The organism is Amycolatopsis sp. H20-H5, assembly GCF_035828755.1.
GTDB lineage: Bacteria > Actinomycetota > Actinomycetes > Mycobacteriales > Pseudonocardiaceae > Amycolatopsis.
The window spans coordinates 1-45,631 of the sequence record NZ_JAYMZS010000075.1 but is presented as its reverse complement, the minus strand read 5'-3'; the positions used below and the strand labels follow the sequence as shown (position 1 = coordinate 45,631).

Here is a 45,631-nt window from a genome sequence, read left to right as displayed (position 1 = left end):
TGGACAAGCCGCACACCATGACCACCCGGGCCCGCCACTTGGTCGCGCTCTCGATCGCCGAGATCCGACGCCTGTTCAACCTCATCGACAAAGACGATCACGTCATCGACCAGGGCCTCCGTGCGTCTGCCTGGCGACGCGGACACCAGGCAGACGCACGAAGAAGCCACTTCAGACGACGCCTCCGCCTCCAGATGCTAGAGATCTAGCCCTGTAGTACTAGTACTCGCCAGACGGGTTGGCGGTCGAAGTCGAGCGCTTCGCCCTCGATCTTGTCCGAGTTGACCACAAGCACCGGGTTGCCGGTGCTGCCTACTTTCGCGATCGCTTCCCCTACATATCGTGCCAGAGCGTCGTAGTCGGGTGGGATCGGTTGGCCGTTTGACCGAGCGCGCATCACAGGAAGGGTGTCCTGCTCGAAAAGCGTTCGCAGGCGTTGCTGGGCAGCCGGAGAGGAGTAGCCGGATTCGTTCCAAAGCTTCTTGATCCGCTCGGCCTGCTCGCGGTGCACCGCAGTCTTCATGTGCTCGTGCACCAACATCGTGTGGTGCTTGAACTTCTCTCCCCCATTCACCTCCCGATACAACTTGACGGCGCCGGCGAGGACGAACGCATCCATCGCGTCGCGAAGATCGCAATGATCCTCCTGCAGTTCCACCGGGAGCAGCCGGACGTGCGCCTTCTGGTTCGAGTTCGCATTGGTCCGGTCCTCGTTGGGGATGATCGAGTCGACATCGTGGAAGTCGCTCGGCCCCATGTAACCGGGTGCGGACGGCAACGAGATGAGAAAGTCCGTGGGGAAGAGATCCTCCACGTCGCTGGGGTCGATGAAGACGTTCGCGAACGGGGTCGCGGTGTAGCCGACGTACTGCGCCCGCGGGAGCATCTTCAACAACTGCGAGATGAGTCTGTTGATGGCCGTGCGCGTCCGCTGGTCCTCCTTCCACTTCTTCGGGTTGCTGGTGTTCACCGATGCCTGATCGGACTCGTCGTCGACGATCAACACCGGCAGGTCTTCGATACGCGCGGCGCTGCGCCGCAGGTCGGCGACCAGCTTGGTCAGCACGGCGGCGTTCTTCTTCACGACCGCCAGTCGGGCACCGGTGTCGAAGAGATTCTCTGGGTCGTAGATCGGCTTTCCTTCATCGCGCTTGGGGAAGTCCAGGGCGATGATCCCCTGGCGGAGGCTCTTGTAGTCGCCGCGCTGGGTGGTCAATCGGTGGATGTTGGGTCTGCCCGCGAGGCGAGGCATGGAACCGTGGCGCAGGAAGCGATCGGCGATCCAGTCCGGATCGTCCTGGTAGTCGAGTCCGTCCAGCGCCAAGGGATCGTTCTCGTCGACACCTCCCAGAATGTTCTCGCGACCGACCAGCTCCATGTCGAGGCGTCGTTGAGTCTGCGCGCGCAGCAGGTCGGTGGTGCCGGTCAGGACGATCACTAGGCGGTAGCCCACATCGATCGCCTTGGCCAGCACTCCGGTGAAGTTGGCGGTCTTCCCGCTCTGGACATAGCCGACGACGAGACCCTTCGCCTTGTACGCCTTGGCCTGGGTGGGATCGGTGAGCCGTTCGACCACCCGGTCGGTGGCGACGTCGAGCGATGCCCTGGCCTCGGCGTCCCAGTCTCGCCGTTTCTCCAAGTATTCGTCGTAGTTCTTCCAGTAGTACGAGCGTCGTGCTTTGATCTCCTCGGTGTACCACTGGGTCCACTCAGGTGCGATGACCGTCGGGAGGAGAATGCCTGCAACCGTACATCTGTAGTTAAGGACGGCAGCGGTCGCATCGCCGAGTTTGAGCTGACGGGTGATGACGCCGCGGCGTTCAAGCGTGTTGGGTACAGTCCCTTCGGCCCACGCCGGTCCGACGGCGGCGTCCCATCGCGCCGTGGACGTGCGCAGGGCAGACCGCAGCGGATCGTTGAGTCCGGCGTCTTCGAGATGTCGGCGGAGAAGTTCGTCGTCGACCGCAACGTCGGGCTCGAGCCCGGAAGCCATGCCGTTGAGATCCCTGGGCCTGCCCATCGTCGCCATGGCCGCCAATGCGGCGACGTAGGCCTCTGCGGCAGTCGTGTCCATGTCAGATCTCCAGTCCGAGTGCCGCTTCGAGGTGCGCTGGCACCCCGTCTGCGGATGGCATGTCAGTCAGGTCTATCCGGTAGCGCAGGTCGGTGATGCGGCCGACACCGACGGCGTCGGTGTCGGCGGCAGCTCGAGTCAGGCGTGGGAATCCGACACTGACGCGGTGGACGGTCGGCGTGGACCTGAGCAGCCAACGGGTATGCATGATCGGTGCCATGGCACTCCGCCATCCGGTCCGGTTCAGCTTCTGGTCGAGCATGTCCAACGCCACGCCTGGGCCGACCGCGGCGCGAACGTGCTCGATGTATCCGGGAAGCGTCCGACCCGCCGTCGGACCTGACCGTGTCAGCTGCAATGACAGCAGCCACAAAGGACATCCCGGACTTTCGTCGAGTTGGGTCCACGATGAGATCCAATGTGCGCGGCGTTCGCTCTGAGTGCTCTTGACTTCGAGATCGAGCCCGTCCAGGGCGAAGTCGTGCTCCTCGGCGTGAGGTCCACACCACGCGTCGACAGCGGTGCCCGCGCCGAGCGGATCGATCAGCGTCCTGAGAACGAGGAGCTCGCCGAGCAGTCCGATCTCCATCTCTACGGTGAGCACGTCGATGCGTTGCAGAATTCTTCCCAGGACGCGCAAAGTCTCGGTGACGGCCGCGTCGGTGCACATGTTCTGCAGCTGCAACCGGTCGATGATCGCACAGAGCAGTGGATATCCGTCGAGAAAGAGTTCCTGTTGAGTGATGAGGACCTCGATCCACTGGGCGTCGTCACGGAAGACCTTGCGCGCGACAAGGTGCTCCAGTCTACTTTCTGGTCTGGTGCCGTCGTCGGGAATTCGGATCCCGATCGCCGGAGTTGCCGGATCGATGAAGACCTGGACAGGTGGATGCCCCTCCACAGCGAACTCCAGGGGAACGCCCATGTCGACATAGCGCTCGAACGTCGATGCGTCGAGGTGCCGGTCGATCGCGTCGATCAAGAGGTACCCTCGTCTTTGGCCGCGACGGTCAGAACTTCCTGCCACAGTTCGATGTTGTCCTTGTCCTTGGGACCGAGGTGTTCGCCTTCGAAAACATCCTCGATCAGCAGGTATAGCAATGCCTTCAGCAGCGGAGTGTCGTTGACCGTATGCCTCTGGCCGGTCGGTGTCGGGCGGTACTGCTGGTTGAGCCACAGGGTCCCGGTGGCGCGATCGACGTCGAAGAACGAGTCATTCTCGAATCGACGCCATTTGACGCTGAGTCCTTCGTGGCCGGGAACCGCGGGGATTTCCTCCTCGATCACGCTACGCAAACGCGGCGGGAAACCTTTGCCTGGCGGGATCATCGGCTTGCGCGAGCGGCTGCGCTGACGAGACTTTCGATAAGCCTGCTGGGCGTCCAGCAGATAGTCCGCGACGCCCGAGCCGTCGCCCGCGCGCGTACTCTCGGCGAGAGCGGTGAAGTCAGGACCCGTGATCACCCGGGACTTCTCCGGGTTCATCTGGAAGAGACCCAGGATGTCGTCGTCGATATCGACCGCGACCCTGGCCAGCTGCAGGGCGGGCTCGTCGGGATGGACACCACCCCACTGACCACCGGCTTGCAGGAGTCGGTCGTTGCGGTAGAAGTAGATGCCCTGATGATCCGCCGGTGCCCCGGAGAGCCGGAACTCGGGCAGATGTGAACGGCCCGGCCAGATGTGACAAGCGAATTCGACTTTGTGGCCGCGAGAGGTCGCCGCAAGTGTCTTCGGGTAGTCGGCGTGTCCCGAGCGGAGATAACCGAATGGATCGATCGCGGCAACCGGAAACCGTGGGCCGGGATGGATGCTGTCGACGTCTTCGACGTCGACCGTGACCGCGATGCGCCCGCTTGCGATGATGCGGTGCAGGACCAGCCCGAGATGATTGCGGATCTTGGCGATGGCCTGGGTGATGAACTTCTCCACCCTTGCTGGATCATCGGTCGTGGGGAAACCACTCACGACATCCCACCGGACGACGGTGCCGCTGCCACTCTCGGCGATGCCCCAAGACCGGTCGTACTCGTCGAAGCAGAAATCTTCGGAAACGATGTCGCACTGGAAGTTCTCCCGGTCGTCGCCAAGCACCCACCGCCGGCCCACCGGCGAACTGCTGACCGTCTTGGAGACGACAGTGACGGCACGGGCCTGACTGAACGAAGCAGCCTTCAAACCAATGCCGAACCTGCCCAACTCGGCGCGCCCGTACACCCGGCGACTGCCGACCGTCATGGCCGTGTCGATCTCGTTCCGCCCCATCCCGTGACCGTTGTCGACCATGTAGAGAGCGCGCAGCCGCCCTGCGCGGCGGACGAATCTAATCAGGACTTCGGACGCCTGCGCGTCGATCGAGTTGTCGACCAGATCGGCCAGAGCGGTCTCGAGCGAATGGTTCCTGCCGAGTCCCTCCATCGCCCGCGGGTCTGGCGGCAGAGCGACCGCACCACTGACCGCCACCTGCTCATGCCACGTACTCATCCGTGCTCCCCGTCTGTTGCGGGCCGGCCGTTCGCTCCGACGACGTCTCGCCGTCCAAGTCAATATCGCGGAACAGGACAGAACCATTACGCGCCGCAAGCAACGGAACTCGTGAGTAATAGCCTTGATGCCAGCCTCGACGGACATCCACGACACGTCTGACCAGGGGGCACGACGTGTCTCGGACCGGATTCCCGCGGCGGGCACGGTTCGGTTACGGTCCATGGCCGACTGTGGAGCCGCGTCCAGACGCGACGGGAACGCGAGTCTCCATGACTCCACGGCAGTCGGCCGGCAGAGTAGTGACGTGCCTGCACCCTTCACACGAGACCTATGCGGCTACCGTGAAAGCAACGGCAAGCCCAACATGTCGGACGCCCACGACACCCAATCGGTCCGACTGGGTGCACGGTTCCTCGATGTCATCGGGGTCGATCGCAGCCATTTACGACCCGATCAGGACGGGCTGACCTTCGAGCGCCACATCATCGAGCGACTTCAGATCGCCCGGCCCGACCTAAAGATCACGAACTCGGGCGCGGCATCCGACTTCAGCCAGTACCAACACCTGAAAGTGTTCCCGGACTTCCGCGCGTCGTACGACCGGTCCACAGATTCGATGACGGAAATGACCGAATTGATCGTCCGGCTTCCAGATGGCGCGGACCGACGTCGACTCGCTAGGACCGCAGCGAAGCTCAGCGACGGGATCGACGCCAACCTCCAGCTCGTCGACAGCCTGATCGGCCTGATGCCGGAAGAGTCGCTGCTCAAGGTCGACGTCGTCGTCGGTGTCCCCCAGCCTGACGGCGAACTGCCCGAACTGGCGATCGCACTGTCGGCAAAGTGGTCGCTGCGGACCGATCGCGCGCAGGACTGCGTGTCCCAAGGCAACAAGTTGGTGACACAGCGCAGAGGCCGCATGCCGCACTTCGGTGTGATCACGGCCGAGACGCGGCCGTCGATGCTGCGGATCCTTGCCGACGGTTCCGGCGCAGTCGACTGGGTGTACCACCTCGACCTGGACTCGCTGGCCAAGGCCGTCGACCTCGAAGCGCAGACGGCCCGCAATCCGGACACGTGGTCACCGAAAAAGACGTTCGACCGTCTCATCGGCCAGAAGCGACTCCGTGACTTCGACGACCTTGTTCGCGCGGTCGAAGCCCTGCCTGGGTGACGCGAGACCCTGAATTTTGCCCCGAAAGGGTGATGGCCGGGATACGGTTGCCGAGTGTCCGACGATCTCGCACTGCTCAACCCCGCCGAGGCAGCCCCCACAAGGGCAGCACTATCGACCGAGGCGCAGGACCCCGCCCTCATCGACGTCGCAAACTGGTTTCGCAAGCACGCTGACCTGGAGCAGCGGTTCGGTTCGATACTGCGCCAATCGATCGACGAGGTGTTGGACGGCCAGCGCACCGGCCGCTACGACATCGACCTCATGGAGAAAACCGAGAAGACCTATCTGGGCACCAAGGTCGAGATCGTGATCCGCGCTGCCTTCGAGCTGCCGCGGGGCAAAAAGATGGACTTCGCCGTCGCCGGGCACGACGTTGACTCGAAGTTCTCGATGCGAGGTGCGTGGTCGATCCCGACTGAGGCGATGGGGCACCTATGCCTTCTGACCTCGGCATACGATCGCAAGAGCATCTTTGACGTCGGGCTTGTCCGGATTACCTCGGAGATTCTCAACCAAGGACGCAACAAGGACCAGAAGACGACGATCACCGCGTCTGCGAAGGAGCGAATCGTCTGGCTCGCGCGCCGTGTTCCCCTGCCACGCAACCTCCTGTTGGCCCTCCCGAAGTCGGACGTCGAGGCCATCATGGCTCCGACCTCCGGGCAGAATCGGATCAACGAACTGCTACGCCGAGTCCAAGGCCAGCTGATCGAACGCACCGCCGCCGTCACCGTCGCCAGGCAGAAGGACGGGCTCAAAAGATGCCGCGACGCGCGCCACGCCCTAGCCCCTGACGGCATCGTCGTGCTCGGCAACCGCGGCGAATGCAAGGACATTGCCCGAACACTCGGGCTGCCGGTCCCGCCGATCGGCTGCTTCGTTTCGGTGCGACTCGTCCCGGTCTACGACAAGACGACGGACCGACCGAGACTACAGCGCCCCGAAGGGACATACGCCGTCGCGCGACCGGATGAGCAGACACAGCCAGCACCGCGAATTCGATATGAATGATCGTCCTGCGCGACGGAAACTGCGGTCCCAGGCAGCCTCGATACGAAATTCTTTGTCACGCGGTGACATGGCCAAACAATATCGATCACCGGCAGCTGTCATCAGCCCCTCTGGGACACCCATAGCTTCCCGTCACCCATTGGTGTGAGAAATTGTCAGATGTTATCGATACCCTGCCCGCATGAGTCACGAACAGCACCCCGAGCCAGGCGAGCGATCGGACCGGACGATGGTCACCACGGCGGACGAGGTGGTGTCGACCTTCAAAGTCACGCCGGCCGCGAGGAGAAAGTACGACCGCTGGTGTGTTGACGAGTCGCGCGCCCGAGTCGTCGAGTTGGTCGGCAATCACGCAACCGTAGAGTTGTACCGACTGACCCTCGACGACGTCCGCCAAGTGTGCAATAAAACCTCCCACGCGCTCGTCAACGTGTCCAGGGAAAACGCCGAGCGGGTCCCGGCAGCCCGTGATTGGTACCCCCGATTCGCGTTCACACACCTCATGCACTATTACCTCGAGCAGCGGAAAGAGCTGCCGACCTGGCAAAAGATCAGCGAATTCTTCTTTCACTCCGACGAAGGAATGGACCTGATCGGCGGGGACACCCGTAGGCTCGTCGCCCAGGCCGCGCGAGACGGCGTTTCTGAACGGCTCGTCGACGACGCGTTGCAATGGCGGTTCGGCAACGCCTACTACAGCTTCCTGCGTGAGGTGTTCACGGTCGTGACGCTGCGCTCGCGAGGGTTCGACGTGCGCGTGCATCCGCTGGCCGATGCCTTGTTCCGTGTAGACGGGTGGATGGGCGACACGGTCATCAGTCTGTGGGTCGCCAACGAGGATTTCAGGCAGGACAAAGGTCTCGAGCCAACAGGCCGCAAGGAGCGCGCCTGCGATCTCCTAGCCGAGGCGCAGCCGCCGTTCAGCTACCTCAACATCGAACTGGACAAAGCAGCCAAATGGGGACGAGTGCATCTACCCTCCGCTGGCAAACTCACCCGCGCAGCCGCGACCCTCGCCAACCCTCGCAACCAAGCCGCACCGACAACCGCGGGCAACGACCACCTCACCTGAGCGGAACCGGGAGCGGGGCGCCTTCCGCAGTGTCTCGCTCCGCCCCTCCGCAACCGCCGGACCGGCACCGTGGCATGGAGCCCCAGCGTCAATACACGACGAGTCGACCGGCCGACCAGGGCGTCTCATACGACGTGGCGGCGAATCTCATCCAGCCGGTCGGCAGAGCCGGCACGGGACCGCCTTCGGCGTGGTGTGGCGCGCCGTTCCTCGCAGGTAGGGCTTGAGGTGGCGGGCGATGGCTTCGGCGAGCATCGGTGGCACGGCGTTGCCGATCTGCTTGGCGATCTGCAGCTTCGTGCCGCACCACTGGAAATCGTCGGGGAAGCTCTGCAGCCGTGCTGCTTCCCAGTGGGTGATGGGCCGGTCGACGCTGTGACCGTTGTCGTCCCGCTCCCACTGTGGATGCAGGTACTGCCCCTTCTCCGGCTTGAAGAACTCAGTACGGACCGTCAGCGACGGCATGTCCCACCGCATGCGTCCCATGACGTCGGTGGTGCCGGTCTTTTTCTCCCGCCAGCACCGCGACAACAGGTGGTCAGGCAGGTTGAAACGACCACCTCCGGGCGGGATGTGCCGGTAGCGCTCCAGCGACATCGCCGTCGGGTTGCGGCCGATGTGAAGGTCGGAGCTCTTGAAGATACCGGGGACGTCTACGCCGAAGAACTCCTCCAGCGACGCCGGCAACTCGGTGGTGACAGGTGTCTCCGGCAGCCCACTCAGGACGTCCCGAGTCGTATGCCACTCGGGTAGGTCGTCAAGCGTTCCGGTGCGGGCGTGGGTCGGCACCGGAAGCGGGATCTTCCCGATTCGCGACGCGATCACGATGGTCCGCTTCCGCCTCTGCGGGACACCGAAGTCGGCTGCCAGTAGGAAACCCGACGACAGCTCGTAGGACTCCAGCAGACCACCAGGTGTGGCTTCGGCCTGCAGCAGCGCGAACTCGCTGGAGGAGAAGAACCGGTCGACGTTCTCGATGACGAAGACCTTCGGCTTCGCGTGCCGGACGAAGCGGATGTACTCCTTCCACAGCTTGTTCCGCGGATCGAGGACGTTGCGCGAGCCGAGGTTGGAGAAGCCCTGGCACGGCGGCCCGCCGATGATCAGGTCGACCTCCGGGATCTCCTCGTCCGGGATCGTGGCAATGTCCGCGTAACGGGTATGCGACTCTCCGAAGTTGGCGGCGTAGGTCGCCGCGGCACGCAGGTCGAACTCGACCGACATCACCGGCTTGAACCCTTTCGCGGCCATGAAACCCGAGGTCATACCGCCACACCCGGCGAACAAGTCGATCATCGTAAACGGTTTCGTACCCACGCCACGCAGGTTAGTCGACCCCACCGACAGTTCTGTGTATCGACCCATCATGTGGCCGCCTGCGGGTCGCGAGCAAGACCGCGATCCTACTCGCCGCATCGGCCGGGTCCTCGTGCTCCCAGGCCCGCGCAGACACCCAGCCCGCGGCATCAAGGCGGCGATCCGTGTCGATGTCACGGGCACGGTTCTTCTCGATCTTCGTCCGCCAGAACTCGCCGTTGCGTTTCGGCCAGGTAGCGTGCTCGGGGCAACCGTGCCAGAAACACCCGTCGATGAAGACTGCGACCCGAGACGGACCGAACACGAGGTCAGCCTCACGACGCATGCTGGGCAACGGACAGCGATGGATCCGGTAGCGCAGCCCACGACCGTGGAGCTCGCGACGAAGAGCCAACTCGATCCCCGTATTACGACTGCGCTGCCTACTCATACGAACCCGCGTGGCGTCCGTCGTCGCCAAGTTCTCCACCGAAACACGCCCCTTTCCGTCGCAAGTATACCGGGCGGCGTCCGGCGGCGACGTTCTCCACGACAACCCTGTCGACTGCACTAACAAGTGAATCATCCACGGTCACCTGCTCATGGGTGATCTCCCGACGGTGTAGTGGAGGTTGTTGTTCGTGGAGAACATGGAGCTGGGTGCCGAGCGTGACGTGGCCGGACTGCGACTGCCGGTTAGTTGGCCGTGTTGTGGCGACCGACGAGGCGGGGTTGCCGCACACCGTCGTGGACGCCGTAGGCGGGCAGGTCGAGCTGATATCGGAGTTCGTGCGGGAGACGTCGGCTGAGACATGCCCGACTCGTAATGCCGCTCGTACGCCTTCGACCTGCTCCGCTTGTGTCGACCTGTCGGCCATCGGCGCGCTCTGGGACCGGGCACGTCGGTGAGACGTGCGAGACCTGGTGTTGTGGTTTTGGCAAGCGCCCAACCCGCAGCGCGTCCGTACCCGACCGGCCGCGCTGTCTGCGGGGTCGGTGAACCCTCGGACCGGCAAGCCGTACCTGGCCATGCGGTACGCACCTGCACGCGGTGAAGACCCAGTTCCGTGTAGTCGTCGAACGCGACGCGCGCACCATGAACGGCCTCGCCGACATACTGAAGCTGCCCGACTCCGCCTCGATCGACGCCATCTACCTGGGCGTGCAGGCGATGACCAGCCGCCCGCACGTGGTCGACCTGACCGGGCTCAGTGACAAGGAAATCGCGAACCACCTCGTCCGCGACGACCTCGTCGGGATGCGCAACTACGCCTTCGACGTGGTCGAATCCGCGATGATCACCTTCATCGAAGGCTGGGGCGACACCCGCTTCTCCGAGGGCTACGGGCTGATCTACCGCACATCGCGCACCAAGTGCACGCAATAGACTCGATGAACTACGTGGCCTGCTGGGTCCGCAAGGACCTCGTCGCCGACGAAGCCAAGCTCACCCAGCAGCAGGCCTACGCCAAGCAGCGGTCGTCGCGATGAACCTTACCGCCCCCCGCCGCACCTGCGGCGGCAACCTCCGCCCCGACCAAACCTCACAAGCAAGACTCAACCGCTGACAGCAGGAAACCAGTCCCTCACTATCCACATAGGACGCGGGGTGCACTGTCTCCGGGCTCCGCCCGGGCTCCTGTGCCGACGCATTGCCCGACCCTGCACGACACTTGACGACACTCAAGTCCGGCGTAAACTCGTTGTGACGTGGCATAAACGAGCACCTTTTAATCCCTGGGTCCAGGGTTCGAGCCCCTGGCGGCCCACCACGCGACACCCCTGCTGACCAGCGGGGGTGTCTTGCTTTGTTCATCTTGCGTGTTCCTGGACGGTCTTGCCTGGGCTCGCGACGGGCTCACCGAGTGCCCCGACCTGCGATGACGACTCAAGAGTCGATTTCGTGCGTTTCCAGGTACGGTCGAACCCCGTCGGTTTTCACCCTCTCCTGATCAGCGGCTAAAGGAACTGCGTCACGCGATTCACGCGGCCAGCGAACTCGAGGTCTTGCGTCTGCCCGCGGTGACCGGCGGCCGGGTCTGTGGCCTGCGACGGCGCCTGTGAGCGCGCAGGCGTGTCCCGGTGGATCGGGCCGCCTCGAGCACAAGCCTCGCGGTCGCCTCAGCCGACTGACGAGCCAGACAGGGCAGGATGCTCGTGTAGGTGTCCGCAGTGAGCACGATGCTGGCGTGCCCGAGCATCGCCTGCATCGTCTTCAGATCATTCCCAGCCGCCAACGAGAGACTCGCCGCGCCATGACGCAAATCGTGCAACCGAATCGGCGGCAACCCTGCCTCGTCGTTGAGCTTGCGGAACAGATGCGTCACCGAATCCGGCCGGATCGGCTCACCCCAGCCACCTTGGAACAAGAACCCGACCGGCTCCCCGAACAGCGGGTTACGGCAGGTGTCGCGGTAGCGGCGCAACACGTTCATCGTGACGTGATCCAGGGCGAGAACCCGGGTTGCTGGCCTCACTCTTCGGCCTGCCCAACACCACCCAGCCCCACCACCTCGCCCCGCCGCAGCCCAAGCAAGGCGACCAGGTGAAACAGCACATAGTGCGGATGCTCACGGATCTCACCAAGGAACGCGGCCGTGTGCTCCACCGTCCACACCCCAACTCGCGGGCGCTCGCCCGTCGCCTTCCACTGAGCGACGCGCGGCGGTGTCCACACCATCGCGTGCGGCCGACGACCCGCAGGCAACTCGACATAGCGAGCCGGGTTACGATCGATCAGCCCACGCCGGACCGCCGCATTAAACGCGGCACGCAACGTGGCGTGGATGCGCTGCAACGTCCCTGCCGTCAGCGTCCGCCCCGCCACCCCGTGCGTGCGGATCAGCGAGGTGAACATCGCCTGCACCCGAGCGTCGGTGAGCTCCCGCAGGAGCGTCCGCCCAAGTAGGGGATGAGGTAGTTGCGGACGTGGTGACGGTAGGTCTGCATCGTCGACTCACGTGGACCCAACCGGGTGTCCAACCACAGCTGCAGCCACTGCGCCGTACTGACCAACGCCCGCGACGGATCACCGACGGTCGGATCACGCAGATAGTCACACGCCTGCTTGGCGGCGTCGCGCGAAGAGAACCCACCACGGCGAAGCTGCCTGCGCCGCCCATTGCGCCCCAACGGTAGCTCGACGCGGAAGTACCAACTGCCGTGCCCTCGCTCCTGGAGTCTCGAGCAGCTGGAGTTCAACGGCCTACCGACGTCGTCCAGGCAACTGCACCGCTTAAACAGTCCATGTGACGTATCCATGGCAGGCGCCCTTCTCCGCAAGAACAGTTCGCTGCGTCATCCAGTCCCCTGATGATCTACCTAACCGCAGGTCAGAGGCCAGAGTTGGTTGATCGAGCTTGGTGCGGGCTGTCCGAAGTGCGCTCGGCCAAGGTCTGCAAGTGCAGTTCCCGCGCCCAAGCCCAGGCAGCGCTGGCATTACGGATGTAGAACTTGCGTCGGGAGTCACCGCGGGGCAGCGGGGTGAGCAGACCTGCACCGATCAACGATCGCATTGGGCCTTGCAGATTGCTGATGGCGACGTCCAACTCTTTGGCCAGATCGGTCAAACAGATGATGCCGTCGTCGGACGCCGCTACCGCCAGCATGAGCTCCAACCGGTAGCGCTGACCGAACGCAACTTGCGACTTCATTCTTAGGTGCTCTAAGTCCGACGACGCCACGCGCCCATCATACGAGAATCTCATTACGAGTATCGAGTAAAGTCCTCGACGTCCGGCTATGTCACCGTGGCTGGCGAGCAGGCAAGGAGCGTGCGATGAGCAGCCAGTCGACGATCGAGTGGACCGAAGTCACCTGGAACCCCACAACGGGGTGCGACAAGGTCTCCGCCGGATGTGACAACTGCTACGCCCTGGCTCTGTCGAAACGACTCAAGGCGATGGGTGCTGAGAAGTACCAGAATGACGGTGATCCACGCACGTCCGGACCGGGTTTCGGCGTCACCCTGCATCCGGACACGTTGACTCAGCCTTACCGGTGGCACCTACCCAGGGTGGTGTTCGTTAACTCGATGAGCGACCTGTTTCATGCCAAAGTCCCTTTGGACTTCGTCCGTCAGATCTTCGAGGTCATCGCTGCGACTCCCCAGCACACCTACCAGGTGCTGACCAAACGATCGACACGTCTGCGGAAGCTGGCTGGCCAGCTGGACTGGCCGAGCAACCTCTGGATGGGCGTCAGTGTCGAGAGTGCTGACCAGTTGTGCCGGGTTGACAACCTACGGCAGGTACCCGCCGCAGTCCGTTTCCTGTCTTGTGAGCCACTGCTGGGCCCGTTGCCAGGCCTGTCGCTCGATGGAATCGGCTGGGTTATCACTGGTGGCGAGTCAGGCCCGCACGCGCGGCCGGTCGACCCGGCGTGGGTGCGCGATATCCGCGATGCCTGTCAACAGTCAGACGTGGCGTTCTTCCACAAGCAATGGGGTGGGCGGACGCCGAAGTCGGGCGGGCGAGTGCTGGATGGCGAGATCTGGGACGAGATGCCAAAATTGGCTGCGCACAACTCCTGACTCACGACGGTTGGACGGTCACTTGTCGGGTTCAGGTCCTGCGGATGACCTGCTTTTCAAGCTTCCCGCTTTCCCTTGGCTGCACAAGGTTCTCCTCCGCCAGGTGATCCCAGGCCGCACGCAGGTGCATGCCTCGAGCCAGCCCCAGAGTTCCGCCGAAGATGCCAGCGGTGTGGTCGCGAACATCAACCGCGTCTCGCTCAGCGACAAGTCCGCGTATGTTGGCGATGATGTCAATGATCCAGCCTCGTTCGGCCTCTTTCTCAGCGCGCATGTTGTCGGCGATGAGCATCTCCGGCACGAGCGTGCCACCGAACAGATCGGGTTCGACGCTAGCTTGTTGCTCGTGGAGGTTCAGTTCGTGATGGAAGTACCGCCACTCCTTATTAGCACCAGACACAGCTTCGTTGAAGGCATACGGCGCGTCGCGGTGCCGATAGAAGAGAATCATCATGAACAGCGGCGCGTGGTGAGGTTGCCGCCTGATCGGCACAAGGAACGTCTGGTAACCCGTGTCGACTGTGACTCTTCCGCAAAACTCCCGCACTACCTCCTCAGCTGCCCATGCCGCGGCCCGCTGCGGATCAGCGGCAGCACTGCGCGCAGCTCGAAATTTCTGGCGCCACCAGTCGTCGCCGAGGAACTCGTCGATTCGCCGAAGTGACGCCTCTCGCCCAGTGTCAGGAGCATCCGTGACGTCGCCGGTAAGCAACCCGCCGATCCGGCGAACCGCTTCGAGGTTAAAATTCAACAATACCTCGGTGGGAAACGGCGTCGGCCGTGCAAGCAGCCGACCGGCCAGGTCCGCATACGGAAGGCCTGTGCCAAAGGGATCCAGGAAAGCAAACAACGGCGAATCGCCAGCGGTAGTCAAGGCATGTTCAAGATGTTCGGACACGTCGCCCTGCAACACCTCATACGTCATGCTTTCGGGTGCCTCCGCAGCCAAGGTCTCCCGCAGATTGGCCGCGTAGACCGGATCGCGCTCGACGAAGATGCACTGTAATTGCCGCCGCCAGCCTTCCACTCTTTCAGCGGTACGCATGGCCAACAACGGCGATCCTTCTACCCCCTCAGCGCTTCCCTCTTCCGGTGCGTACCGGCCGGGCCCGGCGAATCCATCCAGATACACGACACGGCCACCCTTTGAGGTGAAACCGGTCTTGGATGCAAACACGATGGAATACCGCCTCAAGATGCCGTGCTTGAGCACGGCCGCGGCCTGTCTGCGCTGGAAGAACTTGTCGTGTGACGTCATCGCACCCTCCAGTGATCACCTGTACCACGAGACGACGGCGAAATCACTACCCGTCGTTCCCGAGTCGCCAAACAGATCAACCCAGGTAACGACTGACCACCCATTTGGCGGTGCCGTCGCAACTACCTGCCTAGTGAACCTGCAACGAACTCGCTATTTTTTAGGTTTCCAACCGACCAGGATTAAGCTTCGAAGCAGGTCGCCAATAACTTCACCAAGGTCATGACAGCCATCGTCAACAACGTGGCGGTTGCCTCGGCAGATCCGGCTCGCGTGATCGGCACATGTGACGAACCGGCTGAACCAAGCGATGTCCGTGGGTACACCCCGGACCCTGATCCCCAGGATGGGAGGACCGTGAGCAACGTAGCCGGAGAACTCGCTCGCGTTCGTGGCGCTTACGAGCAGCCCACGTTGACGTTGTTGCACCAGCGGCTGGCACCGGTCATCCTCGCGGTCTTCCGCAGCTCATTCGGCCGTGACGTAGTGAGCATTTCGGCACCGCGACTGCACGACCAGGTCGACACCTACCTCGACGAGCTGCGTTTGGCAGGCGAAGTGGAGCTGCCGACCGGGTCGGGTCGTGAGCTGTGCTTGAAGTGGATGCGCGGCCGCTGGCTAGTACGCAGCACCGACGACGACGGTAACGAGGTCTACTCCCTGACCTCGCACGCCCAAGACGCCCTTGCCCTGGTCACCGGCCTCACGCGGGAGCGCGCAAGCCTCTCCGAACATCGCATCGCCACCATCGTCAGCGCCGTCCGCCGGTTCAACACCGAGGTCAACCCCGACCGTGCCGTCCGCGTCGGCATCCTCAACAGCGAGATCGAGCGCTTGACGATTGAACGTGACCGCCTCAGTGACGGCGGAGAGCTGTCTCAGGTGACACCTGACTACATGCTCGAGGGGTTCGGCGAACTCATCCAGCTCATCGCGGCACTTCCGAGCGACTTCGCCCGGGTGGAGGAGGCGTTTTCCGGGCTCCGCAGTGGCATCCTGGCGTCTTTCCGCGCTGAGCAGCGAGCCGCAGGCGAGGTGATCGACGACTATCTCGCCCGTGCCGACTCACTGATGACAGCGACCGCAGAAGGCCGCGCGTTCGAGGGCGCGTTCACACTGCTCAGCGACGATGAGTTGCTGCTGCAGTTGCGGGAGGACCTCGCCGCTCTGCTGGCGCATCCACTGGCCGAGGAGATCCTGCTCGACGTCGATCGCCGCGAGCTGCGAGGCACTGTAGGGCTGATCCGCAGCGGTACGGAGCGGGTGCTGGCGCGACGCAGCAGAGTCACCGCGACTCTGCGCGAGTACATCGTGAGCCACGACATCACCCGCGACCGCGAGCTCGACGTTGTCCTGCGTGGGCTCGATGGGGAATTGGCCACCTGGATGAAGACCGCAGGTGCTCGCGCCGCGGTGCCTCTCGAGCTGCTCCCGCCTCGCATCGACATCACTCACCTGCGAGAACGTTTCCACAACACCGAAGCCGATTCCGGCCCGCCGCCGTTGAACGACGTCAGCGAGCACCAGCCCATTGCGGTGTCGCTGGCCAGCCTGCTCGCCGAGGGCGGTCCATCTCTGGACTCACTACGGCGTGCCTTGGACCAGGCACTGGTCGGCCCTGAACCGCTGAGTTCGCTGGGCGCGTTGTTCGACGGCCTCGAGCCGGCCCTGCGCCGCCCGGTGGAGATCTTCGGTCTCCTGCACCTGGCGACCAATGTGCCGGGGCTGGACCGGCACGATGACACCGAGCTCTACCGCGCCATCCGCACCGGCGGATCCACCCGGGGACTGACCGTGCCGCGCATGGCACCACCACACACCCCGGATGCCCCAGCTTCGACCAACCCTGGTGAGGAGAAACGATGACTGGAATCGAGTCACTCGACGGCGCTCCAGTCGTCATTGTCTCCGACGATCGACTCATGGAGTGGGAGCCGTCAGAAACGACCGATGATCCAGAACGAGAGGTCACCTCGTCGATCGCCCTGTTCGAAGGTGACGACGGCGGCCTGGAACTCGACCAGCGCCGGGCACTGGTCGCCTTGCTCAAGCTGCGGTTCATCAGTGGGCGGACACATCCGAAGGAGTGGCGCGCGCTCATCCGCAACCCCCGGCTCGTCCGCGCCCGCCTCAACGACCTGTTCCTTCAGCTGCACTTGGACACCGAACGGGAGGTGGCATACAAGCGGCAGGTCACGCCCGAAGGCGGCGGCAAACCGTTCCCTACGCTCCTGCATGACGTGCCATGGGGGCGCGAGGACACGATCCTGCTCGTCTTTTTGCGAAGCCGGTTCCGCAGTGAGCAAGCCGCCGGCGTCGGCAGGGTGTTCGTCGACCGCGACGACATGCTCGAGTTTGTCGAACAGCATCGCCCCGGGCACGCCACCGACGAGGCAGGCGATACCAAGCGCGCGCTCAAAGCGGTCGAGTCGCTGTATAAGGCCGGCCTGCTCCTCGGTCCCAGCACCACTGAACGTTTCGAGGTCAGCAGCGCGATCGAAGTGCTGCTGCCGATGGAGAAGCTGGCCGAACTGCTGACCTGGCTACGCCGCCAGAACGCCACCGACGAAAACATCGACGCCTCCGGTGCCGACGAGAACGCGAGCTGATCGATGACCACCACCGATGACGTCCTCTTCCACGTCAACGGCGCCACCGAGGGGACACTGCAGTGGAAGGCCGAGACGTTTCAGCTAGTGAACTGGGGCGGGTTCGAGGGCCGGGTGCGGTTCGACTTCCATCCCGGCTCAACGCTGATCTCCGGGGCGTCGGGAACCGGCAAGAGCACGCTGCTGGACGCCTATATCGCGCTGATGATGCCGTCGGACACGTCGTTCAACGGGGCGTCCAACGACGCAGTCGGCGGCCGGGCCCGCAGCGCAGAGCAGCGCAACCTGCTCAGCTACCTGCGAGGGCAGACCGACACCACCGCCGACGCCGACGGCAAGGAGAAGCCAAAGGTGCTCCGCGGTGACAAAACTGCCACGTGGGGCGCGGTCGGCATGACCTTCGTCGACGATCACGGACGCCGTTTCACCGCCTTTCGCGCGTACTACGTGCCCGCCCGTGCCCGGCGTAGTGGGGATTTCACGATGCGCATGGCCACCTTCGACGGCGTCCTCGACCTGGCCGACCTGGCCGGACACACCGAGCAGGCCTTCGCCCCGAAGGCACTCAAAGCCGCCTTTCCGGGGCTCAGGACGTGGGACAGCTACGCAGCTTTCGCCAACGTCCTGCACACCCGGCTGGGCATTGGCGCCAACGGAGACGGCGCGAAGGCGCTACGGCTGCTCGTGCGGATCCAGTCAGGCCACCAGATCCGCACCGTCGACGAGCTGTACAAGGAGATGGTCCTGGAGAGGCCGGTCACTTTCGCCGCTGCCGATCGCGCCATCGGCCATTTCGATGACCTCGATGCCGCTTACCGGGCAATGCAGACCGAGCAGGAAAAGGCCGACCTGCTCGCCCCGATCACCGACCTGCACGCCCGCCTGCACACCTCCCGCGCTGAAGTGGAAACGATCGACACCTTCGGGCTTACCCGCGACGGGGACACCCCGATCAGGCTCTGGAGCCTGCGCACCGAGGCTGATCTGCTCACGGACGCCGCAGACGCCAATCGGGATGCGCGCATCACGAACACCGCAGACCTGAAGCTGGCACGTGATGACGAGGGCGGTTTGACCCGCGACCTCGAAGCAACTCAGGAGGAGCACCGCACCAGCGGCGGCGCTGACCTGGAACAACTGGCAACCACGATCGAGACCGAGCAGCACCTCCGTGACCAGCGGCTGGGTCACCGCGCCGACCTCGCGGAGCGCACGACGGTCCTGGAAGCACCACTGGACAACCGTGAGGACTTCGACAAGCTCCGCTCCGCCGCCGGTGCGTTTCTCGCGACCTACGACAAAACTGACGCCGAGCTTGGCAAGCAGCGCGACGCGCTGTTCCAGGAGCAGTTCCCGCTACTGGAACGCCGTCGGCAACTGAAGGACGAACGTGCATCCTTCGAAGGCCGGGCCGGACGGGTACCGAAAGATCTCAACGATATGCGTCTGGACGCCGCTGCCGCGGCAGGCATAGAGCCGTCGGAGCTGCCTTTCCTCGCCGAGCTGATCGACGTCGATCCCGCGCAGGCGCGCTGGCGCACCGCGATCGAGACTGTTCTCGGCGGGAGTGCGCGCCTCATGCTCGTACCGCGCGAACGGCTGGACGACTTCTCCCGCAAGATCGATTCGCTGCATCTGCGGGGACGGCTGATGTTCGAAGGCGTCCCGTCCGTTGAGCACCGCGAGGTCACCGGCGATCCGAGCACTGTGGCAGGCAAGCTGCTGTTCAAGGACCATCGGTTCAGCGAGTGGGTGGTCCAGCATGTGACCAGTTCGGCGCGAAACGCGCACTGTGTAGAGACTGCCGACGAGCTGGCCGGTGGCGGCTATCGGGTCACCCTCGCCGGGCAGACCCGCAGAGGTACGAGCGGCAGCCACGGCCGCAACAACAGGACCAATGTCATCGGATTCTCCAGCGATGAGGCGATCTCCGACATCGACCAGCAGCTTGACGAGCTCATAGTTGAGATCAAGCAGCTCGATACACAACGCGCGGGGATCGAAGCGAAGCGGTCAGCGCTTAGCCGGACCAACCGGGCATATGAGGAGGTCCAGCGGGTCAACTGGGACGACATCGACGTCGCGAGCACCGAGCGCCGAATCAGCGAGCTGAAGGCCCGCAGGAACGCAATCCTCACGGCCAACGACCGCCTCCGCGCACTCGAAGATCAGATCAAGGAACTGAACACTCGTCTCGAGACGGCCCGCGGGCACAGGTTCGGCCTCGAAAGACACACGAAGGATCTCAGGGACCGACATGGGGATCTGGTCGATCGGCAAGACAAGGTGAGTACTGAACTCGACCGTATCGAACATGAGCAGAAGGTCATTCTCGACAACGCGCAAAGCATTCGGCTGGACAAGGAGTTCGCCGAAGCCGCCGCTCCTGGCGACCCGGCCAGTCTCGACCAGTTCCTCACCAACTTGGGCCATCTGCGCAAGCGCCTCACCAATGCAGTCGCAGGGGCTCGGACCGACGTGGAACGCATCGAAGCGGAGCTCACGCGAATCTTTCAGTCCTACCAGCGGCATTGGGACGACCCGAACCTAGGCTCCAGTGCGGCGTCGTACCCGGACTACGCCCGGATCCTGGACAACATCATCACCACAGGTCTGCACGAACGGCGTGACGAGTGGCGCCGTCGGCTTGTCCGCTGGAACGGCCAGGACCTGGTGCCGCTGTCAGGCGCGATGGACGCCGCCGTCGAGGACATCGAAGATCGACTGGCGCCGATCAACGACATCCTGGCCGCTCTGCCCTTCGGTGCGGGCCGCGATCGGCTGCGCATCAAGCTGCGCCACCTCACCCCGGATCACGTGACTCAGTTCCGCCGCGAGCTGCGAACGCTGTCGTCAACGGCGACAAAGGAACTCGAGGAGAGCCAGTTGGTACGGCGATTCGCCGAACTGCAGCGCTTTATGGGGCAGCTCCGGTGCCGGGATGACCCGCGCGCCGACGCGGACCTCACTGACCGCGACCGGCTGCTCGATGTGCGCCGACACGTGGAGATCACAGCCGAGCGCTACAGCAGCGACGGTGTGCTGCTCAGCGTGCACTCCGCGCTCGGCGGCAAGAGCGGTGGGGAGAGCCAGGAGCTAGTGGCCTTCATCGTGGGGGCGGCGTTGCGGTTCCGCCTCGGTGACGAGCTGCGAGCCCGCCCGCGGTTCGCACCGGTGTTCCTCGACGAGGGCTTCGTCAAGTCCGACTCCGAGTTCGCAGGCCGTGCCGTACAGGCGTGGAAGGGCCTGGGCTTCCAGCTGATCGTCGGCGCGCCTTTGGACAAGGTGACCGCGCTGGAGCCGCACATGGACGAACTGCTCGCGATCACCAAAGACACCAAAACCGGCTACTCGTTCGTCGCGCACATCAAGGATTCCGTCGACGAACAGGAGTTGAGATGAAGACTCCCGAGCAGGTTGTCGACGACGTCGCCCGACGGCTGAAGAATACGTGGTCCGCCACTCTCGTCGGCGAGCCCGGCGCACCCGCCTGGCCTTGGGCAATGCCCATCGGGCAGCCAAACTCCGCCGAGCTCACCGCACAGTTCCCGGCAATCGCACACTTGGTAGCCACGTGGCGGGATTGGGCAGCCATGCACGGCCTCACGCTGCGGTTCCGCGCCCGCCGTGTCTCCGGCACCGACCAAGAGCTGCCCACTCATCTCACCGTGCCCGATCTCGAAAGCGCGGCCCGGATCTGCGCGGGCGACTGGCCGGCCCGAATCGCCCGGGGCCAGCACCGGGCAGCCCTGCTCGGCCGGCATTACCCACATCTCGCTCAGCCCGCGCGAGTGCTGGTCGCAGCCGATGGACTCTCCGACGTCGACTTCGACCTGCTGCGCCGTGCGGCGGACTGGTTCGCCGTCAACGATGCGGCCGGGATGACACCCCGCCAGGTACCGATCGAAGGCCTGCACGCGAAATGGCTCAACACCCGACAAGCTCTCGTAGCACGACTCGCGGGAGTCGACGACCTGCGGCTGGCGCCCGCTCATCCGCCACGTATCCACTTCACCTATCTCGATCCGGCGCATCGAACCGCAGGCGGTCGACTACATGACTCTGCCACTGCAGGTGACCGCGTGGCGCTGCCGTATCAGCCAGAAGTGGTGATCATCTCCGAGAACAAGGACACCGCCATCTACTTCCCGGAGCTGACCGGCGGCGTGTCGGTGGAAGGTGTCGGGCGCGGCGGGGGAACGGCCGCAGCGTTCGGCTGGATCACCCACGCACCGCGCGTCTTCTATTGGGGCGACATGGACGCCGACGGACTGGAGATCCTCGACGGATTCCGCGGCGCGGGCATACCCGCCGCGTCGATCCTGATGGATCAAGACGCGTATGAGACCTGGGAGCGGTTCGGCACAAGTCTCGACCGGCACGGCAAACCACTGGGGCCACAAAACGCACGGCCGGTTCCTTACCTGTCCGCCGCTGAGCGCAGCTTGTACCACCAGCTCATTTCGCCCGAGTGGACTCGCCATCGCCGCATAGAGCAAGAGCGGATCCCGCTGAGCGTGGCACGCCGACAGGTGCTCCGCGGACTGTAGACGCGATGAGGGCCGCCTACCGCAGATGCCGCAGCAGATCGACCCAGCAAATCATAATGGAGAAGTCGATATGACCGATAAATCCGACGCACGACAATCAGTCAAAGTCACCGGGCCTAATGGTGTGACCTGGACCCGCCACCCCGACGGTACCTCCAGCGGAGCGCAGCTGCTTGAAGCTCTCTCGATCTTCACTCGTATGAATACCGACGTTCCGCTTCTCTGGAACTGGTGGGAGGAGGACCGCTACCAGCGGGAGCACGATCGAGTGTGGGCGGTGTTAACGGAGTGGGACAACGGTGCTTCGCAGCGTGAATCGACCAACGAGGAGCTTGAAGCATTCCAGCGACGCTGGAACGAAGAACACAAAAAGGCTGCCGAGGAAGAGCATCAGCGTCGAGCCGACCTGGTGGCCCGGTCATACAACAAGGAGCGCGCCAGCGCTCGGCTGCAACTCTCATTCCGGTCCAGCGGACATGCCCGTGGAGTCGCCTCGCGTGGCAGGATGCCGGGACGAGAAGAGGAGGGCCTGTGACGGACCCAGCGCGGCCGACGACCAACCTGATCTCCGGGAATGTGGCGGGAGCCTCGGTGCAGGCCGAGACCATCCACGGTGGCGTGCACTTCCACGCGGCCGCGGCGCTGTCGGCCGAGCTCCCCGCCGTCGCGCCGCCCGAGGACTGGTCAGCGCTTCCGGAACTGCCCACGCAGATCGTTTCCCTCTTGCACGCCCAGATCCGGACAGCCGAGGAACTCCCGTATCGGCTGCCGGGCGCACGTCGGCCGTCGCTCGCAACCGTCTACGTCCGTCAGGACGTCACGAGCGCGAGCGAAGCCCAGCCGGCCGAGCAAGCTCGCCCGCTCCCAGTCCTCGACAGCAAGGAACAGCTGATCGATGTCCCGCACCCGCCGGTCGCCCGGCTCTCGGTTCGCCCGCCGGCGAGGAGCATGCGGGACGCACTCGACGGCGAGGACCACATGCTCGTCACCGGCGGCCCCGGCCAGGGCAAGTCCACTCTCTCGCTGCGGCTGGCGGCCGAAACCGCACTTCGCTGGCAGGGCGAGAGCCACACCGCGCCGTTGCGCGAGCCTGTCGTCCCACTCCGGCTGACGGCACGGGAGCTGGCGTCGCGTCTCGATTTGCCGTTCTCCGAGGCGCTGGCCGAGACCGTCCGCGGCGAGTACGGCGCGCTCCTCGCCCAGCCGCTGCGCCCAGAAGACCTGGCGGGCCGGGTCGCCGGGTGCCGTTGGCTGTTGCTCGTCGACGGGTTGGACGAGGTCGCCGACGCGGCGCGGCGGGACAAGCTGGTCGCGGTCCTCGGCACCTGGGCCTCGGATACCTACCGGGTGGTCCTCACCACGCGCCCGATCGAGGGTTCCACGCTGGCCCCGTTCCAGCGGATCGGCGCGGCGCGGTACGAGCTGCTGCCTTTCGACGAAGAGGCATTTCGCCTGTTCGCCGAGAACTGGTTCGCTGGCAACGGCGGTGACGCGAAGCGGTTCATCCGTCAGATCCGCGACGCCCATCTCGACGAGCTGGTCAGGGTGCCGCTGCTGGCCACGATCGCGGCGATCATCTTTGAGAAGCACGCCGACCGGCCGCTGCCCGACAACCAATACGAGCTCTACGAGACCTACCTCGGCCACATGAGGTCCGCGCACGCGCTGCCCCCGAGCCCGTTCGACGAGCATTGCGACCAGCTGCTGGAACACCTGGGCCGCGTCCGGCTCGAAGAGGACACCTCCCTGACTGAGGCGGCGTGCAGCTGGCTGGCCAGTCACCACCCCGAACTGGGCCGCGTGAGCGACTGGCGGGCACAGCTCGTGGGCCATCTGGGTGAAAATGGCCCATTCCAGGTCCGCAACGGCGACCTGAAATTCCTGCACCACAGTTTCGCGGAACACCTAGCGGCGACGGCGAAGGCCAGGAACCTTCCAGCGGAATTCGACGCGACGCACCAGGAGTTCGTGACCCTGCTCCACGCGGCGGAGCCCGAAGAACGTGGCCGTTACGCCCGTCGTGTGCTGTTGCACCACGCGCGGCTATACCCTGCCCAGGCGGACCAGCTGATCCGCTACCTCCACGGCGGACGCCCTCAGCAGCACCTGCTGGCGGCCCGGCTGCTGGCGTGGCACATCCCAGCCGGATCCGGCGTGGTGGACGTGCTGTTGGCGACGGCCCGGGCATGGGCGGCGACGACTCAGCACCCGAGCGGGGAGATTCTGCGTCAGATCAGCCGGGCGGCCCACCATCCGGGCCTGGTGGAGTGGTTGCGCGGCATGATGCACGACACGGCGATGCCCTGGTCGTCGCGCGTGGACGCGGCGGTGGCCCTCGCGACCCGGCTCGACACCGACGCCCGAGCGGAAGCGGTCGCGACTCTCCGCACGGTGGTGAGCGACACGACGATCAAGGCGCAAACCCGCCTGGACGCGGCCGAAGGACTGTCGGAATGCGGCACTGACGAGCGCAGCGCTGCGGTGAGCGGGCTGCGATCGGTGCTCGCTTCCCCGACCGCCACAGCCGCGCAGTACAGCGACGCGGCGGTCGTGCTCGCCGGGCTGGGCGACGAGGTGCAAGCCGAGGCTGTCGAGGCGTTGACGAGGTTGCTTGACGACCCTGTGGCACCCGACATCGACTTGATGATGGCGGCGGCTGGTCTCGTGGAAATTGGCGTGGAGTTCCACGAGCGCTGCGCGACAGTGTTCCGGAAAGTGCTCAAACGGCGCTCGTGGTCCTCGACAGGAGTCGAGAAGGCCGCACTCGGCTTGGCGTCCCTTGGACCCGATCTGATCGCCGAGGCCGCCGCTGCACTCGCACGCTGGGTCGCCGATCGAAGCCTGCATCACTTCGTCCGGTTTCGGGCGGCCAGTGTCCTCTCGCAGCTGGGCTCTCAGCATCGGGTCCGGGCGGGTGAGCTGGTACCGGACCTCGCCGCTGAAGCCGTCGGCAGTGCCTTCGGATCGGCAGATATCGCGTCCGCGCTCGCTCGCTGCGGCCCCGATTTCCATGAGCTGGCCGCGGCTCTCGCCCGGACAGTGCTCAGGAACCCCGTAGCCGATGCGGCCGACCTCCTGTCGGTCGGCCGGACGCTGGTCAACCTCGGGCCGGCCCGCCGCACAGACGCGGCGCACGTGCTTGGCCTTGCTTGCAGCCACCCCCACGCACCGAGCTTTATACGCATAAGCGCGCTCGGCTTGCTGTTCGCCCTCGGCGACCCGCACCGGACAGCCGCCGTGGAGCAGCTCCGGCTGGCGATGTCCGACCCGGAGCTGCCGGCCTCAGCCCAGTACGAGGCCGCTTTCGAGCTGTCGCAGGTGGGGCCGGAGTTCCACACCGCGACCATCACGGAGCTGAGACGCCTGGTGGCCCCGCCCTCCCCGGTGAGGGTCCGGGTGAGGGCTTGGCGCCAACTCGCGAGGCTCTGTCCCGATCTGGAGAACGAGGCCTCCGCCACAGCATTCGCCTTGCTCGGCGAAGCAGGCTGGGAAGCCCCACACCACCAGACTTCCTTCAGCATCGCCGATACCACGAATCCGGACGAGCTGGCGAAGAGCGTCACGGCCGCGCTTCATGATCAAAACCGCAGCAGCAGCCGCCGCGCGGAGTTCGGCACCGACCTTTTGCTCATGGGACGGCGATACCACAGGACGGCCGTCCGAGGTCTGGCCGAGTTGCTCCAGGACGGCGAGGTTCCCGACCACGACATGGTCGTCATCGGACGTTACGCCAGCGAAGCTGGCAGGGAACCGCGCAAGAGGATGGCTGACGTTTTCCGGGAAATCGTCTTTTCCCCGCAGAGTATCCCCAGCCGTGTGTACGCCGCGGCCGAGGCGATGAATGCGATCGACGCCTTGGCCGATCCTGCCGTGCTCGCAAAGCTGAACCTGATCGCGGCTGATGTCTCAACCCAGGCGGCAACACGGTGCGATGCGATGCTTCTCTTGGCGAGGAACAAGTTCGCCGAGCCGGCCGAAGCCACCGCACTGATCTGCCGCCTGCACGCCAAACTGCAGCCGTACATCTGGGAGAGCAAGTTCCGCGAGTGTGTCGTCGCCTGTGGCGGCTTCGAACCTGCGATGCAGGCATTACCGGCTGCCGGTGAGGTTCTGAACGGGTTGCGCCAACGGCTGGCGACCATTATGGCGGAAGCGCATCCAGTCGCGGCCGCCGAGTTAATCGCCGAGCTGCGCTCGCAGGCTACGGACCCGTTCCTGCGCACCGTTCTCCGGAGCAGTGCGACGACCCGGCTGGTGAGAATCGATCCGTGTACTTCAGTGGAGGCGATGGACTTCCTCCGGACGACCATGACCGACGAGAGACGGCCGATCGATGATCGGTGCGACGCCGCTTACGAACTCGGGGCGTTCGGTCAATCGGCTGGCGACGAGGCACGCCGGACACTCCTCCGGTTGGCCGGGATGTCCGGCCTGACTCCGCGAGAGCGTGGTGAGGCCTTGGGACTGCTGTGCAATTTCGGGCCTGAGGATCCGGTGACGCGCAGGTTGCGGCTTGCGCTGGCCCACGAACCAGCGGCCTCGGGCGAGGTCCGGGCCACCGCAGCCCGCGACCTGCCGGACTCAGGTGGGCGAGAAATTGCCCGGACGCTGGTGTTCGACTATTTCGTCTCCCCCCAGGACTGGGTGGAGAACGTGAATCGCTGGCGGGACCGCCCACTGACCACCGAAGCGGAGCGAGTGGTCTTGGACCTGCTTTCCGCGCCAGAGACGACACCCGCAGAGCGCGTGACCGCGGCTAAGGCGTTGAGCGGATTTTCGCCAGGGCACGAACGGGAAGCGATCCGCCGGCTAGAGACGCTGACCGGTGAGCACTCGGTCGGTCGCCGGGCCCGGCTCGAGCTGGCCGCGCTTTCCCCGGCGTGGCATCATCGATGCGTCGCGGACGCCTGCGCCGTGCTCGCCGACAGCGCGCGGGCCGGACGCGACCGGGCCCACGCCGGTCTCACGGTCGCGGAGCTGACCTCCGAGTTGCCAGCGCAGGTCCGGATACATCTGGAAGAGCTCCTGGCCGACCGGCGAATCGCGGGTGGCATCCGACTCCGCGTCCTTTACGCGTTGGGGTGGCTGGACGAAGTCCGGGCGGTACGGGACAACCCCGGCGAATTGCCGATCATCCGGAGGTTCGCGGCCAACCGGTTGTGTAACTACGAACGACAGGACCGAGCTGTCGCCGCCGGTCTCCTGCATGACGTTGCGACCGACCCACGATGTCATCCTCGACTGCGCTGGTGGGCCGCCGACGATCTCGCCGAACTGGGGGCCCGCGGGCACGAACTCGGGTCCGCTGCACTGGAGGCGATCACCGCGGACAAAGGGCTCCCGATCATCGTGCGACGGGACGCCGCGCGGGCGTTGGGACTACGTCGTCCGGACCTTCGCGCCAACCTCCTCGATCTGCTGCGTAATTTCGACGGCACGCGCGACCCGCTCTTGCGCTTGCAGGTGCTGGAAGCAATTCAGGTTTTCGAAGCTGACGAAGGCGCGCTGGGCTTTCTCGCGATGGCGCACGATCGCGACCTGACCCCGTCGGTCCGGTGCCGCAGCGCGTGGGGTGCCACCGAGCATCGCGAGCACCGGGAAGCAGCGGCGATCGTGGCCCGGGAAATCGCGCACGACGACCGTGTCGCCTCCCGCATTCGGTTATCCGCAGCACGACTCCTCGCCGTGGCGAGCGAACTCTGTCGCGGGGAAGCCCGAGAGATCATTAGAAACCTGCGCTGACCTGCACTCAGCACCTGGATCCCAGCCCGGAGTGCCATTAGATTGGCCCCATGCCCGAACCCATTCTGGTCGCCATCGCCGCGGCACTGGCGGCAAAAAGCGCGACCGGCATATACGACCTGGTCAAGCGGAAGTTCGCCAAGGACCAGGCGGCCACCGCCGCCCTGGAAGCGGCCACGACGTCCCCGGACCACACGCAGCCGATCCAAGTCCTCGCCGAACGGCTGCACCAGGCCAAACCGCACGACGAGCAGTTCGCCGACGCCCTCCGGGCGGAGTGGCGGAAGCTCCCGGAATCCCGCACCACCCACGGCGGCGTCCACAACCGGATCTCCGGAAGCGTCAGCGGCAAGGTCGTGCAAGCGGGCGAAGTCCACGGCAACATCGGCCTGTGAGTCACACCCACGTACGCGGGTGTCGCGTAACCGTAACGTCGGCCCGACCGAGCGGTCGGCGAGTGCGGCATCGCTCTCCGCGATCTCGGCCCATGGACCGTCGTTCGTGGGTAGCTGCATGGCGTCACGGCGATCTCGGTCGTTGAGTGTCCGAGCAAGTGGCAGCAGAAGACCACCTGCTCTTCGAACGACAACCACAGCAAGTTGTGCAGGACCTCACGCAGAGCAAGCCCCGCGCCGAGACTGGCTACAAGTCGGATCTCATCCTCAAGGCAGAAGCTGCGGGGAGGTGCCCATGCCGTCGGTCAGACGACTGAATCGCCGCTGGAAGTAGCGCATGAGGGCATCGGGATGAGTGTCCCCGTGACGGAGGTATGACTTGTAGCCCAGCACGACGAGCGTCCGCTGGCTGTCGCCGCGACCGGTCCCTTCGAAGAAGGCGCGTGTCAGGTCGTCGACTGCCGCATCGACCAAACGGTTACCACGTCGTCGTTGTCGACCAGCCTGCGTTCGATCAAGCGCATCAAGCTGGTCTTGCCTGTGCCCCACTCACCAAACACACCGATCGTGAATGGCCCGCGAGTGTCTGGTCGCGGCGTCGGCCAGCACCTGGGCGTACGTCTCGAACCCGAGTCCATCAGCAGAACGCTGGTCCGCTTCGCCGACGGCTTGGTCGGTGATAAAACTGATCTTCATCCTGCTTCCTCGGTCTCGTCTGAAAGTTGTCGGTGACCTCTGTCTCGCTACAACCGCCGTCGGTACTGAACCGCGAGTGTGGGTGCGTGGCGGCGGCGCGGTCGGCGGCATGAGCGCGTTCGACGCCTCAGAGCTCTGGTACGTGGGCGACGATGCGTGAAGCAAACGGATGGCGGCTGTACGGATTGCGCGGTCGTCTCGATCAGCCTCGTAGGGTAAGTAGGCGACGTGGCGGGTGATAGCAATACTCGTAGCCAAGGTCACGGAAGCCCAGGCACAGCGCGAACGGCCTGTCATCGAATTCTCGTTGCAAGGAACGCCAGTTACGCGCGAGGTATTCAGTCGCCGCCCAGGTGGTATCTCCTCGGCGGCCCAGGCAAAACATCACGGTCGTGCCACGTACAGTGTCGCGTATTTTCTCGACTACGGCGAGGTCCAGTGTGTCGGACGTTACTAGTTGACCGAGGTCCGCGCCGTTGAGCACCTCAACGAACCTCATTTCGAGCGGCAGTTGGTGGTCGCCGACGTCGGGGTGCTCGTTGGAGATTCGGAGACTTACCAGATTCTCCTGCAGGTACAGTCGGCGGATGCTGTTGCGGGGAGCTGCCCCAACTACGATGAGGTTTCCGCTCAGGTCGGAGAAATGCTTGGGGTCGTCGCTCGGCGATGGGCTCACGGTGTTGCGGAATTCGTAGCGGTGGCGCCCCAAGTAAATCGCGTCGACCAGACCGCGGACCAGGTCCGGAAGACGGAAGGATGCCGAGCCGAACAGGCGTGTGATCGCCTCCGATGCACGCAGCTCATGTAAGGAGATAGAGTAACCACGTGGACGGGAGCTCGTCGCCGTGGTCCACAGGTTCGACAGGCAGACGATCAGTTGCTGGTTCATGTACAACCCGAAGAAACGGCGGAAGCGCCGTTGCGCGAGCCGGGCCAGCGCTGTAACTGCGAAGCCCAATCCGAGCCAGAAAACGATGTTCGCGATGACGTTGGTAGCAATGTCCAGCAACATTCGATCAGCATCGTCGCTGTACTGGCCTCACCTCCCGCCGGTGACCGAATCGTTAGGCAGCGCACCACAGCTCGCGCAATGCGCGCTCATCGGCAGCAGAAGCGGACTATGCTGTCAATTCCCGGCTGGCCAAGCCCAACGGTGCCGGCAACGAGCGTGTGCGGCACAGCCGTTCGCTCTGCACCGCAGTCGCTGAGCCGCTAGCGCGCTGCGGCTTCGAGCCAGAAAGGGCGTTCGCGGCAAGCCCTCAGAGGTCGGCGATGCTGACGACTTGGTTGCGGCCGTTGGTTTTCGCCCGATACATCGCGGTGTCCGCGGCGTGGATCAGCCGGTCGATCGCGTTCCCGGCATCGGGGTAGGTCGCGACGCCGATCGAGGCGGACTGCCGAAATCGGACTCTCCGCGCTACCGCGGCACTGTCTCGACCGCCGCATCGGCGACCTCGACACCCTCAACGCCGAACTCGCCGCCTGGCAACACGCCATCAACACAGAACAGCGCCAGGTCCGCTGGCAGTTCACCACCGACGACGCACGCGTCAAACCGCGCCACCTATACCCCAAACGTTAGCCGCGACAATCTACTAGCTACCGCACGGCACCCGCGGAGACGACGGACAGGCGATGACGGCAATGGCCGGCCGAGCAGGAGTACTCGCGTGAGCGAACGCGTCCTCTACCTCCTGCTCACCGACGCCGGACCCGCGAAGCACATCGACGTGATGATCAACTTCGCGCTCGACGACGGCTGGTCGGTCCGCTGCATCGCCAGCCCCGCAGCCGTCGAACACTTCCTGGACCTCGACAACCTCGAGCGTCTCACCGGCCAACCAGTTCGCACCGGACACCGCCGCCCCGGCCAACCGGACCTCCCGCCGGCCGACGCCGCGATCGTCGCACCCGGGACCTACAACACCATCAACAAGTGGGCAGCAGGCATCGCCGACACCTACGTCACAGTCTGCCTCGCCGGACTCACCGGCATGGGCGTCCGGATGGTACTGCTCCCCTTCGTCAACCAAGGCCTCGCCAACAACCGTCCCTTCCTACGCAGCATCGACGAACTTAGCGCGATGGGCGTCCGGGTCCTGCTCTGTCCCGGCGAGTCCGAACCACACCCGCCACGACAGGGCCCCAAAATCATGGACACCTACCCCTGAAGCTGGCGCTGCAAGCAGCCAGGGACTGAGCCTGCCCGTTGGGCGCGTCGATGACCTCGATCAGCGAGCCGGTGGTGTGGGTGGCGAGCCGGTAGATAGATTTCTCAGTGACGGTCAGGTCGCGGATCTGCTAGCGCAGCAGGCCTGGCGGGATCGCGCGGACCTGCTCAGGCACGGCCTGGCCGATCCGCTCGTAGCCCTCGATCGCGACCCGTCGCAGATGACAGGCGTCCTTGGCCTCCAGCGCGGTAAGCATGGCCGCTGCACTTTTGCGATGTGAGGCTGCCGAACTTCCACAATCTACCTCCGGCTGTTCCTCGCCGCTCGGCAGTTCTGCGACGGCGACTGCGGCTATCTCTTCTGGTGACAACCCCGCGCTACCTCAGCGCAGAACACGAGGACCCCGGGGCGGACATGAAAGGAGCGCCAGCAGAGTCGGGGGCTCCCTGCTGGCGCTCCGGCGCGAAACGTTGCGTCGCTCGCACTGACAAAGACGATCACGCCGGGCTCGGCGTTACCCCATGCCGTTCCCGCGGCACGGCCAGGTCGCTCCGGCAACCCGAGCAAGCGCTGTGCCTCAGCGCCCGAGCCGGGTCAGCGCCGCGGTGAAGATCTCTGGGCGGACTTCCCGTTCCTGCCGCGCGGAGTTCACGTGCAGTGGCAGCCCAAGCGTCTGACCAGTTCAGTTTGACTCCAGCCACCCACTACTCCGTGCCGTTTTCGGGCACAGCGCGTACCGCTTCCGCTGTAAACGTCGACTCGGTGCCCTGCGGTAGCCGAAGGTTTGCATCAGACCCAAGGCACCTACCTGAGTCCTCAGGAGTCCCGACGAGGTGATTGAACAGATCGACAGGCTTCAAAAATGTCGTTACAGTAGCAACAACCAACTTTCCTCCATTAAGGAAACCGCATTGTCTGAACCAACCAACGCAGGCGCGAACAAAGTTGTATTGATAACCGGAGCTGGGCGTGGAATTGGCCGCCAGATCGCAATTACCTTAGCGGAACACGGTTACCAACTCGGCCTCGTAGACAAGTTGTCGGCCGATAACTTGTCTACGGCAGAACACATCAAACGGATTGGCGGTGAGGCTTTAACAGTAACCGGAGACGTCGCGAACGCGAAGGACGTTAATCGTTGTTGTGATGCAGTGGAGAAATACTTTGGACACATTGACATACTGATCAACAACGCGGGTTACTCTGGACAGTTCGGCTGCTTCACCGAGTCCGATCCGGACGACTGGTGGGATGTCGTGACGACTAATATGCGCGGGCCCATGCTTTTTTCGCGCCGCCTGGTCCCGTCAATGCTTGACCGGGGCTACGGGTACGTGGTCAACATCAACACCCGGGTGGCAGTCCGAGACGATTCGGTAGCGACCTACAGCGCGTATGGCGTGTCTAAGGCGGCGCTGGCCCGTTTCACCACCGCCCTCGCGCACGAGACCGCCGGCCGCGGCGTCATCGTCCTCGACATCAATCCCGGAATGGTGCGCACCCTGATGACCGAGCAACGACCGGACTACCACGAACTGCCGGACAAAGCATTCTTGGCTATCACGGTATCCGCGGAGAAGGTGGCCACCCTGGTGTCTGGGCGGTATGACATGTTGCATGGGCGGTTCATCCACGCCCGCGACGACCTGGACGAAGTGGCCAAGCACGTCGCGGACGATCCGCGCGCCCGCCGCCTCGTGATCGGCATTACCGGGCCGAACGATCCGGTGGCATGACGGGCGCCCACGCCGACCGGAGCTGCGTGCTCGCGGCGCGACGTCGGGCGAGCTCGGCAGTACGCAGCCAAGGCAGTTCGCCCTGGCAGCAGTCCACCTCGAGCCGAGCACTCAGCGAGCGCCAGAAGGCCAGGGCGGCCTCCCGATCGGGCCCTTTACCCGGAAGGTCCCAACCGAGGCGCTGAATACTAGTCGTCAGCGGCATGCTCGGCTGACTTCACGCGGTGATACCACACAGGAGCACGAGCGCAGCTGCAGGACAGCCATCCGCCGTACGCATTAGCGCGGTTTTGCCCATCTCATGCGGCCCGCAGGCGACCGGTACTCGTCCACGGCCAGAACGCCTGCTCGCACCGCTGGGCGAGGCCCGACGTCGGCGACCGCCCACAGCCTTCCACGCCTGATCGTATATCTGCGACATTTGTTCACCATCGAGCCAGCACTTAAAATTGCCCTGCGTCCCGCATTATTTTCGCACGCTATCCAATAAGAATTGCCCGTGATATCACCACTTTCGAGCCGGAAAGTTATCTCACGTGAAGATTCGAAGCAATGAAAGGTGGAAATTCCGCCCATGAATTACAGGCTGATAGGCCAGGCGATGCGCCGACTCCAGATATACGCTGCCATGGTGTATTTTTCGCCGGAATACGACGAGGAACTGATGGCGGCGGGGCTAGAACCCGGCGTTATGTGCTATTTCGGGGGCAGGGCGGCGGCGATGGGCGCGGTGCCCGCCTCAGTGATCCATGCGGCGTTCTACAACTTTAATCCGGAACGAGTTCGGGAGAACATTCCGAAGGCGTGGACGCTGGCAAGCCCGGAGAAGCTGCTCGAGGCTCGCCTCATGGCGGCGGATCGGGCACTGAAAAGGTTGCTGGGTTCCGAAGTGCTTGGTTCGCCCCAGGTCGCAGAGGCCGCTGGACTTGCGCGCCGCGCCGCAATGAGCGCGGCCACCGAAGGGCGTCCGCTGGCTGCGTCTCACCAGGAGCTGGATTGGCCGGATAGCCCGCATTTAGTGCTGTGGCAAGGATTGGCCATCCTGCGTGAGCATCGCGGTGACGGGCACATCGCTGCCCTGATCAACGCCGAACTCGGCGGGTTGCAGTCAATGGTCAGTCACGCCGCGACCGGGAGCGGATTTCTGCCATCGTTCGCGCAGTCGCACCGCGGCTGGTCGGGAGAGCAGTGGAACAACGCGGCCGAGGAGCTCCGCGTGCGCGGCGTACTTGACGCCGACGGTGCGCTAACCGAGCAGGGTACCGCACTGCGTGCCGGGCTAGAGGAGGACACCGACCGGCTGGCCGCCGGGCCGTGGCGAGTACTCGGAGACGCCGGCGCGCAGCAACTGGCCGAGATCGGCGGCGAGCTTTCCACGGCATTGGTGGCGGCGGGTTGCCTTCCTGCCGAAGATGTGTTCTTCCCCGCAAAGCGCTGATTGCCTTGCCGATGCGGGGACATAGAAGAGTTCGCCGTGGCGGCACCCCCCACCGCCACGGCGAACTCTGCCGGCAACTCGTCAGTCATCGGAGGTGAACCTGATGACTTCGAAAGAAGTTGCGATCTTGCAGCCGAAGTGTGTCCCTGCACGCCGACCGAGGGACTCGAGGAACTCACCCGCGTCGAAGTCAGCCCGACCGAGGCCCTTGATATATGCCTCGTGAGCTTCCAACGAGGCCACGCCACGCGCGAAGGATTCCGTGACGTCGACGCCGTAGGCGGCCAGCGGGGAATGCGCGACCCAGACTTGCCGGACGCCACTCCACGGCGGCAAACCCTCGTCGAGCAGGTCGGTGAAGACCCACCGGTTCGCCGCATCCCGGATACCGTCAAGAATCGCCCGCCCGCTGACGATGTGGTCGGCGTGGTTGAGCGGGGTGAATCCTCTGCCCAGTTCTTCGGCATCCCAGGTGTCACGAAGGTTGTTGGTGATCACAATTTCGGGACGCCGACCCCGGATCGCCCGGGCAACGGCACGCCGCAACGGCAGCCCATACTCAAGGATGCCGTCCGGAAACCCGAGGAATTCCACGGCGTCAACACCGACGATCGCGGCGGACGCGCGCTGTTCGGCTTCCCGAATCACCTTTGCTTCATCCGGAGGTACTCCGTCGATGCCCGCCTCGCCACTGGTCAGCAAGCAATAGGATACTTGCTTGCCCTGCATGGTCCAGCGGGCAATCGCGGCGGCTGCGCCGTATTCCAGGTCGTCCGGGTGCGCGACGATCGCTAGACCGGTTTGCCAATTCTCGTTCAGCGGTTCGAGCCTGTTGAGCGGCGGGGTCACGATTCACTTCCTGTCTTCTCGTGTTTGACCAGGAATCGACCATCCGTTACGAAGCCTTCTGGACAGCTCCCACCACCGTTCGGCGTACGCTTCCGCGAGGTCTGCAAGGAGATCACGGCAATGCGGCGGAGAATTGCTGATCAAGGCGTCACATCGCTCCCGACTGGGCACATGGGAATGCAACCAGCGCAGCAGGTCACGGCCCGCCTCGGAAGATTTCAAGGCCGGGTCTTTCCGGAGGTTCCACAGGACGATCTGAGGATCGTGCGTCGGATCCGGTGTGCGATACGCCATTTCCTTTAGGCCGTTGGCGCGGTCCGAACCGACCCGCACCGGGTCTTCCCCTCTGGCCAGCCGCCTGCGGACATCCAGTACCGTCGCCGGAGAAATGCCTACCTCGCCGGCTATCTGACGCAAGGGCATCCGAGGCTGGAGCGCAATAAGTCGGGCCGCGAGCCTGCGCCGGTCTGCGCAGGCGGCCGGCCGCCGACTTTTGTCCGCGCCGATGCGCGCGTTCGACTGCGGATTTTCCGCACTTCCTCCGCGACGGAGCTTAGCTACCGTCTTGTCGGAGAGACCCGCGGAACCCGCAATGGATCGATCCGAGCGGTCCGGGAACATCGTGATCAGCGTGGCTGCCGCTGCCTTGCGCTCGGAAAGCGACAGCGGCAGCCCGTGGCACCTGTTTGCCTCGACCGACAGGAGGAAAGCAGCCTCCGGGGTTCCGTCGAAGAACCGGGCCCTGATCGTCCGTTCGCCGCGCAGATGCGCCGCCTGGCTTCGGTGGAGGCCGTCGATGACGGTCATGGATAGCCGATGAACGACGATTGGAGGTAGCAGCTCCTCAGCGAGTTCAGCAAGCGCCCTGGTGTGTTCGGCATCTTCCTCGCGAAAGCGGGGCGACCGACCGAATCTGAGCTCGCGTAGGTCGACTCGCCCGGTACTGGGCAGGTTCGGCTCCGCCGGTGTACTTTCCACTATCTGCACGCAAGCCCCCAGAAAATGGCTGTGATCAGCGCCGCTGCCCCGCCGAGCCCGCCCATGTCATGAATAGAGCCGCACCAGGAGGCGTTTCAGCACCTTGCCGCTGGGCCCAGTGGGCAGAGCGTCGGCGAATTTGACCCGGCGTGGATACTTGTAGCGCGCCAGGCGATCTCGGCTCCAAGCCACGATGTCGGCGGCCAACGCCACGTCCGTTGTGAACTCCGGCCGGGCCACGATGATCGCGCAGATCTCCTCGCCCTGCCGACTGTCCGGGATTCCGATCACGGCGACCTGCTCGACGGCAGGATGCCGCACTAGCGTTTCCTCGATCTCGCGGGGGTAGATATTATAGCCGCCGCGCAGGACGACGTCCTTCTTCCGATCGACTAGCCGCAGAGAACCGTCCGCCCCGAGGACGCCTAGATCACCCGAGCGGAACCAGCCGTCGACGAGGACAGCGGCCGTCTCCTCCGATCGGCCGAGATATCCGGACATCACGTTGTGCCCGCGGATCACGACTTCGCCCACGTCGCCCACGGGCAGCAGCTCGATGCGGTCTTCGACGTCGGCGTGGGTGATGCCGACCTCGACGCCGGCGATCGGTGTCCCGACGGTGCCCGGTCGCGTGATTGATCCCGGGTGGTTATAGGCGACACACGGGGAGGTCTCTGTCAGGCCGTATCCTTCGTACACCTCGCAGCCGAATGTCTCCGCGACCGCCTCCAGCACCGGGACTGGCAGTGCCGAACCGCCGCTATACGCCCGGCGCAGGTGAGGCGCGGGTGCGCCGTTCGAAACCGCCTCCAGTAGAGCCAGATACATCGTCGGCACGCCCATGAACACGGTGCATCCGTAGTGGATCATCTGCGCGAGTGCAATGGTCGCGGAGAACCGAGGTATGAGCACCACGGTCGCGCCGGCATGGAAAGCCACTCCCATGACGCAAGTCTGACCGAAGGTGTGGGACAGCGGAAGGCTGCAGAGCAGTACGTCATCAGGCTGAACGGCGAAGGGAGACACCGCCGTCACCTCGACGTTGGTGACGATGTTGCGGTGCGTGAGCATGGCCCCTTTAGGTCGGCCAGTAGTGCCCGAGGTGTACAGGATCGCCGCGATGTCGTCGGCTGCGCTGGGGAAGTATCCAGCGATGGGGGATGCTTGCTCGGGCGGGTCTAGCCGTACCCCGTTGCCATGTTCGACCCCGATCGTGAACAGCGTGACGTCGGCGGCAGCCGCCGCGATCGCGCCCTCGTCCATCGTCGTTTCGGTGCAGATCAGCGCGCGTGCGCCACTGTCTGCGAGCACAAATTCGATTTCATCGATCCGCAGCTGCGCGTTCATCGGCACCACGGTGGTCCCGAGTGCGAGCGAGCCGTAATAGGCGACGGGGAACTGCGGAGTATTGGCCAGCAGCAACGCGACCCGGTCACCTGGCCCGATCCCATGACGACGCATCTCGGCTGCACAGCTGCGGGCTCGCTCCCACAGCACATGGTAGGTGACCGAGGTCGATTCGAAGATCAGCGCCGGCTCGTCCGGCCGCCGCGCCGCTGTATCGGCGAGCACAGCGGCCAGTGGTCGAGTCACACCAATTCCTTCGCGGTCGACGATGATCCGCTCCGTACGGAGGCGGTCGGGATACCCAGAGCGCGCCAGATCCCGGCGAGCGCCTCGGCGAACTTCTCCACGTCTGCCGTGGTGTGGGTAGCCGACGGCGCAATCCGCAGCACCTCGTCGCCTTCGCGCACGCTGGGAGCGTTGATGGCTTGCACATAGATCTGATGCCGATCGAGCAGCAGCGCGGACGCCTGCTTGCACAATGCGTCGTCGCCGACGATCGCCGACACGATGTGCGAATCGGCGGACTTGAAGGGGATGTCGGCGTCATCGAGCAACCGGTGCAGCAGTCGGGCGTTCACGGCGAGCCGCTCCCGCTCCACCTCGGACTCACGCAGGTGCCGGACCGCGGCGAGCGCACCCGCTGCATTGGCTGGCGGCAGGGACGTCGTGAAGACAAATGCGCGAGAGGCGGTCCTGACGTAGTCGATGAGATCGGTTGGGCCGGCAATGTAGCCCCCCGCCGTCCCGAGCCCTTTGGCGAGCGTGCCCATGATGATGTCGAACCGCTCGACGATGCCCTCACGTGCAGCAACACCGGCGCCCTCCGGTCCGTACATACCGATCGCGTGCACCTCGTCGAGGAACGTGGTCGCACCGAAACGCTCCGCCAGGTCGGCGATCTCGGCGAGCGGGGCAACGTCGCCTGACATCGAGTAGATCGACTCCACGACGATCAGCTTCGGCAGTTCCGGGTCGGCCCCGGCGAGCAGCTGCGCCAGATGCTCGACGTCGTTGTGTCGGAATATCCTCTTGCTCGCGCCACTGTGCCGCAGTCCGTCGATGATCGAAGCGTGGTTCAGCTCATCCGAGAACACGACGGTAGTGTCTGGGGTTCCGGCGATCACTGTCAGAGCACCATCATTTGCGGTGTAGCCGGATGTGAACAGCAGCGCTGCATCTTTGCGGTGCCAGTCGGCGAGCTCCCGCTCCAATTCGACGTGACGGTGGTTCGTGCCGCCGATATTGCGCGACCCGCCCGACCCGGCACCGAACTTGGCCACCGCATCGTGCGCCGCGGCAAGCACGAGCGGGTGCTGGCCCATACCGAGGTAGTCGTTGCTGCACCACACGCTTACCTCGGTGTTCCCGCCGGAGACACGCGCCGTGGCGCTTGGGAAGTGTCCGGCCCGCCTGCCGATCTCGAGAAACTCTCGAGTACTTCTTTGGTCTGCGGAGATTTTGGTCGTGAAGTAGTCCAGATGTGTTGCCATGAGTTGTCCAAATCGTTGATGGGTCCGGGTTTCTGTTTACTGTTAGACGTGTGACGCGTGCTCCATTCGCAGGCGTGGTTTGTCGGGCTTCCCAGCAGCGTTCAACGGGATCTCGTCAAGAACAAGTACTTGTTCGGGGGCGTGCGCCGGCGAGAGGGTGGTGCTGAGGTGTGCGCGCACCACGTCGGAACTCACCAAAGCGCCCGCTCGCAGAGCGATCGCCGCGTAGAGGTGTTCGAGACCGTCATCGCCAAGGCAGCCGTACACGACCGCCTGTGCGATTCCCGGAATCATCAACGTCTCGCGCTCGATCACAGTGGGGTACACCTTGACGCCGTCGATCTTGACCATGTCGGCGACCCGGTCAAGCAGGTGCAGGTAGCCACGCTCGTCGCGGTAGCCGATATCACCGGTGTGATACCAACCGTCGCGGAACACCTGTGCGGTCAACGCCTCGTCGAGGTAGCCGTCCATGACGTGCGGCGACCGGACGCGCACCTCGCCGACCTTCCCGGCGCCGAGCGAGGCGCCAGTCTCGAGGTCGCTGATGCCGATTTCGACACCGGGAAACGGACGCCCCACCGTCTCCAGCAGCTCTGGTTCCTTGTGGTCCTCCGGCGCGAGGAAGCTAATCCGGGCGCTCTCGGAGGTGCCGTACTGCTGGAACAGGCTGGGGCCGAACATTTTCACGGCCTCAATGAGCCTCGCCGACGCCGCTGGGCTTCCTGCGTAGTCAAGGCGGCGCAGGCTGGTCAACCCAGCGGCCACCGGATCGTGCAGCCCCCGTTCTGCCAGGTGATCAAGCACCCGGTACAGGTGACTCGTGGCCATGAAGGTACGGGTCACCGAGTGCTCGTTCACCGCGCGAATCCAGGTGTCCGGTGCGAACTCCTCCAGCAGCACCAACCGGCCACCGTCGATCAACGCAGCATCGGCCAGCTGCCCGACCGTCTGGCTCAGAGGGGTGCCTACCAGCGCCGTGACCTGCTCAGCCTCCGGCCCGTGGTCGACGGTGCCGTATACCACGCTGTCCCAGGACCGCCGCGACTTCCGGATCCCCTTGGGCCGCCCGGTGCTACCGCTGGTGAATGCGATGGCCGCCAGGTCCTCTGGTGACCACAGCGCTGGTTCTGCGGGACCTGGATCGTCACCAGGCGTGACCTCACACGGTCCCCGCACGCCGGGGCCGATCAGGGAAATACCGGCCAGCCGCGCGAGTTCGGCCGCCCGGTCGGCAGCGTCCCGATCGGCGTACAACACCCCTGCCCCGACGGTCCGGAGAATGTCCATCTGATCATCGATCGGCAACATCGCCGTGCTCGACCCCGGATTGGTCGACCGCAGGTGCCCGACCGCGGCCCCAAGCAGATGCGTCGCATGCCGCACTCCGAGTATTTCCGGGCTGTTCGAAGCGGTCAGTACTCCGACGATCGTGCCGTGTCCCACTCCGGAGTGGGACAGCACACGGTAGATCCCGGTCACCGACCTCAGGTGTTCGCCCCCGGTGGTCCAAGAACCGCGGTAGTGCAGGACTGGCTTCTCCGGTTCCCGCGCGAGGACGGACAGCAGTTCGGCCACATAGCCGCCCGCCGACGCCCACCATTGCGTACTGGCATTCGCCATGCTGTTCCCATCCTCCGATCAGGACTTCGTCCGCCGACAGGAACAGGCTCGAGCCGGGCAGGTCGCCACTTTCAGCCGCCCACGAACTCGGCACACACCAGCCAGCTGCGCGAGGGCCCTTTGAGATCCCGCCGCTGCACCTCGTATGGCCAGTTGTCGTGCGCAGTGCTCGGCTCGCCGGGTTCCTTGACGTCGCGTGCCTTCCAGCCGACCGAGGCCAGGTACTCCTCGGGCTCGTCAGTGCCGAACAGCCACGGTGTGCCGTCCTGTTCCAGAGCGCGGCGGAAGGCACGGGAGAACGGGCTGCGCAGCAGGGCCTGGCTGACGAAGTCCACACCCAGCCAGCTGCCCCGCGCCGAAGCCGAGCCGAGGGTGCGCAACAGATTGGTCGCCTGCTCAGGAGTGAGGAAGAACATGAGGCCCTCGACGATCCACAAAGTGGGACGGCTGCGGTCGAATCCGGCCCGTTCGAGATCAGGCAGCCACACCTGACGCAAGTCGACGGCCACCTCACGGCGGGTCACACGCGGCTCTGCGCGCAACCCGTTCAGCCGGCGGCGCTTCTCCGTCAGCAACGCTGGGAAATCAACTTCATACACCGTCGCGTCGTCCGGCCAGTCCAGCCGGAACGGCCGGGTGTCCATGCCTGCGGCGACGAACACGATCTGCCGGATGTCGTCGTCCGCGAGGATCTGCCTGATGCTCTCGTCCAGGTACCGCGTACGGATCGCGATGAACGGGGCCAGTCCGCTACCCCGGTTCTTCTCCAGCAGCTCGAATCCGCGAGGTGCGGCCAGCGCGCGGGCGTGGTGATCTTCGAAGATCGCCTGGTCGCCACGTTCAGTCTCCAACGCCCGCGCCGCGGCCGTCCACTGGGCCGTATACGAGACGGCTTCCATAGGTGTCTCCCCTCCTGTTGCATGTCAGACCGCGACGAAGAATGCTTTCTCGATCGCGGCCAAGGTTTGGAAGTCCTGGATGTTGATATCGTCGAAGTCGATCTCCACGTCAGTGGCGTTCTCGATCACGTAGACCAGCTCCACAAAGGTCAGCGAGTCGACCAGACGGGTCTCGATCAGGTTCTCCTCGGCGTCGATGGTCTGCCGTTCCGGATGTCGGCTCAGGATCCAGGTGCGGACCTCGTCAATGCCTGTCGCTGCCATTTCCACTCCTGTTCTCGGGATTGCGAGCTGTGAACGCCACCGCCACGGCACAGGGGTGGTCGTGGGTAATGCTCACCGCTATGTCGTCGATGCCGGCGCGCCGGGCCAGTTCGGCGGCACGGCCGGCCAGCCGCACCACCGGCCAGCCGCCCTCGGCGGTCAGGATCTCGATGCTCCGCCAGGGCAGGGTCTGCTCGGGTGCGTGGAACAGCTTGAACACCGCCTCCTTCGCGGCCAGCCGCCCGGCGATCCCCGCGATGTCAGGACCTTCACTTCCTTGAGACAGCCGGATTTCCGCTGCGGACAGCATCCGCGCCAGCATGAGCTCATCACGCACCAGCTGATGCACGCGGTTGAACGGGACCAGGTCGATGCCGACTCGGCTGTCCACCCCTCACGCACCTCGGGCGGCGGCGGCGTCGTGCACGGCCAATAGCGCCTGCGGCGCGCTGCCGTGCACGTCCAGCAGCACAGCCAGCCACCGTTCCAGCCCGAACGCCACGCAGCTGGTGTAGGCGTAGCCGGATTCGCCGGCAAGCCGGATCCGGCAGCGTTCGCCGAAGAAGTTGCGGTGTGTGTTGACCGACGCAACAGCGAGGCCACCGACCTGGAATTCGTGTTTGACAGGGCTGAGCCGGGACAATGCCGCCCGCGCCCCGTCGTTCTCGAAGAACGGGTCAGTCGCGGCCACCAGGTTCAGGTCCAGTCCCACCGCCGCACCGAACGCGGTGATCCGCTCGGTGAACATGGTCAATGTCTGCTGGGTGTGCTGGTAGCTGCCCAGCGCCACGATCTCCCGCATCTGGAAGCTGACCAACCGACGTAGCGGGAGATAGCGCTCCTCGTTGCGGAAACACCGGTTCACCAGGGTGATCAGGGTGTCCTGGCCGAGCTCAGTGCCTTCGTAGAACAGGTAGGCGCCGAAGCAGGTGGCGTGCGGCAAGCCGAGCTGTGCCGCCCGGAGGTCGGCCGGGGTGAACCGGCCGCCCGCCGGTTCGGCTGGCCCGCCCGCCAATTCCAGCGGAGCCGCGACCAGTGCGAGGTGTGGGAAATTGATGTAGACGTCGAATTTTTCCAGGTCCGAGACTCGATACACGGGCGGCGGTAGGATCTCCCGCGCACCCTCGGCCCTGCCCCAACCTGCGAAAACCTCGTCCAGCGCACGCAGCAGGTCGGTCTGGTCCGGGTCGAGAATGGCCGGCGCGTCGATATGCTTGGCCGGTGCGGAGTTCGCGGTCATCACATGACCCCGATCTTCTTGAGGAATTTCGAGGTTTTGCGGAAGACGTTCTGCTCGAGCTCCGCCCGCGCGGGCGAGGCCAGCAGCTCCTGGCGCACGGCCAGCGGGTCGGCGAGGCCGGCGTCCTGGTAGACTTGCGGGTTGTACAGCGATTCAAAGCTGTAAGTCAGGTACCGCCGCAGATAGTCGGCGATCTCGGCCAGCTCCAGCTCGGTGGCTGTGCTCTTGACCTTGGCGAACAGCATGGTCACCAGTTCGCGACCGAACGCGATGTGCCGGGACTCGTCCTGGTGGTGGATCCGGTTGATGGCCCGGATGGTGTCGTCCAGCCGATCGTCCGCGGCCATCCGGGAGTTGAAGTGGTCGACCAATTCTTCGAAGATCAGGATGCGGCAGAAGACTAGTAGGCTCTCCACCGCCGACCGTGGAATTGCCGCGCTAGCCCCGGCTGGCTGCCGGTAGATCTTGCGCCCGTAGCGCAGACAGAACTCGGCGAAAAACCACATGTGCTCGTTCTCCTCACCGATGAAATGGTGAAAGAACTCTGACGGCGTTTCGAAACCCTTGGTGTGGATTCGCCGGGTCACCTCGATCAGCAGCTCGCGGATGCCGTGCACGTTCAGGCTGTAAAAGTTGATGCTCTCGAATTTGGAGAGCGCGTAAAGCTCCTTTTCGCTAAATTTTCCGGCGAGCAGGGTTCCGTACGTGGTGGTCAGCTCGGGACTCATCCACCACATTTCCTCCGGCAATCTATCCGGCCATTCGAACAGCTTATACGGGTTGTAGTAATCGTCGATCGACTTGTTCGTCAACCGGTTCAGGATCTCCAGGAAACGATTGTCGGCGTTGATCAGCTCGCTCACCATGTCTGGCACCACCCCTTCGAAGTCATCTATTTTCTGATGCTGTTGGTTGCCGATCCGGCGGTGACCGCCGGGTTGTCCGAGACCGGATCTTCGATCTGCTCCCGGTCCATGGCGACTAGCCAAGGGGGGTACAGCACGCGGAGCACCGGCCCCGTCATCAACGTGGTGATCAGTGCCATCAGCACCAGGAGCGAATACAGGTTCGCATCCAGTAGGCCGAACTGCAGGCCGGCGGAGAGCACAATCAGCTCGGTGAGTCCCCGCGTGTTGGCCAGCGTGGCCAGTACCGCGGACCGCCGCCAGTCGACCCCGCCCAACCTCGCGCCCGCCATCACGCCGAGCACCTTCCCGCCCACCGCGACCAGCATGATCGCCCCGAACTCGGCGAGCCCGGACCAACCCAGGTGCGACAAGTCCACCCGAGCGCCGACGACCACGAAGTAGACCGGCAGCAACAGGTATTCGGTCATCTGCCCCATCTGGCGGGCGGCAGGCTCGCGCAGTCCACCGGGGCCGGCCGGCATGATCAGGCCGAACGTGAATGCGCCGAAGATGAAATGCAGGCCAAGCCACTCGGTTGCTGCGCCACAAGCGAGCAGCCCAACCAGTGCCACCACAAACGGTTCCCAGGTCCGTCCGCGCTCGGCACGCCACCGCGCCCAGACCGCCAGCAGCGGTCTTCCGACGCCGAAAACCAAAACCAGCAAAGGAATCACCAACAGCAGCCGCCACTGTGCCCGGCCGGACGCCAGCATGATCGACACCGCGAGCATCGACCAGGCGAGCAGATCGCCGATCGCGGCGCTGGCCAATGCGATGCCTGCCATCCGAGTGCCCAGGAGATCGCGGTCCCTGATAATCCTGGCCAGGACCGGAAACGCGGTGACCGACATCGCAGTGCCCAGAAGCAGCGCGTGGCCGTTCAGCGGCGCGCCCTCCGGCCGGCGCACCACGGTCACCGCGAGCAGCACCCCAAGGCCAAACGGCACTGCGACGGAGCCGACGGTGGTGGCCAGCACGGCACCTGCCTGCTTCCGCGGGGGGTGCCGTCGAAACTCCTGGCCGATCAGGAACATGAATAGCGCGACCCCCAGATTACCGAGGGCACTGAGGACCAGGTGAATGTCACTGGGATACAACGCCCGTTCCAGTGCCGCCGGCAGCAAGGTCGGACCCAGCAGGATGCCGGCCAGGATCTCGCCGAACACCGCGGGCTGGCCCCACCAGGCGAACAGCGATCCGAACGCCTTGGCCACCATCAGTACCACGGCGAGGACAAGCAGCAGCGTGACACTCTGTGTGGCAGTCATTCGGTTTCGACAACCCTGGCAGCCAGTCGGCGCAGCTTTAGCTTCGGCTCCAGCTCCAGGTAAAGGCCGGCCACTGACTTCTCCGGCGAGGTGGGCATCGAGTTCATCGCCTCGTTGTGCCCGGCGGCGATCCCACCTTCGGTGTCGATGCCACCCTGCTCCTTGAGACGGGCAGCGACCTTATCCAGAGCCCCGCTGCCATCTTTGGTGTCATCGAGGTCTTCGACACCGGTCACGATGTGCAGGAACGATTCGTACAGATTGAGCATGTGCCGTTCCCGCCGGGTCAGTTTGTCGGCCTCGAAGAACTGGGACTGCCGGTTGTAGCTCTTGTAGAAAAACGACACCACCACGAGCAGCCGCTCGTAAGCCCGCCGGTACGCCTTGTCGAAGAAGGGTGTAGTTCGGCTGGAGTGAGGTGGACTGGTCTGTGACCTGCGGGTTTTCCGGCCCTGATCATGAGGAAGGGCTCCTTCCCGCTACGTTCTTAGGTGCTTACGCCAAGTACGTGGTCAAAGAAGG

At 64.5% G+C, this 45,631-nt stretch carries 44 protein-coding genes and 1 pseudogene; 15 read left to right on the top strand and 30 right to left on the bottom strand.

What is annotated here, in order from left to right:
* Nucleotides 1–205 precede the first annotated feature (205 nt).
* Genes QMK34_RS31785 through QMK34_RS31775 form a run of 3 tightly spaced genes read right to left on the bottom strand, consistent with a single transcriptional unit; the run spans nucleotide 206 to nucleotide 4,558 of the window.
* A complete protein-coding gene (locus QMK34_RS31785; protein WP_326418325.1) occupies nucleotides 206–2,074 on the bottom strand; it encodes a Z1 domain-containing protein in 1,869 nt (622 codons plus the stop codon).
* A gap of 1 nt (nucleotide 2,075) precedes the next feature.
* Entirely contained in the window at nucleotides 2,076–3,056 is a 981-nt protein-coding gene (locus QMK34_RS31780; RefSeq protein WP_326418324.1) for a PD-(D/E)XK motif protein, read from the bottom strand.
* The gene (locus tag QMK34_RS31775) at nucleotides 3,053–4,558 is read right to left on the bottom strand and encodes an ATP-binding protein (protein WP_326418323.1); all 1,506 of its coding nucleotides are present in this window, start codon (nucleotides 4,556–4,558) and stop codon (nucleotides 3,053–3,055) included. The genes QMK34_RS31780 and QMK34_RS31775 overlap by 4 nt, the downstream gene beginning before the upstream one ends.
* A gap of 307 nt (nucleotides 4,559–4,865) precedes the next feature.
* Here QMK34_RS31775 and QMK34_RS31770 point away from each other — a divergent pair, with 307 nt between their 5' ends.
* The 3 genes from QMK34_RS31770 (at nucleotide 4,866) to QMK34_RS31760 (ending at nucleotide 7,821) form a co-directional block, all read left to right on the top strand.
* Entirely contained in the window at nucleotides 4,866–5,735 is an 870-nt protein-coding gene (locus QMK34_RS31770; protein WP_326418322.1) for an NgoMIV family type II restriction endonuclease, read from the top strand.
* A gap of 54 nt (nucleotides 5,736–5,789) precedes the next feature.
* The gene (locus QMK34_RS31765) at nucleotides 5,790–6,749 is read left to right on the top strand and encodes a NaeI family type II restriction endonuclease (protein ID WP_326418321.1); all 960 of its coding nucleotides are present in this window, start codon (nucleotides 5,790–5,792) and stop codon (nucleotides 6,747–6,749) included.
* Nucleotides 6,750–6,930: 181 nt separating this feature from the next.
* Nucleotides 6,931–7,821, top strand: coding sequence for a hypothetical protein (locus QMK34_RS31760; protein WP_326418320.1), 891 nt, complete (start codon nucleotides 6,931–6,933; stop codon nucleotides 7,819–7,821).
* Nucleotides 7,822–7,968: 147 nt separating this feature from the next.
* Here QMK34_RS31760 and QMK34_RS31755 read toward each other — a convergent pair whose 3' ends face one another.
* Both QMK34_RS31755 and QMK34_RS31750 read right to left on the bottom strand, forming a co-directional pair.
* Nucleotides 7,969–9,117, bottom strand: a complete 1,149-nt coding sequence (locus QMK34_RS31755; RefSeq protein WP_326418319.1) for a DNA cytosine methyltransferase — start codon at nucleotides 9,115–9,117, stop codon at nucleotides 7,969–7,971.
* A 31-nt stretch (nucleotides 9,118–9,148) separates the two neighbouring features.
* Nucleotides 9,149–9,568 carry a very short patch repair endonuclease gene (locus QMK34_RS31750; RefSeq protein ID WP_326418327.1) on the bottom strand — a complete coding sequence of 140 codons (420 nt, stop codon included), beginning with the start codon at nucleotides 9,566–9,568 and terminating at the stop codon, nucleotides 9,149–9,151.
* Between the two features lie 600 nt (nucleotides 9,569–10,168).
* Between QMK34_RS31750 and QMK34_RS31745 the strand changes: the two genes are divergently transcribed.
* On the top strand, nucleotides 10,169–10,504 hold the full coding sequence (locus tag QMK34_RS31745) for a hypothetical protein (protein ID WP_326418318.1): 336 nt from the start codon (nucleotides 10,169–10,171) through the stop codon (nucleotides 10,502–10,504).
* 595 nt (nucleotides 10,505–11,099) lie between these two features.
* Here QMK34_RS31745 and QMK34_RS31740 read toward each other — a convergent pair.
* The 4 genes from QMK34_RS31740 to QMK34_RS31730 all read right to left on the bottom strand — a co-directional run bounded on the left by QMK34_RS31740 (nucleotide 11,100) and on the right by QMK34_RS31730 (nucleotide 12,800).
* Nucleotides 11,100–11,594, bottom strand: coding sequence for a tyrosine-type recombinase/integrase (locus QMK34_RS31740; protein ID WP_326418317.1), 495 nt, complete (start codon nucleotides 11,592–11,594; stop codon nucleotides 11,100–11,102).
* On the bottom strand, nucleotides 11,591–11,974 hold the full coding sequence (locus QMK34_RS31735; RefSeq protein ID WP_326418316.1) for a hypothetical protein: 384 nt from the start codon (nucleotides 11,972–11,974) through the stop codon (nucleotides 11,591–11,593). Before QMK34_RS31735 ends, QMK34_RS31740 begins: the two co-directional genes overlap by 4 nt.
* The gene (locus QMK34_RS47980; protein WP_442785255.1) at nucleotides 11,959–12,378 is read right to left on the bottom strand and encodes an Arm DNA-binding domain-containing protein; all 420 of its coding nucleotides are present in this window, start codon (nucleotides 12,376–12,378) and stop codon (nucleotides 11,959–11,961) included. Before QMK34_RS47980 ends, QMK34_RS31735 begins: the two co-directional genes overlap by 16 nt.
* Before the next feature lie 71 nt (nucleotides 12,379–12,449).
* The gene (locus tag QMK34_RS31730) at nucleotides 12,450–12,800 is read right to left on the bottom strand and encodes a hypothetical protein (RefSeq protein WP_326418315.1); all 351 of its coding nucleotides are present in this window, start codon (nucleotides 12,798–12,800) and stop codon (nucleotides 12,450–12,452) included.
* Nucleotides 12,801–12,895: 95 nt separating this feature from the next.
* Between QMK34_RS31730 and QMK34_RS31725 the strand changes: the two genes are divergently transcribed.
* Nucleotides 12,896–13,648, top strand: coding sequence for a DUF5131 family protein (locus QMK34_RS31725; protein ID WP_326418314.1), 753 nt, complete (start codon nucleotides 12,896–12,898; stop codon nucleotides 13,646–13,648).
* A gap of 31 nt (nucleotides 13,649–13,679) precedes the next feature.
* Here the strand turns inward: QMK34_RS31725 and tcmP are convergent, their stop codons facing one another.
* Nucleotides 13,680–14,906 (bottom strand): three-Cys-motif partner protein TcmP, encoded by a 1,227-nt coding sequence (gene tcmP, locus QMK34_RS31720; RefSeq protein WP_326418313.1) that lies wholly within the window; start codon nucleotides 14,904–14,906, stop codon nucleotides 13,680–13,682.
* A 357-nt stretch (nucleotides 14,907–15,263) separates the two neighbouring features.
* Here tcmP and QMK34_RS31715 point away from each other — a divergent pair, with 357 nt between their 5' ends.
* Genes QMK34_RS31715 through QMK34_RS31695 form a run of 5 tightly spaced genes read left to right on the top strand, consistent with a single transcriptional unit; the run spans nucleotide 15,264 to nucleotide 22,600 of the window.
* The gene (locus QMK34_RS31715; RefSeq protein WP_326418312.1) at nucleotides 15,264–16,772 is read left to right on the top strand and encodes a DUF3375 domain-containing protein; all 1,509 of its coding nucleotides are present in this window, start codon (nucleotides 15,264–15,266) and stop codon (nucleotides 16,770–16,772) included.
* Nucleotides 16,769–17,515 carry a DUF4194 domain-containing protein gene (locus QMK34_RS31710; RefSeq protein ID WP_326418311.1) on the top strand — a complete coding sequence of 249 codons (747 nt, stop codon included), beginning with the start codon at nucleotides 16,769–16,771 and terminating at the stop codon, nucleotides 17,513–17,515. The genes QMK34_RS31715 and QMK34_RS31710 overlap by 4 nt, the downstream gene beginning before the upstream one ends.
* Before the next feature lie 3 nt (nucleotides 17,516–17,518).
* Nucleotides 17,519–20,917, top strand: a complete 3,399-nt coding sequence (locus QMK34_RS31705; protein WP_326418310.1) for an ATP-binding protein — start codon at nucleotides 17,519–17,521, stop codon at nucleotides 20,915–20,917.
* The gene (locus tag QMK34_RS31700) at nucleotides 20,914–22,065 is read left to right on the top strand and encodes a Wadjet anti-phage system protein JetD domain-containing protein (RefSeq protein WP_326418309.1); all 1,152 of its coding nucleotides are present in this window, start codon (nucleotides 20,914–20,916) and stop codon (nucleotides 22,063–22,065) included. The genes QMK34_RS31705 and QMK34_RS31700 overlap by 4 nt, the downstream gene beginning before the upstream one ends.
* Before the next feature lie 25 nt (nucleotides 22,066–22,090).
* The gene (locus QMK34_RS31695; RefSeq protein WP_326418308.1) at nucleotides 22,091–22,600 is read left to right on the top strand and encodes a hypothetical protein; all 510 of its coding nucleotides are present in this window, start codon (nucleotides 22,091–22,093) and stop codon (nucleotides 22,598–22,600) included.
* 149 nt (nucleotides 22,601–22,749) lie between these two features.
* On the opposite strand, the gene QMK34_RS31690 is transcribed toward QMK34_RS31695, so the two are convergent.
* Complete coding sequence (locus tag QMK34_RS31690) at nucleotides 22,750–23,136, bottom strand: hypothetical protein (protein ID WP_326418307.1); 387 nt, start codon at nucleotides 23,134–23,136, stop codon at nucleotides 22,750–22,752.
* Between the two features lie 198 nt (nucleotides 23,137–23,334).
* On the opposite strand from QMK34_RS31690, the gene QMK34_RS31685 reads away from it, so the two are divergent.
* Nucleotides 23,335–27,807, top strand: a complete 4,473-nt coding sequence (locus QMK34_RS31685; protein ID WP_326418306.1) for a hypothetical protein — start codon at nucleotides 23,335–23,337, stop codon at nucleotides 27,805–27,807.
* A gap of 50 nt (nucleotides 27,808–27,857) precedes the next feature.
* Nucleotides 27,858–28,202, top strand: coding sequence for a hypothetical protein (locus QMK34_RS31680; RefSeq protein WP_326418305.1), 345 nt, complete (start codon nucleotides 27,858–27,860; stop codon nucleotides 28,200–28,202).
* Nucleotides 28,203–28,469: 267 nt separating this feature from the next.
* Here the strand turns inward: QMK34_RS31680 and QMK34_RS31675 are convergent, their stop codons facing one another.
* The 6 genes and pseudogenes from QMK34_RS31675 to QMK34_RS31650 form a co-directional block, all read right to left on the bottom strand.
* Nucleotides 28,470–28,676 (bottom strand): hypothetical protein, encoded by a 207-nt coding sequence (locus QMK34_RS31675; protein ID WP_326418328.1) that lies wholly within the window; start codon nucleotides 28,674–28,676, stop codon nucleotides 28,470–28,472.
* On the bottom strand, nucleotides 28,649–28,762 hold the full coding sequence (locus QMK34_RS31670) for a hypothetical protein (RefSeq protein ID WP_326418304.1): 114 nt from the start codon (nucleotides 28,760–28,762) through the stop codon (nucleotides 28,649–28,651). Before QMK34_RS31670 ends, QMK34_RS31675 begins: the two co-directional genes overlap by 28 nt.
* Nucleotides 28,752–28,898: a hypothetical protein gene (locus QMK34_RS31665; protein WP_326418303.1), complete on the bottom strand. Its 147-nt coding sequence runs from the start codon at nucleotides 28,896–28,898 to the stop codon at nucleotides 28,752–28,754. The genes QMK34_RS31670 and QMK34_RS31665 overlap by 11 nt, the downstream gene beginning before the upstream one ends.
* A gap of 202 nt (nucleotides 28,899–29,100) precedes the next feature.
* Nucleotides 29,101–29,910, bottom strand: a complete 810-nt coding sequence (locus QMK34_RS31660) for a hypothetical protein (protein WP_326418302.1) — start codon at nucleotides 29,908–29,910, stop codon at nucleotides 29,101–29,103.
* Nucleotides 29,911–30,157: 247 nt separating this feature from the next.
* A pseudogene (locus QMK34_RS31655) lies at nucleotides 30,158–30,289 on the bottom strand (diguanylate cyclase domain-containing protein); the annotation flags it as partial.
* A 26-nt stretch (nucleotides 30,290–30,315) separates the two neighbouring features.
* The gene (locus tag QMK34_RS31650) at nucleotides 30,316–30,462 is read right to left on the bottom strand and encodes a hypothetical protein (RefSeq protein ID WP_326418301.1); all 147 of its coding nucleotides are present in this window, start codon (nucleotides 30,460–30,462) and stop codon (nucleotides 30,316–30,318) included.
* A gap of 106 nt (nucleotides 30,463–30,568) precedes the next feature.
* Here QMK34_RS31650 and QMK34_RS31645 point away from each other — a divergent pair, with 106 nt between their 5' ends.
* Complete coding sequence (locus QMK34_RS31645; protein ID WP_326418300.1) at nucleotides 30,569–31,069, top strand: flavoprotein; 501 nt, start codon at nucleotides 30,569–30,571, stop codon at nucleotides 31,067–31,069.
* A gap of 130 nt (nucleotides 31,070–31,199) precedes the next feature.
* Here the strand turns inward: QMK34_RS31645 and QMK34_RS31640 are convergent, their stop codons facing one another.
* Nucleotides 31,200–31,325, bottom strand: a complete 126-nt coding sequence (locus tag QMK34_RS31640; protein WP_326418299.1) for a hypothetical protein — start codon at nucleotides 31,323–31,325, stop codon at nucleotides 31,200–31,202.
* Nucleotides 31,326–31,902: 577 nt separating this feature from the next.
* Between QMK34_RS31640 and QMK34_RS31635 the strand changes: the two genes are divergently transcribed.
* Both QMK34_RS31635 and QMK34_RS31630 read left to right on the top strand, forming a co-directional pair.
* Complete coding sequence (locus tag QMK34_RS31635; RefSeq protein WP_326418298.1) at nucleotides 31,903–32,805, top strand: SDR family NAD(P)-dependent oxidoreductase; 903 nt, start codon at nucleotides 31,903–31,905, stop codon at nucleotides 32,803–32,805.
* Between the two features lie 574 nt (nucleotides 32,806–33,379).
* Nucleotides 33,380–34,243 (top strand): SCO6745 family protein, encoded by an 864-nt coding sequence (locus QMK34_RS31630; protein ID WP_326418297.1) that lies wholly within the window; start codon nucleotides 33,380–33,382, stop codon nucleotides 34,241–34,243.
* An 81-nt stretch (nucleotides 34,244–34,324) separates the two neighbouring features.
* On the opposite strand, the gene QMK34_RS31625 is transcribed toward QMK34_RS31630, so the two are convergent.
* The 12 genes from QMK34_RS31625 to QMK34_RS31570 all read right to left on the bottom strand — a co-directional run bounded on the left by QMK34_RS31625 (nucleotide 34,325) and on the right by QMK34_RS31570 (nucleotide 45,456).
* Entirely contained in the window at nucleotides 34,325–35,092 is a 768-nt protein-coding gene (locus tag QMK34_RS31625) for a PIG-L deacetylase family protein (RefSeq protein WP_326418296.1), read from the bottom strand.
* Between the two features lie 3 nt (nucleotides 35,093–35,095).
* Nucleotides 35,096–35,899, bottom strand: a complete 804-nt coding sequence (locus QMK34_RS31620; protein WP_442785254.1) for a hypothetical protein — start codon at nucleotides 35,897–35,899, stop codon at nucleotides 35,096–35,098.
* 237 nt (nucleotides 35,900–36,136) lie between these two features.
* On the bottom strand, nucleotides 36,137–37,663 hold the full coding sequence (locus QMK34_RS31615) for a long-chain-fatty-acid--CoA ligase (protein ID WP_326418295.1): 1,527 nt from the start codon (nucleotides 37,661–37,663) through the stop codon (nucleotides 36,137–36,139).
* Nucleotides 37,660–38,907, bottom strand: a complete 1,248-nt coding sequence (hemA, locus tag QMK34_RS31610) for a 5-aminolevulinate synthase (RefSeq protein ID WP_326418294.1) — start codon at nucleotides 38,905–38,907, stop codon at nucleotides 37,660–37,662. The genes QMK34_RS31615 and hemA overlap by 4 nt, the downstream gene beginning before the upstream one ends.
* A 42-nt stretch (nucleotides 38,908–38,949) precedes the next feature.
* Entirely contained in the window at nucleotides 38,950–40,530 is a 1,581-nt protein-coding gene (locus QMK34_RS31605) for a class I adenylate-forming enzyme family protein (RefSeq protein ID WP_326418292.1), read from the bottom strand.
* A gap of 71 nt (nucleotides 40,531–40,601) precedes the next feature.
* Entirely contained in the window at nucleotides 40,602–41,429 is an 828-nt protein-coding gene (locus tag QMK34_RS31600) for a class I SAM-dependent methyltransferase (RefSeq protein WP_326418290.1), read from the bottom strand.
* A 24-nt stretch (nucleotides 41,430–41,453) separates the two neighbouring features.
* The gene (locus QMK34_RS31595; RefSeq protein WP_326418288.1) at nucleotides 41,454–41,693 is read right to left on the bottom strand and encodes a phosphopantetheine-binding protein; all 240 of its coding nucleotides are present in this window, start codon (nucleotides 41,691–41,693) and stop codon (nucleotides 41,454–41,456) included.
* Entirely contained in the window at nucleotides 41,674–42,084 is a 411-nt protein-coding gene (locus tag QMK34_RS31590; protein WP_326418286.1) for a holo-ACP synthase, read from the bottom strand. The genes QMK34_RS31595 and QMK34_RS31590 overlap by 20 nt, the downstream gene beginning before the upstream one ends.
* A gap of 3 nt (nucleotides 42,085–42,087) precedes the next feature.
* Entirely contained in the window at nucleotides 42,088–42,933 is an 846-nt protein-coding gene (locus tag QMK34_RS31585) for a hypothetical protein (RefSeq protein WP_326418284.1), read from the bottom strand.
* Nucleotides 42,933–43,799 carry a diiron oxygenase gene (locus QMK34_RS31580; protein ID WP_326418282.1) on the bottom strand — a complete coding sequence of 289 codons (867 nt, stop codon included), beginning with the start codon at nucleotides 43,797–43,799 and terminating at the stop codon, nucleotides 42,933–42,935. Before QMK34_RS31580 ends, QMK34_RS31585 begins: the two co-directional genes overlap by 1 nt.
* A gap of 26 nt (nucleotides 43,800–43,825) precedes the next feature.
* On the bottom strand, nucleotides 43,826–45,109 hold the full coding sequence (locus QMK34_RS31575; protein WP_326418280.1) for a cation:proton antiporter: 1,284 nt from the start codon (nucleotides 45,107–45,109) through the stop codon (nucleotides 43,826–43,828).
* Complete coding sequence (locus tag QMK34_RS31570; protein ID WP_326418278.1) at nucleotides 45,106–45,456, bottom strand: hypothetical protein; 351 nt, start codon at nucleotides 45,454–45,456, stop codon at nucleotides 45,106–45,108. Before QMK34_RS31570 ends, QMK34_RS31575 begins: the two co-directional genes overlap by 4 nt.
* Nucleotides 45,457–45,631 lie beyond the last annotated feature (175 nt).

Excerpts from the sequence above, each read along its gene's own strand:
- QMK34_RS31785 (WP_326418325.1), bottom strand. The coding sequence starts at position 2,074 with ATGGACACGACTGCCGCAGAGGCCTACGTCGCCGCATTGGCGGCCATG.
- QMK34_RS31775 (WP_326418323.1), bottom strand. The coding sequence starts at position 4,558 with ATGAGTACGTGGCATGAGCAGGTGGCGGTCAGTGGTGCGGTCGCTCTG.
- QMK34_RS31760 (WP_326418320.1), top strand. The coding sequence starts at position 6,931 with ATGAGTCACGAACAGCACCCCGAGCCAGGCGAGCGATCGGACCGGACG.
- QMK34_RS31755 (WP_326418319.1), bottom strand. The coding sequence starts at position 9,117 with ATGATCGACTTGTTCGCCGGGTGTGGCGGTATGACCTCGGGTTTCATG.
- QMK34_RS31750 (WP_326418327.1), bottom strand. The coding sequence starts at position 9,568 with ATGAGTAGGCAGCGCAGTCGTAATACGGGGATCGAGTTGGCTCTTCGT.
- QMK34_RS31735 (WP_326418316.1), bottom strand. The coding sequence starts at position 11,974 with ATGTTCACCTCGCTGATCCGCACGCACGGGGTGGCGGGGCGGACGCTG.
- QMK34_RS47980 (WP_442785255.1), bottom strand. The coding sequence starts at position 12,378 with ATGGATACGTCACATGGACTGTTTAAGCGGTGCAGTTGCCTGGACGAC.
- QMK34_RS31725 (WP_326418314.1), top strand. The coding sequence starts at position 12,896 with ATGAGCAGCCAGTCGACGATCGAGTGGACCGAAGTCACCTGGAACCCC.
- tcmP (WP_326418313.1), bottom strand. The coding sequence starts at position 14,906 with ATGACGTCACACGACAAGTTCTTCCAGCGCAGACAGGCCGCGGCCGTG.
- QMK34_RS31710 (WP_326418311.1), top strand. The coding sequence starts at position 16,769 with ATGACTGGAATCGAGTCACTCGACGGCGCTCCAGTCGTCATTGTCTCC.
- QMK34_RS31705 (WP_326418310.1), top strand. The coding sequence starts at position 17,519 with ATGACCACCACCGATGACGTCCTCTTCCACGTCAACGGCGCCACCGAG.
- QMK34_RS31700 (WP_326418309.1), top strand. The coding sequence starts at position 20,914 with ATGAAGACTCCCGAGCAGGTTGTCGACGACGTCGCCCGACGGCTGAAG.
- QMK34_RS31695 (WP_326418308.1), top strand. The coding sequence starts at position 22,091 with ATGCCGCAGCAGATCGACCCAGCAAATCATAATGGAGAAGTCGATATG.
- QMK34_RS31680 (WP_326418305.1), top strand. The coding sequence starts at position 27,858 with ATGCCCGAACCCATTCTGGTCGCCATCGCCGCGGCACTGGCGGCAAAA.
- QMK34_RS31665 (WP_326418303.1), bottom strand. The coding sequence starts at position 28,898 with ATGAAGATCAGTTTTATCACCGACCAAGCCGTCGGCGAAGCGGACCAG.
- QMK34_RS31660 (WP_326418302.1), bottom strand. The coding sequence starts at position 29,910 with ATGTTGCTGGACATTGCTACCAACGTCATCGCGAACATCGTTTTCTGG.
- QMK34_RS31640 (WP_326418299.1), bottom strand. The coding sequence starts at position 31,325 with ATGCTTACCGCGCTGGAGGCCAAGGACGCCTGTCATCTGCGACGGGTC.
- QMK34_RS31630 (WP_326418297.1), top strand. The coding sequence starts at position 33,380 with ATGAATTACAGGCTGATAGGCCAGGCGATGCGCCGACTCCAGATATAC.
- QMK34_RS31620 (WP_442785254.1), bottom strand. The coding sequence starts at position 35,899 with ATGACCGTCATCGACGGCCTCCACCGAAGCCAGGCGGCGCATCTGCGC.
- hemA (WP_326418294.1), bottom strand. The coding sequence starts at position 38,907 with ATGGCAACACATCTGGACTACTTCACGACCAAAATCTCCGCAGACCAA.
- QMK34_RS31605 (WP_326418292.1), bottom strand. The coding sequence starts at position 40,530 with ATGGCGAATGCCAGTACGCAATGGTGGGCGTCGGCGGGCGGCTATGTG.
- QMK34_RS31600 (WP_326418290.1), bottom strand. The coding sequence starts at position 41,429 with ATGGAAGCCGTCTCGTATACGGCCCAGTGGACGGCCGCGGCGCGGGCG.
- QMK34_RS31595 (WP_326418288.1), bottom strand. The coding sequence starts at position 41,693 with ATGGCAGCGACAGGCATTGACGAGGTCCGCACCTGGATCCTGAGCCGA.
- QMK34_RS31585 (WP_326418284.1), bottom strand. The coding sequence starts at position 42,933 with ATGACCGCGAACTCCGCACCGGCCAAGCATATCGACGCGCCGGCCATT.
- QMK34_RS31580 (WP_326418282.1), bottom strand. The coding sequence starts at position 43,799 with ATGGTGAGCGAGCTGATCAACGCCGACAATCGTTTCCTGGAGATCCTG.
- QMK34_RS31575 (WP_326418280.1), bottom strand. The coding sequence starts at position 45,109 with ATGACTGCCACACAGAGTGTCACGCTGCTGCTTGTCCTCGCCGTGGTA.